Origin of the sequence: Acidovorax sp. A1169 (assembly GCF_030704685.1) — a bacterium.
GTDB lineage: Bacteria > Pseudomonadota > Gammaproteobacteria > Burkholderiales > Burkholderiaceae_C > Acidovorax.
In genome coordinates this window covers 623,819-679,014 of the sequence record NZ_JAUZDX010000001.1, presented here as the reverse complement: position 1 = coordinate 679,014, position 55,196 = coordinate 623,819, and the positions used below count along the sequence as shown (strand labels likewise).

General features: G+C 66.5%; 57 protein-coding genes (1 of these 57 cut by a window edge). 19 read left to right on the top strand and 38 right to left on the bottom strand.

Annotated features, from left to right (window positions below; genetic code table 11):
• The 3 genes in view from lysS to QYL93_RS03050 are tightly spaced (at most 46 nt apart) and all read left to right on the top strand, a layout consistent with a single transcriptional unit that may run on beyond the window.
• On the top strand, positions 1-569 hold the end of the coding sequence (lysS, locus tag QYL93_RS03060; RefSeq protein WP_305742260.1) for a lysine--tRNA ligase. It extends 976 nt beyond the left edge of the window; only the last 569 of its 1,545 coding nucleotides appear in the window; its start codon lies off the left edge, out of view; the stop codon is at positions 567-569.
• Between the two features lie 42 nt (positions 570-611).
• The gene (locus tag QYL93_RS03055; protein ID WP_305742259.1) at positions 612-1,649 is read left to right on the top strand and encodes a diguanylate cyclase domain-containing protein; all 1,038 of its coding nucleotides are present in this window, start codon (positions 612-614) and stop codon (positions 1,647-1,649) included.
• 46 nt (positions 1,650-1,695) lie between these two features.
• Positions 1,696-2,367, top strand: coding sequence for a mechanosensitive ion channel family protein (locus QYL93_RS03050; RefSeq protein ID WP_305742258.1), 672 nt, complete (start codon positions 1,696-1,698; stop codon positions 2,365-2,367).
• 15 nt (positions 2,368-2,382) lie between these two features.
• Here QYL93_RS03050 and nagZ read toward each other — a convergent pair whose 3' ends face one another.
• From nagZ to QYL93_RS02940, 22 genes are all read right to left on the bottom strand, one after another.
• Positions 2,383-3,492 (bottom strand): beta-N-acetylhexosaminidase, encoded by a 1,110-nt coding sequence (gene nagZ / locus QYL93_RS03045; protein WP_305742257.1) that lies wholly within the window; start codon positions 3,490-3,492, stop codon positions 2,383-2,385.
• 65 nt (positions 3,493-3,557) lie between these two features.
• Entirely contained in the window at positions 3,558-3,953 is a 396-nt protein-coding gene (acpS, locus tag QYL93_RS03040) for a holo-ACP synthase (protein WP_305742256.1), read from the bottom strand.
• A 10-nt stretch (positions 3,954-3,963) separates the two neighbouring features.
• Positions 3,964-4,722 carry a pyridoxine 5'-phosphate synthase gene (locus QYL93_RS03035; protein WP_305742255.1) on the bottom strand — a complete coding sequence of 253 codons (759 nt, stop codon included), beginning with the start codon at positions 4,720-4,722 and terminating at the stop codon, positions 3,964-3,966.
• A gap of 14 nt (positions 4,723-4,736) precedes the next feature.
• Positions 4,737-5,504: a DNA repair protein RecO gene (recO, locus tag QYL93_RS03030; RefSeq protein WP_305742254.1), complete on the bottom strand. Its 768-nt coding sequence runs from the start codon at positions 5,502-5,504 to the stop codon at positions 4,737-4,739.
• A 68-nt stretch (positions 5,505-5,572) separates the two neighbouring features.
• Positions 5,573-6,589, bottom strand: a complete 1,017-nt coding sequence (gene era / locus QYL93_RS03025) for a GTPase Era (RefSeq protein WP_179681594.1) — start codon at positions 6,587-6,589, stop codon at positions 5,573-5,575.
• Positions 6,586-7,269: a ribonuclease III gene (rnc, locus tag QYL93_RS03020; protein WP_305742253.1), complete on the bottom strand. Its 684-nt coding sequence runs from the start codon at positions 7,267-7,269 to the stop codon at positions 6,586-6,588. Before rnc ends, era begins: the two co-directional genes overlap by 4 nt.
• The gene (locus tag QYL93_RS03015) at positions 7,269-7,634 is read right to left on the bottom strand and encodes a DUF4845 domain-containing protein (protein ID WP_305742252.1); all 366 of its coding nucleotides are present in this window, start codon (positions 7,632-7,634) and stop codon (positions 7,269-7,271) included. Before QYL93_RS03015 ends, rnc begins: the two co-directional genes overlap by 1 nt.
• Positions 7,635-7,676: 42 nt before the next feature.
• A complete protein-coding gene (lepB, locus tag QYL93_RS03010; protein WP_305742251.1) occupies positions 7,677-8,645 on the bottom strand; it encodes a signal peptidase I in 969 nt (322 codons plus the stop codon).
• Positions 8,645-10,453: a translation elongation factor 4 gene (gene lepA / locus QYL93_RS03005; protein ID WP_057268442.1), complete on the bottom strand. Its 1,809-nt coding sequence runs from the start codon at positions 10,451-10,453 to the stop codon at positions 8,645-8,647. The genes lepB and lepA overlap by 1 nt, the downstream gene beginning before the upstream one ends.
• Before the next feature lie 521 nt (positions 10,454-10,974).
• On the bottom strand, positions 10,975-12,444 hold the full coding sequence (locus QYL93_RS03000) for a Do family serine endopeptidase (protein WP_305742250.1): 1,470 nt from the start codon (positions 12,442-12,444) through the stop codon (positions 10,975-10,977).
• Between the two features lie 115 nt (positions 12,445-12,559).
• Positions 12,560-13,645: a MucB/RseB C-terminal domain-containing protein gene (locus QYL93_RS02995; protein WP_370876932.1), complete on the bottom strand. Its 1,086-nt coding sequence runs from the start codon at positions 13,643-13,645 to the stop codon at positions 12,560-12,562.
• A 33-nt stretch (positions 13,646-13,678) separates the two neighbouring features.
• Positions 13,679-14,335 carry a sigma-E factor negative regulatory protein gene (locus QYL93_RS02990; protein ID WP_305742248.1) on the bottom strand — a complete coding sequence of 219 codons (657 nt, stop codon included), beginning with the start codon at positions 14,333-14,335 and terminating at the stop codon, positions 13,679-13,681.
• Between the two features lie 58 nt (positions 14,336-14,393).
• Positions 14,394-15,023, bottom strand: a complete 630-nt coding sequence (rpoE, locus tag QYL93_RS02985) for an RNA polymerase sigma factor RpoE (protein ID WP_305742247.1) — start codon at positions 15,021-15,023, stop codon at positions 14,394-14,396.
• Between the two features lie 13 nt (positions 15,024-15,036).
• Entirely contained in the window at positions 15,037-15,540 is a 504-nt protein-coding gene (locus QYL93_RS02980; protein ID WP_305742246.1) for a hypothetical protein, read from the bottom strand.
• 89 nt (positions 15,541-15,629) lie between these two features.
• The gene (gene fabF / locus QYL93_RS02975) at positions 15,630-16,874 is read right to left on the bottom strand and encodes a beta-ketoacyl-ACP synthase II (RefSeq protein WP_179681602.1); all 1,245 of its coding nucleotides are present in this window, start codon (positions 16,872-16,874) and stop codon (positions 15,630-15,632) included.
• A 48-nt stretch (positions 16,875-16,922) separates the two neighbouring features.
• A complete protein-coding gene (gene acpP / locus QYL93_RS02970; protein ID WP_003058049.1) occupies positions 16,923-17,162 on the bottom strand; it encodes an acyl carrier protein in 240 nt (79 codons plus the stop codon).
• Between the two features lie 103 nt (positions 17,163-17,265).
• A complete protein-coding gene (gene fabG, locus QYL93_RS02965) occupies positions 17,266-18,012 on the bottom strand; it encodes a 3-oxoacyl-ACP reductase FabG (protein ID WP_305742245.1) in 747 nt (248 codons plus the stop codon).
• On the bottom strand, positions 18,009-18,959 hold the full coding sequence (fabD, locus tag QYL93_RS02960; RefSeq protein ID WP_305742244.1) for an ACP S-malonyltransferase: 951 nt from the start codon (positions 18,957-18,959) through the stop codon (positions 18,009-18,011). Before fabD ends, fabG begins: the two co-directional genes overlap by 4 nt.
• A 56-nt stretch (positions 18,960-19,015) precedes the next feature.
• Positions 19,016-19,993 (bottom strand): beta-ketoacyl-ACP synthase III, encoded by a 978-nt coding sequence (locus tag QYL93_RS02955; RefSeq protein ID WP_057268439.1) that lies wholly within the window; start codon positions 19,991-19,993, stop codon positions 19,016-19,018.
• The gene (gene plsX / locus QYL93_RS02950; protein ID WP_057202096.1) at positions 19,993-21,048 is read right to left on the bottom strand and encodes a phosphate acyltransferase PlsX; all 1,056 of its coding nucleotides are present in this window, start codon (positions 21,046-21,048) and stop codon (positions 19,993-19,995) included. Before plsX ends, QYL93_RS02955 begins: the two co-directional genes overlap by 1 nt.
• A gap of 108 nt (positions 21,049-21,156) precedes the next feature.
• Positions 21,157-21,339 (bottom strand): 50S ribosomal protein L32, encoded by a 183-nt coding sequence (gene rpmF / locus QYL93_RS02945; protein ID WP_005794249.1) that lies wholly within the window; start codon positions 21,337-21,339, stop codon positions 21,157-21,159.
• 98 nt (positions 21,340-21,437) lie between these two features.
• On the bottom strand, positions 21,438-21,989 hold the full coding sequence (locus tag QYL93_RS02940) for a DUF177 domain-containing protein (protein ID WP_057268438.1): 552 nt from the start codon (positions 21,987-21,989) through the stop codon (positions 21,438-21,440).
• A gap of 25 nt (positions 21,990-22,014) precedes the next feature.
• Here QYL93_RS02940 and QYL93_RS02935 point away from each other — a divergent pair, with 25 nt between their 5' ends.
• The 3 genes from QYL93_RS02935 to QYL93_RS02925 are packed head-to-tail and all read left to right on the top strand — an operon-like array spanning position 22,015 to position 24,625.
• Positions 22,015-22,614 (top strand): Maf family nucleotide pyrophosphatase, encoded by a 600-nt coding sequence (locus tag QYL93_RS02935; RefSeq protein ID WP_305742243.1) that lies wholly within the window; start codon positions 22,015-22,017, stop codon positions 22,612-22,614.
• Positions 22,611-23,426: an SAM-dependent methyltransferase gene (locus QYL93_RS02930; RefSeq protein WP_305742242.1), complete on the top strand. Its 816-nt coding sequence runs from the start codon at positions 22,611-22,613 to the stop codon at positions 23,424-23,426. The genes QYL93_RS02935 and QYL93_RS02930 overlap by 4 nt, the downstream gene beginning before the upstream one ends.
• A gap of 14 nt (positions 23,427-23,440) precedes the next feature.
• Positions 23,441-24,625, top strand: a complete 1,185-nt coding sequence (locus QYL93_RS02925; protein ID WP_305742241.1) for a toxin-antitoxin system YwqK family antitoxin — start codon at positions 23,441-23,443, stop codon at positions 24,623-24,625.
• Here the strand turns inward: QYL93_RS02925 and QYL93_RS02920 are convergent, their stop codons facing one another.
• The 4 genes from QYL93_RS02920 to QYL93_RS02905 form a co-directional block, all read right to left on the bottom strand.
• Positions 24,626-25,666: a S49 family peptidase gene (locus QYL93_RS02920; protein ID WP_057268435.1), complete on the bottom strand. Its 1,041-nt coding sequence runs from the start codon at positions 25,664-25,666 to the stop codon at positions 24,626-24,628.
• A gap of 87 nt (positions 25,667-25,753) precedes the next feature.
• Positions 25,754-26,131 (bottom strand): Rieske 2Fe-2S domain-containing protein, encoded by a 378-nt coding sequence (locus tag QYL93_RS02915; protein WP_057268434.1) that lies wholly within the window; start codon positions 26,129-26,131, stop codon positions 25,754-25,756.
• A gap of 47 nt (positions 26,132-26,178) precedes the next feature.
• Positions 26,179-26,850: an HAD family hydrolase gene (locus tag QYL93_RS02910; protein ID WP_305742240.1), complete on the bottom strand. Its 672-nt coding sequence runs from the start codon at positions 26,848-26,850 to the stop codon at positions 26,179-26,181.
• 12 nt (positions 26,851-26,862) lie between these two features.
• Complete coding sequence (locus tag QYL93_RS02905; protein WP_305742239.1) at positions 26,863-27,873, bottom strand: RluA family pseudouridine synthase; 1,011 nt, start codon at positions 27,871-27,873, stop codon at positions 26,863-26,865.
• A 585-nt stretch (positions 27,874-28,458) separates the two neighbouring features.
• Between QYL93_RS02905 and QYL93_RS02900 the strand changes: the two genes are divergently transcribed.
• The 4 genes from QYL93_RS02900 to queF all read left to right on the top strand — a co-directional run bounded on the left by QYL93_RS02900 (position 28,459) and on the right by queF (position 34,427).
• Positions 28,459-31,674 carry an Rne/Rng family ribonuclease gene (locus QYL93_RS02900; RefSeq protein ID WP_305742238.1) on the top strand — a complete coding sequence of 1,072 codons (3,216 nt, stop codon included), beginning with the start codon at positions 28,459-28,461 and terminating at the stop codon, positions 31,672-31,674.
• Between the two features lie 153 nt (positions 31,675-31,827).
• Entirely contained in the window at positions 31,828-32,607 is a 780-nt protein-coding gene (yaaA, locus tag QYL93_RS02895) for a peroxide stress protein YaaA (RefSeq protein ID WP_305742237.1), read from the top strand.
• A gap of 8 nt (positions 32,608-32,615) precedes the next feature.
• Positions 32,616-33,515 (top strand): 2OG-Fe(II) oxygenase, encoded by a 900-nt coding sequence (locus tag QYL93_RS02890; RefSeq protein WP_305742236.1) that lies wholly within the window; start codon positions 32,616-32,618, stop codon positions 33,513-33,515.
• Positions 33,516-33,575: 60 nt separating this feature from the next.
• Positions 33,576-34,427: an NADPH-dependent 7-cyano-7-deazaguanine reductase QueF gene (queF, locus tag QYL93_RS02885; RefSeq protein WP_305742235.1), complete on the top strand. Its 852-nt coding sequence runs from the start codon at positions 33,576-33,578 to the stop codon at positions 34,425-34,427.
• Between the two features lie 55 nt (positions 34,428-34,482).
• Here the strand turns inward: queF and QYL93_RS02880 are convergent, their stop codons facing one another.
• The 7 genes from QYL93_RS02880 to QYL93_RS02850 all read right to left on the bottom strand — a co-directional run bounded on the left by QYL93_RS02880 (position 34,483) and on the right by QYL93_RS02850 (position 42,878).
• Positions 34,483-34,758, bottom strand: coding sequence for a hypothetical protein (locus QYL93_RS02880; protein ID WP_305742234.1), 276 nt, complete (start codon positions 34,756-34,758; stop codon positions 34,483-34,485).
• 89 nt (positions 34,759-34,847) lie between these two features.
• Positions 34,848-36,116 carry a DNA polymerase IV gene (locus tag QYL93_RS02875; protein WP_305742233.1) on the bottom strand — a complete coding sequence of 423 codons (1,269 nt, stop codon included), beginning with the start codon at positions 36,114-36,116 and terminating at the stop codon, positions 34,848-34,850.
• A 71-nt stretch (positions 36,117-36,187) separates the two neighbouring features.
• On the bottom strand, positions 36,188-37,885 hold the full coding sequence (locus QYL93_RS02870; RefSeq protein WP_305742232.1) for a thiamine pyrophosphate-binding protein: 1,698 nt from the start codon (positions 37,883-37,885) through the stop codon (positions 36,188-36,190).
• 50 nt (positions 37,886-37,935) lie between these two features.
• Positions 37,936-39,162: a pyridoxal phosphate-dependent aminotransferase gene (locus tag QYL93_RS02865; RefSeq protein WP_305742231.1), complete on the bottom strand. Its 1,227-nt coding sequence runs from the start codon at positions 39,160-39,162 to the stop codon at positions 37,936-37,938.
• Positions 39,159-40,058, bottom strand: coding sequence for an amino acid ABC transporter substrate-binding protein (locus QYL93_RS02860; protein WP_370876927.1), 900 nt, complete (start codon positions 40,056-40,058; stop codon positions 39,159-39,161). Before QYL93_RS02860 ends, QYL93_RS02865 begins: the two co-directional genes overlap by 4 nt.
• Before the next feature lie 79 nt (positions 40,059-40,137).
• Complete coding sequence (locus QYL93_RS02855; RefSeq protein ID WP_305742230.1) at positions 40,138-41,313, bottom strand: FAD-binding oxidoreductase; 1,176 nt, start codon at positions 41,311-41,313, stop codon at positions 40,138-40,140.
• A gap of 29 nt (positions 41,314-41,342) precedes the next feature.
• Entirely contained in the window at positions 41,343-42,878 is a 1,536-nt protein-coding gene (locus QYL93_RS02850; protein ID WP_305742229.1) for an aldehyde dehydrogenase family protein, read from the bottom strand.
• Between the two features lie 197 nt (positions 42,879-43,075).
• Here QYL93_RS02850 and QYL93_RS02845 point away from each other — a divergent pair, with 197 nt between their 5' ends.
• Positions 43,076-43,996 carry a LysR family transcriptional regulator gene (locus QYL93_RS02845; protein WP_305742228.1) on the top strand — a complete coding sequence of 307 codons (921 nt, stop codon included), beginning with the start codon at positions 43,076-43,078 and terminating at the stop codon, positions 43,994-43,996.
• Here the strand turns inward: QYL93_RS02845 and QYL93_RS02840 are convergent.
• The 3 genes from QYL93_RS02840 to QYL93_RS02830 form a co-directional block, all read right to left on the bottom strand.
• Positions 43,991-44,377, bottom strand: coding sequence for a TipAS antibiotic-recognition domain-containing protein (locus tag QYL93_RS02840; RefSeq protein WP_305742227.1), 387 nt, complete (start codon positions 44,375-44,377; stop codon positions 43,991-43,993). The two genes, QYL93_RS02845 and QYL93_RS02840, sit on opposite strands and share 6 nt — an antisense overlap.
• 135 nt (positions 44,378-44,512) lie before the next feature.
• Positions 44,513-44,908, bottom strand: a complete 396-nt coding sequence (locus tag QYL93_RS02835; RefSeq protein WP_305742226.1) for an MAPEG family protein — start codon at positions 44,906-44,908, stop codon at positions 44,513-44,515.
• Positions 44,909-44,992: 84 nt separating this feature from the next.
• Positions 44,993-45,853, bottom strand: coding sequence for an IclR family transcriptional regulator (locus QYL93_RS02830; RefSeq protein WP_305742225.1), 861 nt, complete (start codon positions 45,851-45,853; stop codon positions 44,993-44,995).
• Positions 45,854-46,103: 250 nt separating this feature from the next.
• Here QYL93_RS02830 and QYL93_RS02825 point away from each other — a divergent pair, with 250 nt between their 5' ends.
• The 8 genes from QYL93_RS02825 (at position 46,104) to QYL93_RS02790 (ending at position 53,988) form a co-directional block, all read left to right on the top strand.
• Positions 46,104-47,198, top strand: a complete 1,095-nt coding sequence (locus tag QYL93_RS02825) for an ABC transporter ATP-binding protein (protein ID WP_305742224.1) — start codon at positions 46,104-46,106, stop codon at positions 47,196-47,198.
• Positions 47,195-48,055, top strand: a complete 861-nt coding sequence (locus tag QYL93_RS02820) for an ABC transporter permease (protein ID WP_305742223.1) — start codon at positions 47,195-47,197, stop codon at positions 48,053-48,055. Before QYL93_RS02825 ends, QYL93_RS02820 begins: the two co-directional genes overlap by 4 nt.
• Positions 48,056-48,083: 28 nt before the next feature.
• Positions 48,084-48,878 (top strand): ABC transporter permease, encoded by a 795-nt coding sequence (locus tag QYL93_RS02815; RefSeq protein WP_305742222.1) that lies wholly within the window; start codon positions 48,084-48,086, stop codon positions 48,876-48,878.
• Positions 48,879-48,882: 4 nt separating this feature from the next.
• On the top strand, positions 48,883-49,194 hold the full coding sequence (locus tag QYL93_RS02810) for a (2Fe-2S)-binding protein (RefSeq protein WP_305742221.1): 312 nt from the start codon (positions 48,883-48,885) through the stop codon (positions 49,192-49,194).
• Positions 49,191-50,588 carry an NAD(P)/FAD-dependent oxidoreductase gene (locus tag QYL93_RS02805; protein ID WP_305742220.1) on the top strand — a complete coding sequence of 466 codons (1,398 nt, stop codon included), beginning with the start codon at positions 49,191-49,193 and terminating at the stop codon, positions 50,586-50,588. Before QYL93_RS02810 ends, QYL93_RS02805 begins: the two co-directional genes overlap by 4 nt.
• The gene (locus QYL93_RS02800; RefSeq protein ID WP_305742219.1) at positions 50,585-51,757 is read left to right on the top strand and encodes an FAD-binding oxidoreductase; all 1,173 of its coding nucleotides are present in this window, start codon (positions 50,585-50,587) and stop codon (positions 51,755-51,757) included. The genes QYL93_RS02805 and QYL93_RS02800 overlap by 4 nt, the downstream gene beginning before the upstream one ends.
• A gap of 51 nt (positions 51,758-51,808) precedes the next feature.
• Positions 51,809-52,876, top strand: coding sequence for an ABC transporter substrate-binding protein (locus QYL93_RS02795; RefSeq protein WP_305742218.1), 1,068 nt, complete (start codon positions 51,809-51,811; stop codon positions 52,874-52,876).
• A gap of 185 nt (positions 52,877-53,061) precedes the next feature.
• Positions 53,062-53,988 (top strand): c-type cytochrome, encoded by a 927-nt coding sequence (locus tag QYL93_RS02790; RefSeq protein ID WP_305742217.1) that lies wholly within the window; start codon positions 53,062-53,064, stop codon positions 53,986-53,988.
• A 10-nt stretch (positions 53,989-53,998) separates the two neighbouring features.
• Here the strand turns inward: QYL93_RS02790 and QYL93_RS02785 are convergent, their stop codons facing one another.
• On the bottom strand, positions 53,999-54,736 hold the full coding sequence (locus QYL93_RS02785) for a plastocyanin (RefSeq protein ID WP_305742216.1): 738 nt from the start codon (positions 54,734-54,736) through the stop codon (positions 53,999-54,001).
• Between the two features lie 22 nt (positions 54,737-54,758).
• The gene (locus QYL93_RS02780; protein WP_305742215.1) at positions 54,759-55,196 is read right to left on the bottom strand and encodes a group 1 truncated hemoglobin; all 438 of its coding nucleotides are present in this window, start codon (positions 55,194-55,196) and stop codon (positions 54,759-54,761) included.

The following is a 55,196-nucleotide window of genomic DNA, read 5'->3' as shown; positions in this document are numbered from 1 at the left end:
ACCTGTCGCAGCCGTTTGCGCGCCTGACGATCCGCGAAGCCATCTTCCAGTACACCGAGGCAGGCGCCCATGTGGACGACGCCGCGTGGCTGATCAGTGCACTCAAGAAGCTGGGCCTGAACGAAGAAAAGAACAAGCTGTCCACGCGTTCGCTGGCCAGCCTGCAGGTGCTCTACTTCGAAGAGACGGTAGAAGACAAGCTGTGGCTGCCCACGTTCATCATGGAGCATCCGACGGAAATCTCGCCACTGGCGCGCGCCAACGACACCCGCCCCGAGGTGACCGAGCGCTTCGAGCTGTACATCACAGGGCGCGAGTTCGGCAACGGCTTCAGCGAACTCAACGACGCCGAGGACCAGGCCGCGCGTTTCCACGCCCAGGTGGCCGCCAAGGACAGCGGTGACGACGAGGCCATGTTCTACGACCATGACTTCGTTCGCGCGCTGGAGTACGGCATGCCCCCCACGGGCGGCTGCGGCATCGGCATCGACCGCCTGATGATGCTGTTGACCGATAGCCCGAGCATCCGCGACGTGATACTGTTCCCCGCATTGCGGCGGGAGTCCTGAGCGGCTGCCGCGCAACGCCCTTCGCCTCAAGGAGCCGCTACCATGCCCTTCACCCCCAGCAGCGCGCCCTACCCTTCAGCGCCCGCATCAGCGTCCTCCCGCAACAGTTTTTCGGTACTGGTGGTGGAGGACCAGAATTCGGTGAGGGCTGCGCTCGTGGCCGAGCTGCGGCACGCAGGGGTTTCGGAGATCTTCGAGGCCCCCGAAGGTGCGGCGGCACTGCAGCTGTTCAAGACACATCGGCCGGACCTGGTGCTGCTGGACATCCGGCTACCCGGCAAGGACGGCTACTGGGTGGCCCAGCAGATGCGCGAGAGCGAGGCGGGCGACTGGACGCCGATCATCTTCCTCTCGGGCCTGGACAATGAACTCGACGTATGGCGCGGCATCGAGGTGGGGGGCGACGACTACCTGGTCAAGCCCGTCAAGCCCATCGTGCTGATGGCCAAGCTGCGCGCCATGCAGCGCCTCCTGGACATGCGCCGGCGGCTGGTGTCGCTATCGGCTGAGCTGCATCTGGCCAACCAGCGCCTCAACGAGATGGTGGAGGTGGACTCGCTGACCGGCCTGGTGAACCGCCGGGGCTTCGACCGGATGCTGCACAGCGAGATACTGTCGGCCCGGCGCGATGGCACGCCGCTCACGCTGATGCTCTGCGACCTGGACCATTTCAAACTGTTCAACGATGCCAGCGGCCACGTGCAGGGAGACGCCTGCCTGAAAGAGGTGGGTCGGCTGCTGCGCGAGGTGTGCGTGCGGCCGCGCGACGTGGCTTCGCGCTATGGCGGCGAAGAGTTCGCGCTGATCCTGCCCAACACCCCCCGTTCGGGCGCCATGACCTTTGCAAGGGCCCTGGGCCAGTTGCTCAAGGTGCGCGGCATTGCCCACCCCGACTCCCCCCTGGGCGATGCACTCACGCTGTCGGGCGGCATCACCACCTGCGTGCCCGACGACAGCACCAATGCCGAGAGCATGATCATGCGCGCCGACCAGGCCCTGTACGCGGCCAAGGCCCAGGGCCGCAACCGCTTCTTCAGTTTCGAGATGCAGATGGACACCGTGGAGCAGTTGCGCAGCTGATGGCGATCTTTTCCGTTTTCTGCGCGCCCGAGCGCGCCCTTTTCCCATGGCCACCAACGGTCTGCATGCTTTGAAGACGCGGCTCCCGGACTGGGTGCAGGACTGGCTCGATGTGATCGTGCCCGGCCTGCAGATCCTGCTGGTCGTTTTTGTGGCCTGGATGCTGCAGCGCCTTCTGCGGCGCCTGGTGGCGCGTGCCGCCGCCCACTACCAGTTGCCCGACGAGCTGCTGGTACCCATCAAGGGATTGATACGCTGGACTATCGTGGCCAGCGCCTTCCTGCTGGTGCTCGAACGCATGGGGGTTTCGGCCACGGTGCTGTGGACGGCCCTCACGGGCTTTGCCACCGTGGGCGCCGTGGCTTTTTTCGCGGCGTGGAGCGTGCTCTCCAACCTGTTCTGCGCGCTGCTGATCTTCACGGTGCGGCCATTCCGCGTGGGCGACTACATCGAGGTGCTGGACACAGCAGAGAAGCCCGGCGCCAAAGGCCGGGTGGTGGACATCAACCTGCTGTACACCACGCTCGAAGACCACCTCCACGCGGGCCCGGATGGCACCTGGCTGCAGATACCCAATGCCCTGATCTTCCAGCGCGTGATACGGCGCTGGAGAGGGCCACCACCTGCGGCGGTGGAGCCCGCCGCGCCGGCAGCGCCAACGCTGCCCGGAACATCCGCCCCGGCGCAGGAACCTCAGCCCGCTACGCCTGCGCCCTGAACCACCAGGGCGCGCTCAGGGCAGCAAGTCCAGCGCCTGCAGGTAGGCCGGCTGGTACATCAGGTCGTCCCAGGCCTGGGGAAGGGTCTCGGGCAGCAGGGCGATGCGGCGCGACTCGCTGTCCACACTGGGCTGCCAGCGGCCCCGGGCCTGCGCATCCGCCAGGCCGCCCAGCAGTTCGTCCACGGCCTTGCCATCGCCCACGCTCTGGTTGCACAGCAGCACCAGATCGCAGCCAGCCCCCAGCGCGGCCAGGGCACCATCGGTGTAGCTGACCAGTTGGCCATCGAGGCGGCGCGCCCCTTCCATGCTCAGGTCGTCACTGAAGATTGCGCCATCAAAGCGCATCTCGCGGCGCAGGATGTCCTGCAGCCAGCGTTGGGAGAACCCGGCGGGGCGGCTGTCCACCTTGGGGTAGATCACGTGGGCCGGCATCACGCTGGTGAGCGTGCTGCTGAGCCAGGGGTAGGGGGCCGCATCGTCGGCCAGGATGGCCTTGAGGCTGCGCGTGTCCACCGGCACCTCGGTGTGCGAGTCGGCCTTGACGAAACCATGGCCAGGGAAATGCTTGCCGCAATTGGCCATGCCGGCCTGCAGCAGTCCGTGCATGAGGCTCTTGGCGAGCAGGGCCACGACGCGCGGATCGCGGTGGAAGGAGCGGTCGCCAATCACGCCACTGCGCGAGCCGGCGCCTTCGTCCTGCCAGTCGAGGTCAAGGACTGGTGTGAACGAAAAATCCACGCCGCAGGCGCGCAGTTCAGTGCCCAGCACATAGCCTGCGGCGGTGGCGGCATTGGTGGCGCGCAGGGCGCCGCTGCCGGCAACCGCTTTGGCGCCCTTGCCATCGTCCATCCACATCTCGCCCAGGGCGCGCATGGGCGGCAGGTGGGTGAAGCCATCGGTGCGAAAGCGCTGCACGCGCCCGCCTTCATGGTCCACGCAGACCAGCAGATCATCGCGCACAGCCTTGATCGCACTGGTCAGGGCCAGCAACTGGGCCCGGTTTTCCCAGTTGCGGGCGAACAGGATCACGCCGCCGGTGAGCGGGTGGGCCAGGCGGCGGCGGTCGTCGGCGCTGAGCGCGGTGCCGGCCACATCGAGGATGACGGGTGCGTGTTCGGTCATGGGCTTGTGAAATCAGAAGGGATGGAAACTGGGCGGCCACGCTGAGAGCTGACTGCCGACGGAAATCAGGGGGCTTTTTCAACCACGCAGAAGCTGGCCGCGTAGTCCGTCTCGTCCGTGACGCTCAGGTGGGCCTGCAGGCCGCGCTCATCGAACCATTCCTTGAGCGCGCCATGCAGCACGATCACAGGCTGACCCGAGGGCAGCTTGGCCACCTCGCAGTGGCGCCAGGTCATGGGCATGCGCATTCCAAGGCCAATGGCCTTGCTGAAAGCCTCCTTGGCAGAAAAGCGGGTGGCCAGGTAGCGCAGGCCCCGGTCCGGCCAGCGGGCCGTGCGCGCACGCCAGGTGGCGAGTTCGCCCTGGGACAGTACCTTCTCGGCGAAGCGGTCGCCATGGCGTTCCAGGCTGGCCTGGATACGGCGCACGTCGCAGATATCGGTTCCGATGCCGTAGATCATGGCAAGGCGCTCAGCCTGCTGCGGCGATGCAGGCGTTGTAGGCCTGCACGGTGGCGGCATAGCCCAGCTCCAATGCATCGGCGATCAGCGCGTGGCCGATGGACACCTCCAGCACACCCGGCACCTCGCGCACAAAGGCGGTGAGGTTGTCGCGGTTCAGGTCGTGCCCGGCATTGACGCCCAGCCCGGCATCGAGCGCGGCCTGGGCGGCAGCGCGGTAGCGCTCCAACTGCAAGGCCTGCCCGGAGGTTCCCCAGGCGGCGGCATAAGGCTCGGTGTAAAGCTCGACGCGATCAGCCCCCACGGCCTTGGCGGCGGCCATGGCCTCGGGCGCCGGGTCCATGAACAGGCTCACGCGAACACCCAGGGCCTTGCACTCTGCAATCAGAGGCGCCAGGCGCTCGGCATCCTGCGGGAAGCCCCACCCATGGTCGCTGGTGAACTGGTCTTCGCTGTCGGGCACGAAGGTGGCCTGGTGCGGGCGCACTTGGCGGATAAAGTCCATGAGGTTCTGCGAGGGGTTGCCCTCGATGTTGTATTCCCGATCGGGCCAAGCCTTCATCAGCTCGGCCAGCTCGAACACGTCATGGCTGCGGATGTGGCGTTCGTCCGGACGGGGATGCACGGTGATGCCCCGCGCGCCGGCTTCAAGGCACAGCTGGGCCGCACGCGTGACGCTGGGAATGCCCAGGTGGCGCGTGTTGCGCACCAGGGCGACCTTGTTGACGTTGACCGACAGGGCGGTACGGTGCGGCGTGGGGTGTGGCATGCGGTATGTAGGGGTCAGAGAGACTGCAGATCCATCATGAGCTGGCGCGTGCGCAGCGTGGGACTGCCGCAATGGTATTGCAAGAGCGCCCGCAACTGGGGCTTGAGCTCGGCGGCCACCGGAGCGCAGGCGCGCAAGGTGGCGGTGTAGCTGGATGCATTGCTGTCCAGTGCCGCCTGCAGGGCCTGCCACTGGCTGCCGGGCAGCGCGACGCGATCGCCAGATGAGGCCGTACGCAACCCCCCTTCGGCCACCAGCGTGTAGCGCGTGCCGGGGTGCAAGGGCTCCAGGGTCATGGTCTGCGCATCCAGGCTGGGCAAAAGCCCGATCTCGCGCAGCAGCAGTAGCTCGAAGCTGCGCAGCACGGGTTCGAGCGCGTCGCCATGCTCGCTGGCCAGCACGCGCACCACGCCGGCATAGTCATCGAACAGCGCAGTGTGTGCATCGGCCCGCGCCAGCAGGCGCAGCAGCAATTCGTTGAGGTACATGCCCGACAACAAGGCGTCACCCGTCGGCATGACATGCCCGCCCACCCACTCTGCGCCCTTGAGCGTGTGGATGTCGGCTGAGCCATCGCCCGACAGGGTGTAAGTGAGCAGGAGCGGCTGCAGGGGCAGCAGCACAGGGCGAAAGTTGGAGGTGGGCTTCTTGGCACCCTTGGCGACCAGGGCCACACGACCCTGGCGGCGGCAGAATACCTCCAGGATCAGGCTCGACTCGCTCCAGTCGTAGCTGTGCAGCACGAAGGCCGGTTCATCGGAAATGCGCTTGGCAACGGCCATGGGCGGCTTTCAGCCACGCCACAGGCACCAAGGCGCCTCTGCACGGATGAGCACCGAAGCGGCCATCCTCACTCGTAGCCGAAGGAGCGCACGCGCGCCTCGTCATCGGCCCAGCCCGAGCGCACCTTGACCCACAGCTCCAGGAACACCTTGGCATCCATGAGCTTTTCGAGCTCCTGGCGGGCTTCGGTGCCGATGCGCTTCAGGCGTTCGCCCTTGTCCCCGATGACCATCATCTTGTGGTTGTCGCGCTCGACCACGATGGTGGCGGCGATCTTCACGAGGCGCTTGTGCTGCTTGCTCGCCTCTTCCTCGAACTTGTCGATGACCACAGTGGAGGTGTAAGGCAACTCGTCACCCGTGAAGCGGAACAGCTTTTCGCGCACGGTTTCGCCGGCCAGGAATTTCTCGCTGCGGTCGGTGAGTTCGTCCTCGCCGTACCACCAAGCCTGCTCGGGCAGGTACTTGGCGCAGATGCCGAAGAGGCGCTCGATGTCGCCCTTGTTCTTGGCCGACATGGGCACGAATTCAGCGAACGGGTGGCGCTCCTGCATGCTCTTGAGCCAGGGCGCCAGTTCGGCACGGCGGTTGACCATGTCGAGCTTGTTGGCGATCAGCAAGGTAGGAATGCCGGGCTTGAACAGCGACAGCACCTTGGCGTCGGCCAGCGTGAAATTGCCCGCCTCCACGACGAAGAGGATCAGGTCCACGTCGCCGATGGCACCCATCACCGTCTTGTTGAGCGACTTGTTCAGGGCCGTGGCATGCCGGGTCTGAAAACCCGGGGTGTCGACAAAGACGAACTGGGTCTGCTCGCGCGTGCGGATGCCCGTGATGCGGTGGCGCGTGGTCTGCGCCTTGCGCGAGGTGATGCTGATCTTTTGCCCCACCAGTGCATTGAGCAGGGTGGACTTGCCCACGTTGGGCTTGCCGACAATGGCGATCACGCCGCAGCGCTGGCCCGGCACGGCCGCAGGCGCACCTGCAGCCGCCAGCATGGCATCCAGATCCCCCGGGGTTTGGGGATGGTCTGCAGGGGTACCGGCATCGCCCGCCGTGTCGTTGGTGGCGTTGTCGTCGTTCATAGATTCTTTGCTTTCAGTGTGGCAAGCATGGCCGCTGCCGCAGCCTGCTCACCGGCACGGCGGGAGCCGCCAATGCCACGCTCTATCAGGCCCAGTTCGGGAATATCGCACTCGACATCGAAGGTCTGGCGGTGCGCCGCCCCCACGGTGGCCACGACGGCATACTGCGGAAGCTTCATTTTGCGGCCCTGGAGCCACTCCTGCAACGCGGTCTTCGGGTCCTTGGACGCGGCCTGCATCTGCGGGTTGATCTCCATGGCCTGGAACAGGCGGTGCACCAGGGCTTCGGCCTGGATGTAACCGGCGTCGAGGTAGACCGCGCCGATCAGCGCCTCCAGCGCATCGGCAAGGATCGAAGGGCGCTGGTGGCCACCGGATTTGGATTCACCCTCACCGAGTCTCAACACCTCGGACACACGCAGGCGCAGGGCCAACTGGTGCAGGGTGTCCTGCTTGACCAGGTTGGCCCGCACACGCGAGAGATCACCTTCAGGCAGGGACCCCAGGCGCTGGTACAGCAGGCTCGCAACCGCAAGGTTCAGGACGGAGTCCCCCAGGAACTCCAACCGCTCATTGTGGTCGGCCGAAAAGCTGCGGTGCGTGATGGCACGTTGCAGCAGCGAGGGATCGGAAAAGAGGTGCTGCAGGCGGTCCTGCAGCGCAAGAAGACTGGGGGACACTACTTGGTCTGTCCCTCGAAGCGGTAGACGAGATAAGCCGGACCAGCGAGGGGAATCTCGCGTGAATACTTGAAGCTCACCACATTTTTATCGCCGCGCTTCGTAATCTCCAGGTCCTTCCCCTTGACGGAACTGATGTCATCGATAGTACCCGCACGATCAAAGGCACCGCGTATTCCTCCAACTGTGGTCTCTTCCCTGGCGGCCTTGGTGGCCGCCTTGTTGATGGCCTGGTACTCCAAAAAGATAGGCACAGACTGCCCGCCGATGGCAAACGCCGCCACGCAGATCAGCCCGATGAAAATCACGCCAATGAAAGACAGACCACGCTGGCGCGAACGGCTGGCAAAACGGTTGGAATACATACTCTCCCCTCTCCGTACTTACTGATTAAAACAGGCCATGGATCATTGAAAAGACCCAATGCGCCTGGGATTGCTGAAGTTCATCCAGACGAAAAAGGCCTTGCCCACGATGTTGGCGTCGGGCACAAAGCCCCAATAGCGAGAATCCAGCGAATTGTCGCGGTTGTCTCCCATCATGAAATAGTGGCCTTCCGGCACTTTGCACACCACGCCTTCAACACTGTAGCGGCAGTTGTCACGATACGCAAAACTGGTCGCGCCCTGGATGAAGGCCGGAGCATCCGGATAGTTCAGCAACCGATGTGCCTTGCCATCGAATTGCTCTTCGAGTTGCGGGTAGTACTTCACTTCGTCCAGAAAATCCGGGACGGCCGTGGTGGGTACCACCTGCCCGTTGATGGTGAGGCGCTTGTTCAGGTACGCCACTTCGTCGCCCGGCACGCCGATCACGCGCTTGATGTAGTCCAGACTGGGCTGCGGCGGGTAGCGGAACACCATGACATCGCCGCGCGCGGGCTTGTTGCCCTCGATGATCTTGGTGTTGATCACCGGCAGGCGCACGCCATAGGTGAATTTGTTCACCAGGATCAGGTCGCCTACCAACAAGGTCGGGATCATCGAGCCGGAGGGAATCTTGAACGGCTCGAACAGAAAGGAGCGCAGCACGAACACCGCTGCGATCACCGGGAACAGCCCGGCCGTCCAGTCCAGCCACCAGGGCTGCATGAGCAGGCGCCCCTGGGCTTCCTGCACATCCAGATCCACCTTCTGGATGCCCATGCGGTCCAGTTCGGCCCGGCGCTGCACGGCAGCGTCTTCAATCGCCTGGGCTGCACGGCGGCGCTGGGGCAGGAAGTACAGCCGCTCGGCCAGCCAGAAAGCGCCCGTGACCACCGTGGCCAGGAACAGCAGCAGCGCAAAATTGCCCTCGATGAGGCCAAAGTACCAGGAACCCACGTAGCCAAGAAAGGCGGCCAGGATGGCGGCCGTCAGAATTTGCATGAACTGCATCAATCTTCCACCTGCAAAATGGCGAGGAAGGCCTCCTGGGGCACCTCGACCGAACCGATCTGCTTCATCCGCTTCTTGCCCGCCTTCTGCTTTTCCAGAAGCTTGCGCTTGCGGGAAATATCCCCGCCATAGCACTTGGCCAGCACGTTCTTGCGCAGGGCCTTGATGGTCTCGCGCGCGATGATGTTGGCGCCGATGGCGGCCTGGATGGCCACGTCATACATCTGGCGGCTGATGATCTCGCGCATCTTGCCCACCACGGCCCGGCCGCGGTACTGCGACTGCGAACGGTGCACGATGATGGACAGCGCATCGACCTTCTCGCCGTTGAGCAGGATGTCCACCTTGACCACATCGGATGCGCGGTACTCCTTGAACTCGTAGTCCATCGACGCATAGCCGCGCGAAACGGACTTGAGCTTGTCGAAGAAGTCCAGGACGATCTCGCCCAGTGGCATCTCATAGGTCAGCATGACCTGGCGGCCATGGTAGGCCATGTTGATCTGCACACCGCGCTTCTGGTTGGCCAGCGTCATCACCGGGCCCACGTAGTCCTGGGGCATGTACAGGTGCACGGTGACGATGGGCTCGCGCACCTCTTCCATACGGCCTTGGTCGGGCATCTTGGAGGGGTTCTCGACCATGACGGTCTCGCCATCGGCGCGGACCACCTGGTAGACCACGCTGGGCGCGGTGGTGATCAGGTCCTGGTCGAATTCTCGCTCCAGGCGCTCCTGCACGATCTCCATGTGCAACAGGCCCAGGAAGCCGCAGCGAAAACCGAAACCCAGCGCCTGGCTAACCTCTGGCTCGTAGTGCAGCGAAGCGTCGTTGAGCTTGAGCTTTTCCAGCGCATCGCGCAGCGAGTCGTACTCGCTGGCTTCCGTCGGGTACAGGCCCGCAAACACCTGGGGCTGGATTTCCTTGAAACCCGGCAGCGCTTCAGTGGCTGGGCCGGCATTGTTGGGCAGCTTCTTTTCGAGGGTGATGGTGTCACCCACCTTGGCGGCCTGCAACTCCTTGATGCCGGCGATGATGTAGCCCACCTGGCCCGCGTCGAGCGAGTTGCGCGGCTCGTTGGCGGGGGTGAACACACCCAGATTGTCCGCGTTGTACACCGCTTCGCTGGCCATCATCTTGATGCGCTCGCCCTTGAGCAGGCGGCCATCGACCACGCGCACAAGCATCACCACGCCTACATAGCTGTCGAACCAGCTGTCGACGATCATCGCGCGCAGCGGACCGTCTGCATTGCCGCGCGGCGCAGGCACCTTGGCCACGATGGCTTCGAGGATCTCGTCGATTCCCATGCCGGTCTTGGCCGAGCAAGGGATCGCATGCTCAGCATCGATGCCGATCACGTCCTCGATCTCGGCCTTCGCATTCTCCGGATCGGCATTGGGCAGATCCATCTTGTTGAGCACCGGCACCACTTCCACACCGAGGTCCAGCGCGGTATAGCAATTGGCCACGGTCTGTGCTTCGACACCCTGCGAGGCATCGACGACGAGCAGCGCGCCTTCGCATGCTGACAGCGAACGGCTCACCTCGTACGAGAAGTCAACGTGACCCGGAGTGTCGATCAGATTGAGGTTGTAGACCTGCCCATCCTGGGCCTTGTACTGCAGCGCAGCGGTCTGCGCCTTGATGGTTATCCCACGCTCTTTCTCGATGTCCATCGAGTCCAGAACCTGGGCCTCCATATCGCGGTCCGCAAGGCCGCCGCATCGCTGGATCAAGCGGTCGGCCAACGTCGACTTGCCATGGTCGATGTGCGCAATGATGGAAAAATTTCTGATGTGGTTCATCAACGGGAAGCGTCAAGTAATTGAATTAAAACGGCGCGCACAAGAAAAAAGGGCGCGTCGAGTGGCGACGCGCCCTGAACCAACAATCATTGGCAACTGCGATAGTTGGATCTTCATTGTAGGCAAAAAGCGGGTCGGGAGCAGCCCGGCACTGGCACGAAAAGGGTCGTTGCCTGACTGCAACAGGGATTTTATACACAGTTTATTCACAGATCCAGCCCGCACGATGATGAACAACTTGTGGGTGAGCTGTGGATCAGCTGTGCATGAACACGATGCATCCCGCATGGTGGGGCAGGAGTCGTTCAATATGCACATAACGGTTGAACAGACCCCTGCATTCTATCGAAACTGGTTGATGCCCCGCAGCAAAAGTTAGCGAAAGCTAACCTCTAAGTTTTTTTCAGGGCCCAAGAGACCGCCCGTTTCCGGGGAGTTTTTTGGGAAAACCCCATCAAATACAGAGGGAATAGCCCGCGGGAACCACCCCTTTGCCCCTCTGAATCCGGGCACCTCCTCCTTCAGCGCAGAGGGCGGATCACCGCATACTGGGCCCACTCGCCGCGGCGATAGAGCAGGCTCAAGGGCTTGCTCTTGTCCGCCTTGGACACGACCGCCTCGAAGTCCTTGAGGCCCGCGATCTCCGTGTTGGCGACGGACAGGATCACATCACCTTCACGCAGGCCCGCCCGCGCAGCGGCATCGGTGGCCGATGCCACGGCCACGCCGCCCTTGAGCTTGAGCTCCTTCTTCTGTGCATCGGTGAGTTCGAGCACGGACAGGCCGAGCTGCTGGGCTGCCGCCGACGCCTTGGGCTTTTCCTCGCGCTCCACCGCCTTGGCCACCGGCTTGTCGGGTTCGATTTCGGCGATGGTGATGGACAGGTCGCGCGCGCTGCCGCGGCGGAACACCGTGATGGCACTCTTGGTGCCGGGCTTGGTGTTGCCCACCAGGCGCGGCAGGTCGGCCACCTTCTCGATGGGCTTGCCGTCGAAGCGGGTGATGATGTCCCCTGCCTCGACCCCCGCCTTGTCGGCCGGCGAGCCCGACTCCACCCCTGTCACCATCGCGCCCTGCGACTTGCCCAGGCCGATCGATTCGGCCACGTCCTTGCTCACCGCGCCAATCTGCACGCCAATGCGGCCACGCGTCACGCGGCCCGACGAGCGCAACTGCTCGCTGACGCGGATCGCTTCGTCCATCGGAATCGCGAACGAGATACCCATGAAGCCGCCCGAGCGCGAGTAGATCTGGCTGTTGATCCCCACCACCTCGCCGCGCATGTTGATCAGCGGGCCACCGGAATTGCCGGGGTTGATGGCCACGTCGGTCTGGATGAAAGGCAGGTAGTCGCCCGTGTCGCGCTGCTTGGCGCTCACGATGCCGGCAGTCACGCTGTTCTCCAGGCCGAAAGGCGAGCCGATGGCCATAACCCACTCACCCACCTTGAGGCGGCTCACATCGCCCACCTTCACCGCTGGCAGCCCGGTGGCCTCGATCTTGACCACGGCCACGTCGGTGCGCTTGTCGGCACCCACGATGCGCGCCTTGTATTCGCGCTTGTCGGTGAGCGTGACGATGACTTCCTCGGCCCCCTCGACCACATGCGCATTCGTCATCACGAAGCCGTCGGCCGTGAGGATGAAGCCCGAGCCCACGCCGCGCGGCTGCGCCTCCTCATCCTGCTGGGGACGCTGGGGGCGCTGCTGGCGCGGCACGTTGGGAATCGGCACGCCGAAGCGGCGGAAGAACTCTGCCATCTCCTCGTCCATGCCGTTGGCGCCCGAACGCTCGGACGCCTTCTCGCGCGTTCGGATGTTCACCACTGACGGACCAACCTGGTCCACCAGGTCAGTGAAGTCCGGCAAGCCCCGGACCACGGCGGACTGCGCCATGGCCACGCCCTGGGGCAGCACCGCCACGCTGGCCACCGTCGCCACCACGCCCGAAACGGCGAGGGCGCGCAGCATACTCCAATCAAACTTGGGCATCATCGACCTTTCAAATTGTGGGGAACGCGAAAAAGAGTGTCACAGCCTGTGAAGAGGCGGGCCGGCATTTGGTTCCCGAAAACCACGCAGTACCAGGGCTGTTCGCCGCGCCAGGTCAGCGCGCGCGCTCCAGTGCACCGACGAAAAGGCGCAGCGTCTGCATCGGCACCTCACCGACGGCCGTCACCCAGGCATCGGAGGCCATGCGCTGGCCCAGCATCTGCGTGGCGCCCACACTGCCCAACTGGCCTTGCGCGCCATGGCGCCTGGCATCGAAAGGCTCAATGAACAGCGACACGGTCGCCAGGCCATCGGAGTACAGGCACTGCAGCACCGGTGGCGGAGCTTCTGCAGACCCCGCAGCCGCCGCCCTCTTGTGGCAGCTTTGCGGCACAAAGCCGGCCACCGGCTGGCGCATGCGCCAGCCCTCCTCCAGTGCCGTGGTCTTCACCGCCGCAGGGGCGATCACCTTGTAGCCCGAGACGTCATCCATCATGCGCGAAAGCTTGTCCAAGGGCACGGTGGCGTTGAGGTCGAGCTCAGAGAAGGCCGCCTGCTCCAGCACGCGGCCGTCGGTCGCCAGGGTCTGCAACTTGACCACCAGGCCCGACTCCTTTTCGCTCCAGATGCGGTAGCCGAAACGCAGGGGATCCAGCGGCTTGAACCAGACCACGTCCGCATCCAGGCCGGCCACGCGCTCCTGGCCCAGCACCTGCGCCTCGTAGTGCCTGGCCAGGGACGTGCCCTGCACCGACGGCAACTGCGGGAACAGCCCGCGCGCGTCCCCACGCTCGGTGCGCACCGTGCGCTCCTCTGGCAAGAAGGTGCGCACTTCGCCGTCACGCCGGAACACCTTGCGCGGCGTGCCGCTCAGGCCATCCACCCGCTCCAGTTGCTGCTTGCCGTCGCAGGCATTCCAGATGCGCGAGCTGAACATCGCGCCCGAGGAGGACAGCACCACGAAGGTACCGACGTAGGGGCGATTGCGGGGCGCCTGGTGCATGCGCTCTATCCACTGGCCAATGTCGCGCACCGGGATCACCGGAGACAGGGGCGGCAAAGCGGACACCGCAGGCCCCGGCACCGCCTGCGCATGCAATGCTGCAGGCCACAAACCAGCGCACAGCCACAAGGCCACGCCAGCGGTCACAGCGCGCCGCCACACCCGTGCGGCGGCATGCGCCATGGCAAAGTCAGAGATCCATCCCATTGTGGCGCGTCAGGTCAGGCAAATTCAGCGGCTGGGCGTGGCAAAGGTGGCGTTGCGCAGGAAGCCGGCCGGCATCTGCAGCGCAGAGGTGCTGCCAAACTGCTTGTGGGCCGCCAGGAGCTCGTCCAGGCGCGGATCCCGGATCATCACCTGCTGGCCCTCGTTCTCGGCCACGGCGATCATGGAGCCCGGCTGCATGACACCCTGCGGTGCCGGGGCAGCCTGGATCACAGGCGCTCCCACAGAAGCCATCTGCGCCCCCGAAACCCCGCGGCCACCCTGCAGCATGCCGACGGAAGACCACCCGATGGCCGCCACGGCCGCCAGCGAGGCCACCCCCGCCACCATCTTCCAGCGGAACACCGAGGCATTGGCAGCAGGCAACCGGGCCTGCGCCACCACGCCCAGGGCCGGTTCGGGTGCCAACGCGGCCGGGCTCCGCACCGGCGCCTCCTGGGCCATCTGTTCGCGCAGGCGCGAGAGCAGCACGTTGCCACTGTCGGCACGTGCCAGCTCGTTCGAGCGCAGCACATCACCCACCAGGTGGTAGATCTGCCATGTGGCCAGCCCTTCGTCATCGCCTGTACAGGCGATGGCATCCGCAAACGCATCGCCATGCAACTGGCCGTCGGCCAACGCCGAAATCTGTTCGCGCTTCGTCGTCATCACATCATTGTTCATGGTCTCACCTGCATATCCGTCACCAGACACTGCTTTACCCTTGCCGTACACCGCACCATCACCACCGTTTGCCCGTCTGGTTTTCCAGCATCGGGCGCACGCGGGCCGAAATCGCCTCCCGCGCGCGGAAAATACGCGACCGCACCGTGCCGATTGGGCAGCCCATGGCAGCAGCGATCTCTTCGTAACTGAGCCCCTCGATCTCGCGCAGCGTCACCGCCTGGCGCAAATCCTCGGGCAGCGCCTCCATGGCAGCATTCACCGCCTGGGCGATTTCCTGGGCAGCCAGCACCGTTTCAGGTGTTTCGTCGCTGGTTAGTTCATGCCCGACACGAGAAGTTTCATCTTCATCGTCGACACCCCTCAAGGCGTTTTCTGAAATCACCGGGTTGCGCTTCATGTCCATCAGCGCCTTCTTGGCGGTATTGACGGCAATCCGGTACAGCCAGGTATAGAACTGGGCGTCGCCCCGGAACTGGTGCAGGGCCCGGTAGGCGCGGATGAAGGTTTCCTGCGCGATGTCCGGGATGATGTCGGTGTCGCGCACCATGCGGCCGATCAGGCGCTCAATGCGGCGCTGGTACTTGATGACCAGCAGCTCGAACGCCCGCTGATCGCCCGCCACCGCGCGCTCCACCAGGAGAAGATCGCTGTTGTCGGGTGTGGGAGGCGGCGTTTGGACTGTCATCGAATCTCTGGGTTCACGCCTGTCGGCTGTGGATCGGCGCGAACTCTCCGGCACTCACAGTGCCCGTTCCGGCGCGCGAATATACCGCACGCCGCAGATCGGCCCACCGCTCGGGCTGCTGGCGGCTCTCCAGCCATAGCCAGAAGCGCTGGCGGCCTTGCGCCTCCTGGACGCATACCCACAAGTGGCCTTGCAGGTCCCACTGCACCTCCGGAGCGCCTTGCAGCATCACCGGCGAGCGGCCTGGAAGCAGCGCATCCAGCCACCACTGCTGGCCGTCCCAGTGCAACTCTCCGCAAAACTGGCCCAGCCACCAGTGCCAGGCACCTGCCACTGCGGCCAGCCAGGCGCTCGAGCCGGCCAGTGCAGGGATCACCCCCTGCCCAGCCCCCAGCAGCCACCAGGCATACAGCACCGCAGCACCCGCCAGCGCCACGGCGGCCAGCACAGCGCCCACGGCGCGGCTGCGCCGCACGGGCAAGTGCACGGCAGGGGCCTGGCGCGCCATGGAATTCATGGAAAGGAGGGGGAATGCAGGTGCATCATCGTCCTGCAGTTTGCCGCAAACAGCATGCCAGCGCCCGCAAGGGCACTGGCATCAAGCCGTCAGACCCGCTTGAACACCAGGGAACCGTTGGTCCCACCGAAGCCGAAGTTGTTCTTGAGCGCATAGTCCATCTTCACATCACGGGCCGTGTTGGCGCAGTAATCGAGATCGCACTCAGGGTCCTGGTTGAACAGGTTGATGGTCGGCGGCACCTTCTGGTGGTGCAACGCCAGTACGGTGAACACGCTTTCGATCCCGCCCGCCCCGCCGAGCAGGTGGCCCGTCATCGACTTGGTGGAACTGATCACCGTCTTGTAGGCGGCTTCGCCGAGGGCCGCCTTGATGGCATTGGTCTCGTTGAGGTCGCCCAGGGGCGTGGAGGTTCCGTGCGCGTTCAGGTAACCCACATCGCCGGGATTGATGCCGGCATTGCGCATGGCGCTGATCATGGCACGGCGCGGGCCGTCCATGTTCGGCGCGGTCATGTGCCCGGCATCGGCACTCATGCCAAAGCCGCTGAGCTCGGCATAGATCTTGGCGCCACGGGCCTTGGCGTGTTCGTACTCTTCGAGCACCAGCACGCCAGCACCCTCACCCAGCACGAAGCCATCACGGTCCTTGTCCCAGGGACGCGACGCCGTCTTGGGGTCATCGTTGCGGGTGGACAACGCACGCATCGCGGCAAAGCCACCAATGCCCAACGGCGACACCGTGGATTCCGTACCGCCGGCAATCACGACATCGGCATCGCCGTACTCGATCATGCGGCCGCCTTCGCCAATGCAGTGCAGGCCAGTCGTGCAGGCCGTCACCACCGCCAGGTTCGGGCCCTTGAAGCCAAAACGCATGGACACATGGCCCGCCACCATGTTGATGATGGATGCCGGCACGAAGAACGGCGTGATGCGCCGTGGTCCGCGGTTGGTCAGCTCGGCATGGGTGTCCTCGATCAGCGGCAGGCCGCCGATTCCGGATCCGATCACGCAGGCGATGCGCGTGGCGAACTCGTCGTCCAGCGCCTCTCCGGTGGGCAGCCCCGCATCCTGTATGGCCTGCGCTGCCGCGACAATGCCGAAATGGATGAAGGCGTCCATCGCGCGCGCATCCTTGGCGCTGATGTACGACTCCAGGTCAAGCCCCTTGACCTCCCCTGCGATCTTGCAGGAAAAGTTCGACGCATCGAACTTGGTGATGAGGTCAATGCCGGAATTTCCAGCGAGGACATTGGCCCAGGCATCGGCCACCGTGTTTCCCACGGGGCTGACGCAACCCAGGCCGGTCACGACAACGCGACGACGGCTCATGCGTAAAAACCTTCTGCTGATCGCTCAAGTCAGGCGCAGTGCGCCGGCTCAGGCCTTCTGATGGGTGTTGGCGTAATCGATGGCGTTTTGCACCGTCGTGATCTTCTCGGCGTCTTCGTCAGGGATCTCGATGCCGAACTCGTCTTCCAAGGCCATCACCAACTCCACCGTGTCGAGCGAGTCGGCACCGAGGTCTGCCACGAAGGCCTTTTCATTGGTGACTTGGGACTCTTCCACACCGAGTTGTTCGGCAATGATTTTTTTGACGCGTGCTTCGATATCGCTCATGGTTTCCCTCTGGGGGTTGTGAATGAATCCGCGATTCTAGCCGCTTAAGGAGAAGCCCCTCAGCAGCCCGCCGTCCGGATGAACCGGCGTTATCTTTCAACAATTACATGTACATGCCGCCATTGACATGCAACTCCTGCCCGGTCACATAGCCCGCTTCGCGAGATGCAAGGTAGGCGACCGCATGTGCGATGTCCTCGGGCTTGCCCAGATGGCCCAAAGCGATCTGCGTACGCAGCGCTTTTTGCTGCTCTTCGGGCAGGCCTGCGGTCATGTCGGTCTCGATGAATCCAGGGGCCACGCAGTTCACGGTGATGCTGCGGCTGCCCAACTCACGCGCCAGTGCGCGCGCCATGCCGGCCACACCGGCCTTGGCAGCAGCGTAGTTGGCCTGGCCTGGATTGCCCGATGCACCGACCACGCTGGTGATGCTGATGATGCGCCCGAAGCGCTGCTTCATCATGGGACGGATGGCGGCGCGGCTCACGCGAAAGACCGCCTTGAGGTTGGTGTCCAGCACCGCATCCCAGTCGTCATCCTTCATGCGCATGGCCAGGGTGTCGCGCGTGATGCCGGCGTTGTTCACCAGCACATGCAGGCCGCCCTGCTGTTTCACGATGGCGTCGATGGTGGCCTCGATGGCCGCACCGTCGTTCACGTTGAGATTGACCCCCTTGGAGCCCGGGTAGGCCGCCAGGGCCGCCGAGATGCGGGCAGCGCCGTCATCGGTAGTGGCCGTGCCGACCACCTGGTAGCCGCGCACGGCCAGTTCCAGTGCGATCGCCGCACCGATGCCGCGCGATGCGCCAGTGACCAGGGCCACCTGGGCGATTTGAACAGTTTCCGTCATGCCAGCAACTCCCGTGCTTCGGCCAGCGAGGCCGTGTCAAATACTGCGGCACCGACCAGTTCGGGGTCGATGCGCTTGGTCAGGCCCGCCAACACCTTGCCGGGGCCACACTCCACAATGTGCGTCACGCCGCGCGCCTTGAGCGCCTGCACGCACTCCACCCAGCGCACGGCACCAAAGGCCTGGCGCACCAGGGCATCACGGATCGCGTCGGCATCGCTATGCACCGCCACATCCACGTTGTTGACCACGGGAATGGCGGGCGCCGCCAGCACCACCGCAGCCAGAGCCTCTCGCAGCTTGTCGGCTGCGGGCTTCATCAGGCTCGAATGGAAAGGCGCCGACACCGGCAGCAGGAGCGCACGCTTGGCGCCGCCGGCCTTGAGCACCTCGCAGGCCTTGTCCACCGCCGCCTTGGTGCCCGCAATCACAGTCTGGATCGGGTCATTGAAGTTCACAGCCTCCACCACCTCGGCGCTGCCCGCACCGAACGTGGCCGCAGCCTCGGCGCACCCGGCGATGACCCTGGAAGCCTCCATGCCCAGGATGGCCGCCATGGCACCGGTCCCCACAGGCACCGCCTCCTGCATGGCGGCAGCACGCAGGCGCACCAGGGGCGCAGCCTGCGACAGCGTCAGCACGCCTGCAGCAACCAGCGCCGAATACTCGCCCAGCGAGTGCCCGGCAAGGGCCACTGGCAGAGCGCCACCTTCGGCACGCCACACGCGCCATGCCGCCACACCGGCGGCCAGCATCACGGGCTGGGTGTTGGTGGTCAGGGCCAGCGCCTCTTTGGGGCCTTCCTTGATCAGGAGGGCAATGTCCTCGCCCAGCGCATCCGAGGCTTCGCGCAGGGTCTCGGCAACCGCAGGGTGGTCACCCCAACCGTCGAGCATGCCGACCGACTGCGAGCCCTGCCCGGGAAAAACAAATGCAAATGACTTCATGCCAGCACAGGTAGATAAAAGGAATCGGGTTCTGCAGACCGCCCAAGGGCGGCAGGCTACAGCTTCAGGAGCACGGCACCCCAGGTGAACCCACCGCCCACGCCTTCGAGCAGCAGCGTTTCACCCTTCTTGACCTGCCCGCTGCGCACCGCATGGTCGAGCGCCAGGGGAATCGATGCAGCCGAGGTGTTGCCATGCTGGTCCACCGTGACCACCACCTTGTCCATCGACAGCTTGAGCTTGCGGGCCGTGCCCTGCATGATGCGGATGTTGGCCTGATGGGGGATCAGCCAGTCCACATCGGCTTCGGTCATGCCAGCCTTGGCCAGCGCGGCATGGGCGGCCTTTTCCAGCACGCCCACGGCCAGCTTGAACACGGCCTGGCCGTCCATCTTGAGCACCGGGTCGCCCAGCACCTGGCCACCCGAGACATTGCCCGGCACGCACAGGATGCCCACATGCTTGCCATCGGCATGCAGGTCACTCGACAGGATGCCGGGCGTCTCGGACGCCTCCAGCACCACGGCACCGGCACCATCACCGAACAGCACGCAGGTGGTCCGGTCCTTGAAATCCAGGATGCGGCTGAAGACTTCGGCGCCAATCACCAGGGCACGGTTCGCCGCGCCGGTCTGGATCATCGAATCGGCCACGGCCAATGCATAGACAAAACCGCTGCACACGGCCTGCACATCGAACGCCGGGCAACCATTGGCACCCAGCTTGTGCTGCAGGATGCAAGCGACCGAGGGAAACACCATGTCCGGCGTGGACGTGGCGACGATGATCAGGTCGATGTCCTGCGCTTGCAGGCCCGCAGCCTGCAAGGCGTTGCGAGCAGCTTCGAGACCCAGGTCGCTGGCCGTCACATCAGGGGCGGCGAAATGCCGCGCCCGGATCCCCGTGCGCTCAACGATCCACTCGTCCGAGGTTTCGATGCCATCGCGGGCCAGCTCGGCCACGAGGTCGGCATTCGTGAGCCGGCGCGGTGGCAGATAGCTGCCAGTGCCGGTGATGCGGGAATAGCGTCTCATTAATGTGTCGTCGTCGCCGCAGCAGGCCTGGGCTGGGCATCGGCAGGGGCCAGGAGCGGCGCCGCGTGCGCAATCCGGGTCCGGACACGGTCGAGCAGGTTGTTGCGGGCTGCATCATACGCCCGGTTCAAGGCCTGCTCGAAGGCCATGGCATCGGCCGAGCCATGGCTCTTGAACACCAGTCCACGCAGCCCCAAAAGCGCCGCGCCGTTGTAGCGTCGGTAATCCATGCGAATCATGAGCGCCTTTAGCACCGGATAAGCGACGATGGCAGCAGCTTTTGTGAAGATATTGCGGGAGAACTCATTTTTGAGCCCCCCTATCACCATTGCAGCCACCCCTTCGCTGGCCTTGAGCGCCACGTTGCCGACAAAGCCGTCACAGACCACGATGTCCACCGTGCCCTTGAAAATGTCATTGCCTTCAACATTGCCGTAGAAGTTGAGATCACCCGCTTCGGCAGCAGATCGCAGCAGTTCACCCGCTTTTTTGATGACTTCGCTGCCTTTGATGATCTCTTCACCAATATTGAGCAGCCCGACGGTGGGCTCGCCGCCATCATCGCGCAGGGCCGACACCAGGGCCGAACCCATCACCGCAAACTGCAGCAGATGCTCTGCCGAGCAGTCCACATTGGCACCCAGATCGAGCACCGTGGTGGCGCGCCCCTGGTTGTTGGGCAATTGGGTGGCGATGGCAGGCCGGTCGATGCCGTCCAGGGTCTTGAGCAGGTAGCGCGCAATGGCCATCAGGGCGCCGGTATTGCCGGCAGAAACCGCCGCCCCCGCAGTGCCATCCTTGACCTGCTGAATGGCCACGCGCATGGAAGAGTCTTTTTTGCGGCGCAGGGCCACCTCGACCGGATCGTCCATGGCCACCACCTCGGTGGCAGGGACGATGGTGGCGCGGTCGTGGGAGAAATCCTTCAGGCTGTCCGCCAGGCCGACCAGCAGCAAGCGGGCATCCGGGTGATTGCCAAGGAACTGACGGCACGCCGCGAGCGTGACGCGGGGGCCGTGATCGCCCCCCATGCAGTCAACAGCCAGTGTGATCATGGGCGACTTGTCCGGCCAACTGCGCTGGCCGGAAGATGGATACAACGGTCAAAACAAAGGCCCGCGCTACAGAATCCGTAGCTACGGGCCTTTGAAGGGTACTGAAGGTCAGGCTTCAGACTTGTTTTTGAGCACCTGGCGGCCGCGGTAGAAACCGTTGGGGCTGATGTGGTGGCGCAGATGGGTTTCGCCGGTGGTGGGTTCCACCGCAATGCCTGGCACATTCAGGGCATTGTGCGAGCGGTGCATACCGCGCTTGGAAGGGGACTTTTTGTTTTGCTGAACGGCCATGATGGCTCCTGGTCTTAAATAGGTTGGTAAATACGCGATGAGCCCATAGAAGACACGAGGGGATTCGCGCGAAGCCCTCGATTATATCCCAAATGGATTCAGTGTCCCTTGCGGTCTTTTTTGAGGCCTGCCAACGCTGCAAAAGGATTGGGCTTGTCGGCGCTTGCCGCCTCGAAATCATCGTCCGTCGATGCCAACGGCACAGCCGTCGGGCACTCGTCATGCTTGGGCACCACTGGCAGCGCCATGAGCAACTCGTCCTCGATCAACTCGTGCAGGTCGAACTCACGGGTCATTGCCAGCAAGTCCTCTTCGCTCTCGTCGTCCAGGGCTTCGGCGGTAGCCTCGTCGGCCACGAAGCGAAACGCGCGGTCCACCTCCAGCGGCACATCCACCGGCGTGAGGCAGCGCTGGCATTCCATGGGAAAGGACGCACGCACCTTGAGCACCAGCCACACCTGGCCCGCGCCACCGAGCGCCGTGCGCACTTCTCCCTGCGCCTGCCAGTCCACCAGCAGGTCGGGGTGCAGCCCCCGGGCCTCCTGGGCCAGGCGCTCATACTTCAAAAGGGAATCATGGCCGGCCAGGCGCGCGCCGGCCAAAGCAAACGCTTTGACGTCGAGCCGGTCCACTGAGAATTCCTTGGTCATGGCGGCAGTGTAAGAGAATCAGCGAATGCATCAATCCCCTGCCCTGCAACGCCCTGTGGTATTGGGCTCCACCTCCCGCTACCGCCGCGAACTGCTCTCGCGCCTGAACCTGCCTTTCGAGGTCGCCTCGCCGGAGGTGGACGAAACCCCCGGCCCGGGCGAGGCACCGCGCGATCTGGCTTTGCGCCTGGCTTTGGCCAAGGCCCGGGCCGTGGCACGCCTTTATCCCGAGGCCGTGGTCATCGGCTCCGACCAGGTCGCCGACCTGGCCGGCCAGCCGCTGGGCAAGCCAGGCACCCACGAGCGCGCCGTGCAGCAGCTGCGCCAGATGCGCGGGCAGACCGTCATCTTCCAGACCGCCGTGGCCACCGTGTGCCAGGCCAGCGGCTTCGAGCAGGTGGACATCGCCCCCGTGGAAGTGCGCTTTCGCGACCTGTCGGACGATGAAATCGAGCGCTACCTGCGCGCCGAGCAGCCCTACGACTGCGCCGGCAGCGCCAAAAGCGAAGGCCTGGGCATCGCCCTGCTGGAGGCCATCCACAGCGACGACCCCACGGCCCTCATCGGCCTGCCGCTGATCCGCACCTGCCGCATGCTGCGCGCTGCCGGGGTGGTTCTGCCATGAGCACCCGCCCCGCCACCCCCACGGATGCACCATCCGGCGCCGCCGCCAGCGGCACGCTGTACCTGGTGCCCGCCCCCCTCGACTTCGGCTGCGACGTGGAGGCGCCGCTGCAGGACGCCCTGCCCGCAGGCACCCTGCAGCAGGCCGCGCAACTCACCCATTGGATCTGCGAGAACGCCAAGAGCACCCGTGCCTACCTGAAGCGCATCGATGCCCTGCACCCACTGGCAACGCCTGTGCAGCAGCAACAGATCACCGAGCTGCCGCGCGAGGTGCACAAGAAGGGCGACCACGGAGACAAGGGCTCCGCCACGTTCGACGCCAAGCCCTTGCTGGCCCCGGCACTTGCCGGGCACGCCATGGGCCTGGTCAGCGAGGCCGGCATGCCTGCCGTCGCCGACCCAGGCTCGTCCGTGGTGCGCGCCGCGCATGACCTGGGCATTCCCGTGGTGCCACTGGTCGGCCCTGTCTCGCTGCTATTGGCCCTGGCCGCCAGCGGCCTGAATGGCCAGAGCTTTGCCTTTGCCGGCTACCTGCCACAGGATGGACAGGAACGCACGCAGCGCATCCGCGAGCTCGAATCCCTGGCCCTCAAGACCGGCCAGACCCAGCTGTTCATTGAGACGCCCTACCGCAACCCCGCGCTCTGGCAGGCCCTGGTGCAGACCCTTCAGCCCCACACCCGCCTGGCACTGGCCAGCGGCCTGACGCTGCCCAGCGCCCAGATCCGCAGCCAGCTCGTGCGCCAGTGGCGTGCCCAGCCCCTGGTACCCAGCAACCGCACCCCCATCGTGTTTGCCCTGGGCCGCTGAGCCCGCTCCATGCCATGCAACGCCTCTCCGCCCTTCTGCTCCTTGCCCTGGGCACCTGTGCCACGGGCGCACACGCCAACATCCGCTGCGAATTCAACGGCAAGAGCGTCAACCCGTCCAACGGCGCCGAAACCGCGGGGCTGACCGGCTTGCTGCGCTGCCGCGACGAAAACACCGGCCAGTTGCAGCGCGAGCAGGAGCTCAAGGACGGCAAGTACCTGGGCCGGGAGCGCTTTTTCGACCGCGAGGGCAAGCTCACGCGCGAGCGCAGCGTGAACGAGCGCGGCAACAGCCAGGGCCGCGTGGCCGAGTTCTGGCCCAATGGTCAACTTAAGCGCGAGGAATTCGCCGAAAACGGCGGCACGGTCGGGGCCGTGCGCCGCTTCGATGCCAATGGCCGACCCGAGCGCCTTTCCTTCCATGCCGCAGGGCAGGAGCAATTCGCCATCGAATACAACGCCGCTGGCCAGCCCACGCGGCTGCAATGCCCGCGCGCCAGCGTCCTGCCCGAAGACCGCAAGCCCTGCGGTTTGGAAGGCGCTGCGGACACCCTGCTGTATACGGGTGCTGGCACCAGGGCCGGCCAGGTGCGCTACGACCAGGGTCGACTGCTGCTGTCCACCGAGTGGACGAGCGACGGCGTGGTGGCGCAGCAGATGCTTTACGAGGAAGGCCGGCGCGTGCACCGCAGCTTTTTCACCGAGGGCGGCAAGAGCGTGCTGCGCGAGGAACGTATCTTTGCCCCCGATGAGCCCCAGCGCTTCCTGCGCGACACCCGTGGGCCACTGCACAGCCTGCGCCGATTTGGCAGCACGGGCCAATTGATCGAACAGCATGGCTATGCCAACGGCCGCGAAGTGTTGCTCGAGCGCTGGTACCTCAACGGGGCGGCACGTGAACGCTCAACGATGACGGGCAACGGAGAAGCCACGCGCATCCAGCGCGAACTGCGCGACGACGAAGGTCGGCTCAGGCGCCGGGAGCTGCTAACCGCCGAGCAGTTTCCCACCGGTGCGCAGCAGCAGTTCCATGCCAATGGTCGCATGGCCCAGGAAGACCGCTACACAGCGCCCTATGCCCGGGGCCGCACCCGGCTGGAGGCGCGCAGGCAGTGGGACGAGTCAGGCAAGCTGATGGCCGACGACACCATCCTCGAAGACGGATCGCGCCAGCGCAAGGCTGGCGGACTGGATTCCTGATCAGCGCAGCTGCGGCCCGGCAGACATCATCGCCTTGGCGGCGCCGATGCCCATGGCCGCGCCAAAGCGCTTGGCCAGGCGCTCGGCCACGTTGTCACGGCGCGTGTAGTCGATGATCTCCTCGGCCTTGACCACCTCGCGCGCAACGTAGTCGAGGTTGCCGAGCTTGTCGGCCAGGCCCATCTCCACAGCCTGCTGGCCGGTCCAGAACAGGCCGCTGAAAGTTTCGGGCGTGACCTTGAGCCGGTCGCCCCGACCCGCCTTCACCACGCCGATGAACTGCTGGTGGATCTGGTTGAGCATGGCCTGCGCGTATTCGCGCTGCTTTTCGGTCTGGGGACTGAAAGGATCGAGGAAACCCTTGTTCTCGCCCGCCGTGAGCAGGCGGCGCTCGACACCGAGCTTTTCCATGATGCCGGTGAAGCCAAAGCCATCCATCAGCACGCCGATGCTGCCCACGATGCTGGCCTTGTCCACGAAGATTTCATCCGCCGCCGCAGCGATGTAATAGGCAGCCGAGGCACAGGTCTCCTCGACCACGGCATACACCGGCTTGTTGTACTTGGCCTTCAGGCGCACGATCTCGTCGTTGATGATGCCGGCCTGCACCGGGCTGCCGCCCGGCGAGTTGATCAGCAGCACCACGGCCTGAGAGCCCTCGTCCTCGAAGGCGCTGCGCATGGCGGCCACCACAAACTCGGCACTGGCCTCGGCACCCGAAGCGATTTCACCCTTGATGTCCACCACCGCCGTGTGCGGCGTGCTCTTGCTTGCGCCGGTCGATGCCTGGCGCATGGCGCCCCAGGCCAGCGCGAGGATCAGGAACAACCAGGCAAAGCGGAAAAAGATCTTCCAGCGGCGGGCCGAGCGCTGCTCGCTGAGGGCCGCAAAGGCCAGCTTCTCCAGCGTGGCGCGCTCCCACCCAGGCTCCTGCACAGCCGCGCGGGCGCCGGACGGGGCGGCCGATTGCGACCACAGGTCCTGCGACGGGGGGAAATTCTTGTCGGAACCCGGGATTCCAGGCTGTTGGGGATCGGTCATTTCAGGCCTTTTGAGACACCATGCGGCCCTTGGCGGGCAGGCCGCCACAGGCAAATATGCAAAAACAGGACGAGTCAGGGAACACCCCTAAAACTCGACGGGCTGGAGGTTGTATGCAGTATGCCAGTGCACTGCACCATCGGACTCCGACAGGGCTATCTTCACCAGCCCGCCCCGGCACGGCCCGCCCGCGCACTGGCCCGTGTCGGGCAGGTAGGCCGCTCCATGCGTGGCGCACAGCAGCCAGTTGCCGGAGTCGTCGAAAAACCGGTCGGGCTGGTAGTCCATTTCCATGGCCACATGCGTGCAGCGGTTGAGGTAGGCATGCGGCGCCCCGCGGTAGCGGATGGCAAAGGCCCGACAGGTCTGGCCCGCGTATTTCACATCAAAGGGCACTGCCAGCCCGCCATCCACCAGATCGGCGCTGTTGCACAAGGGAATGGAGGCAGGCTCGGCAGTGCTCATGGGACGACAACGGCTGTGGCAAATGAAGAAAGTGACCGATGAAGAGGCTATCCGTTGGCCCGCAGCCAGTCGTGCAGCTCGCGCACCGAATGCGCCACGGCCAGCGGCTGCAGCACGTGGAAGGCGTCGGGCTCGTGCGCCCCATAGCTCACGCCCACGCTGGCACAGCCGGCGTTGAGCGCCATCTGCAGGTCGTGCGTGGTGTCGCCGATCATGAGCACGCGCTCGGGCAGCACGTCGAACTCGGCCATCAGCTCCTGCAGCATCAGCGGGTGGGGCTTGCCGGCCGTCTGGTCGGCGGTGCGCGAACCATCGAACACACCCTTGAGGTCCTTGGAATGCAGCACATCGTCCAGGCCGCGCCGGCTCTTGCCCGTGGCCACCGTGATCAGGTGCCCGGCATCGCGCAGGTCGGCCAGCATGGGCAGCACGCCTTCGAACAGGCTCAGATCGTCCTGGTGTTGCACATAGTGAAAACGGTAGCGGTTGGCCAGCTCAGGGTACTTTTCGGGCGGCACGTCGGGCGCGGCATGGGCCAGCGCCTGCATCAGGGCCATGCCGATCACGTACGAGGCCGCCTCGTCCGTGGGCACGGTGCCGCCCACGTCCTTCACGGCCGCCTGGATGCAGCGCACGATGATCTGCGTGGAGTCGAACAGGGTGCCATCCCAGTCAAAGGCAATCAGGTCGAAACGGCGGGGACGGGACGTGGGACGCATGGGACAAGGCACTCAGGCAGAGGGAACGAAATCGGCCAGCTCGTGCGGCAGTTGGGCGTTGAGCGCCACGCGCTCACCACTGGCCGGGTGGTTGAACTGTAACCTCCACGCGTGCAGGAACATGCGCCGCATGCCCAGCTTCTGCAAGCGTTTGTTCAACTCGAAATCGCCGTACTTGTCGTCCCCCACGATGGCATGGCCTTGGCTCGCCAGGTGCACCCGGATCTGGTGCGTGCGCCCGGTCTTGATGGTCACCTCCAGCAGCGTCATGGCCGGCAGGCCCTGCTGCTGGCGCGCCGCCACGGCCTGGCGCACCTTGACCAGGGTGATGGAGCGCATGCCGTCAGGGTCGTCGGCCGTGGTCACGCGCACGCGGCGCTCGCCATCGGCCTGCAAATACTTGTGCAGCGGCAGGTCGATGACCTTGTTGCTGGCAGTCCACACCCCGGTGACCAGCGCCAGGTAGGTCTTGCCGGTTTCGCGCTCGCGGAACTGGTCCTGCAGGTGGGTGAGCGCCGAGCGCTTCTTGGCCACCAGCAAAATGCCCGAGGTGTCCCGGTCCAGCCGGTGCACCAGCTCCAGGAACTTCGCGGCGGGTCGCGCCTGGCGCAACTGCTCGATCACGCCAAAGCTCACCCCGCTTCCGCCATGCACGGCCACACCTGCGGGCTTGTCGATTGCGATCACGTGCTCATCTTCGAGCAGGACGGGGAATTCGCGCGCGGGCGCAGGCCGCTCGGCCTTCTCGGCCACCTTCTCGGAGATGCGCACGGGCGGCAGGCGCACCAGATCGCCCGCCTCCACGCGGGTATCGGCGCTGGCGCGGCCCTTGTTGATGCGCACCTCGCCGCTGCGGATGATGCGGTAGACATGCGTCTTGGGTACGCCCTTGAGGTGGCGTATCAAAAAGTTATCGAGGCGCTGGCCTGCAGAGTCCTCATCGACCTCGACGAGCCGGGCGGCGGGCGGGTTGGAAGCCGGGGCGGGGCCGGACGGCGGTTTGCCCCCTATAATGTGTTTCACCTGCGCGTTGCTGTGTAAGTGGTTGATTTGTCTGGAGTTTAGTCCACGCGATCACAACACGGGCGCAGGCAGGTCGATGCCAGCGGGTGTCGCCCACGCAGATTGCAGGCCAGATGCCTGCAATGGCCTGGGCGCCAGCCGGCGGGCTGACAGATTGAAACACTGATACGGAATCCCCCAAGCTGGCAGATGCGCCCCACCAGGGCAGGGTCTGTCAGCGGATCGAAGCGAGCATGTGGTTGTTGATGGCTTGGATTGTGACCTTGTGGCGGTGGCGCATGCCCCTGGCCATGCGCGCGCAATTGCCTGCAACATCCGTCCGGCCAGCGCAACCAGCCACCTTGTTCGTGGCAAAACTGCGCCTCTCCCACTCGCCCCCTTCCATGCGCCCCTGCCTTTCGCTGCCGCGCTAACGCGCGGCAGGCTTTCGGCATCCCCGGCAATTCCCTTCGTTTCGATGCGTCAGTCCAGGCATTCACAGCTCCTGTAGAGCTTGTTCATTGTTTTGGAACTGCGGGTGGCAGCCCGCGAGAGCCCTGTTGGCTGCGCCGCTGCCCTCCGCGAAACACAAGAAGGAAACGCATCATGAAGCGGATGCTCATCAATGCCACACAGCCCGAAGAGCGGCGCCTGGCCATCGTCGACGGACAAAAGCTCCTCGACTACGAGATCGAGATCGAAGGGCGCGAACAGCGCAAGGGCAACATCTACAAAGCCGTCGTCACACGCGTCGAGCCCTCGCTGGAAGCCTGCTTCGTCGACTACGGCGAAGACCGCCACGGCTTCCTGCCGTTCAAGGAAATCTCGCGCAGCTACTTCGCCCCGGGCGTCTCGCCCAGCCAGGCGCGCATCAATGAAGTGATCCGCGAAGGCCAGGAACTGCTGGTCCAGGTCGAGAAGGAAGAGCGCGGCAACAAGGGCGCGGCCCTGACCACCTTCGTCTCGCTGGCCGGCCGCTACGTGGTGCTGATGCCCAACAACCCCCGCGGCGGTGGCGTATCGCGCCGCATCGAGGGCGAGGACCGCGCCGAGCTCAAGGAGGCGATGGACCAGCTGGAGTACCCCAATGGCATGTCCATCATCGCGCGCACCGCCGGCATCGGCCGCACCGCGCCCGAGCTGCAGTGGGATCTGAACTACCTGCTCAAGCTGTGGAACGCCATCGACGGCGCTGCCAAGGGTGGCAAGGGCGCCTTCCTGATCTACCAGGAATCGAGCCTCGTCATCCGCGCGATCCGCGACTATTTCAACAACGATATCGGTGACATCCTCATCGATACCGACGACATCTACGAACAGGCGCAGCAGTTCATGGCACACGTCATGCCCGAGCATGCCGCCCGCGTAAAGCGCTACCGCGACGACGCCGCCCTGTTCAGCCGCTTCCAGATCGAGCACCAGATCGAATCGGCCTACGCCCGCACCGTGCAACTGCCCTCGGGCGGCGCCATCGTGATCGACCACACCGAAGCGCTGGTCAGCGTGGACGTGAACTCGGCCCGCGCCATCAAGGGCGGCGACATCGAGGAAACCGCCACCCGCACCAACCTGGAAGCCGCCGACGAAGTGGCCCGCCAGATGCGCCTGCGCGACCTGGGCGGCCTGATCGTGATCGACTTCATCGACATGGAGGAGAGCAAGAACCGCCGCGAAGTGGAAAACCGCCTGCGCGACGCGCTGCGCCAGGACCGCGCCCGCGTGCAGTTCGGCACCATCAGCAAGTTCGGCCTCATGGAAATGAGCCGCCAGCGCTTGAAACCCGCGCTGTCCGAAGGCTCGTCCATCCCCTGCCCACGCTGCGGCGGCTCGGGCCATATCCGCGACACCGAGTCCTCGGCGCTGCAGATCCTGCGCATCATCCAGGAAGAGTCGATGAAGGACAACACGGCCGCCGTGCACTGCCAGGTGCCGGTGGAAGTGGCCTCGTTCCTGCTGAACGAAAAGCGCACCGAAATCGCCAAGATCGAGCTCAAGCAGCGCGTGGCTGTGCTGATGGTTCCCAACAAGACGCTGGAAACCCCCAACTACCGCCTGGAACGCCTGAAGCACGACGACCCGCGCCTGGACCACATCGAAGCCAGCTACAAGCTCGCCGAAGAAGTGGAAGACCCCACGGCCGTGACGCGCCGCTCGCAAGAGCCCACCAACAAGCAGACCCCGGTGATCAAGGGCGTGCTGCCCGACGCACCGGCACCGCAGGTCGAGCCCCGCCCCGAAGGCGCGGCCCGCCCACCGCGCGCCGGCCAGGGCCAGCGCCCTGCGGCCACGCCAGCTGCGGCGCCCACGCCCGCACCGGCACCCGCTGCGGCAGCGCCTGCCGCCCCCCAGGAGCAAGGGATTCTTGCCTTCATCAAGGGCTTGTTCGGCTTCGGTGGCGCACCGGCGGCAGCACCTGCACCGGTAGCGGCCCCTGCACCAGCAGCCGCACCCGCAGCGGAAACCACCGCCCGCGAACCCCGCCGTGATGGCCGCGGCGAAGGCCGTGGCGGACGCCGCAGCAACCGCGACGCGCCCGGCCGCAGCGACGGCCAGCGCGAAGGTGGCGGCCGTGAAGGCGGCAACCGCGATGGCGCCGCAGAAGGACGTGGCCGCCGTGGCGAACGCCCGGCCGAAGGCCGTGCACCCCGCGATGCCGAAGTCCAGGGAAGCCGCCCACCGCGCGAAGGCGGCGAGCGCCGCCCCGAGGGTGAAGGCCGCGAGGGACGTGAAGGACGCGGCGGCCGCAACGGTCGTGGTGGCCGCAACGACGGCGAAGGCCGCAACCAGGCCAACGGCGCCGCCCTGAATGGGGAGCAGGCAGCGGCAGTCGCCGGTGCCCAGGTGGAAGACCCGATCGGCAGTGGCGCCGACGCCACCGCCGGCCAGGCACCACGCAATGACCGTGGCGAGCGCGGCCCCCGCCGCGAGCGCGGCGACGGCTCCGGCCGCCGCGAACGTGGCGAGCGTGCGCCCCGCAACGCCGAGGGCACGGAAGCCGCTGCACCGGCAGGCGACTTTGCCGACACCTCGCCGCTGGCGCTGCTGCCCGATCTGGACCTGACGGGCAACGAGTCCGCAGCCGCAGGCACTGAAGAGCAGCGCCGTGAGCGCCGCTCGCGCGACCGCTATGGCCGTGACCGCCGTGAACGCGGTGAGCGCGGTCCACGCGATGGCGCCGAAGCTGCCGCAGCACCGGCAGCCCCCCTGCTGGACTTCGATACCTCGAATGTCCCGGCCGCAGCAACGGCCGAGCCCCAGGACGAGCCACCACGCCGCAGCTACTTCAGCGCAGCAGCCCCTGCTGCAGCCACCGAAGCCGCAGCGCCCGTGGCGGCACCTGTCGCGGCTCCAGTGCAAGAGAGCGCCCCGGCCCCTGTGGCCGTCGCTCCCGTCGCACCGGCCCCGGCTCCTGCTGCTGCACCGGTCGTGGCAGCCCCTGCTCCGGTGGTACAGGCCCCCGTCCCTGTAGCAGCACCTGTGGCAGCACCTGTGGCAGCACCTGTAGCGACCCCTGCGCCTGCAGCCGCCGCCCCCGCGGCAGCGCCGGCCCCCGCAGCGGGTCTACCCCGTGTGCAGGCGTTCACGCTGCCGCTGGATGCGCTGCAGCAGGTCGCCGAATCGTCGGGCCTGCAGTGGGTGAACTCCGATGCCGCAAAGATCGCTGCCGTGCAGGCCGCAATCGCGGCGGAACCCAAGCCCATCCATGTGCCGCGCGAGCGTCCGCAGGTGGTGGTGGCCGATGAGGGCCCGCTGGTGCTGGTGGAAACCCGCCGCGACCTCTCGGCAATGAAACTCCCGTTCGAGCAGCCTCCAGCGGCTTGATGCGGTGAGCAAGCAAGAAGGCGGCCTCGGCCGCCTTCTTGCTTTTTGGGCCCCGCCTTTGCACTGGCGCACGGCCGATGCCGGTATCCTTGCGGCCACGACCTCGGTGTCTCACTTTTCTTCTGTTCGACCTCGACGAACCACCACGCCTCCATGTTGTTCCTGCTGTCTCCCGCCAAATCGCTGGACTATGAAACCCCGCTGCCGCCGGACCTGCCGCACACGCTGCCGCAGTTCGTGCCCCAATCCACGGCCCTGATCAAGGTGCTGCGCGAGAAGTCGCACCAGGACATCGCCTCCCTGATGTCGCTGAGCGACCCGCTCGCGGCCCTGAATGTGGCGCGCTACCAGACCTTCAGGCCGCGCTTCACCGCCGCCAACTCGCGCCAGGCCCTGCTGGCCTTCAACGGCGATGTCTACGAAGGCCTGGCCGCCCGCACGCTGGAACCCGAAGACCTGCAATGGGCGCAGGACCATGTGTGCATCCTGAGCGGCCTGTACGGCATGCTGCGCCCGCTGGACCGGATGCAGCCCTACCGCCTGGAAATGGGTACGCGCCTGGCCACCGATGCCGGCAGCAACCTCTACCAGTTCTGGGGCAGCCGCATCGCGGAGCACCTGAACAAGCGCTTGCGGGCCGACACCACGCCGGTGGTGGTGAACCTCGCCTCGCAGGAGTATTTCAAGGTGGTGGACACCAAGGCCCTCAAGGCGCGCGTGGTCGAATGCGTGTTCGAGGACTGGAAGGGTGGCACCTACAAGATCATCAGCTTCCACGCCAAGCGGGCACGCGGGCTGATGGCGCGCTACGCGGTCACCCACCGGCTGGCGACCCCGCACGCCCTCCAGGGCTTTGACCTGGAGGGCTACACTTTTGCTCCCGCCGCCTCAGAATCCGAGCGCCTGGTGTTCCGGCGCAAGACCAACGAGTGAGATCTGCCATGGCATCGTCTTCCGAACAGTCGCCATCCACCGCAACCACCGCCTCAGCGGCACGCCAGGCCATCACGCCCGAGCTGCGCCGCTGGATCATCGAGCAGGCCGAGGCCGGCTTTGCCGCCCCCGTGGTGCTGCAGTCCATGCGCGATGCCGGCTGGAACGAGGACACAGCCGCCGAAGCGCTGGAAATCACGCTGCAGGACCACCTCAACGCGCTGGCCGAGCAGCAAGGCCAGCCGTCCGCCGTGAAGGTGCCCGAGCCCCTGATGGGTGAATCGCCCGCCCAGATCGATGCCGGCGGCCGCATGGTGAGCATTCTGCTGGCCATGGCCAAGCCGCGCATCGTGGTCTTCGGCAACCTGCTCTCCCCCGAGGAATGCGATGCCCTGATCGCCGCTGCCGAGCCGCGCATGGCGCGCTCGCTCACGGTGGCCACCAAGACCGGCGGCGAGGAAGTCAACGACGACCGCACCAGCGACGGCATGTTCTTCCAGCGCGGCGAAAATCCCGTGGTGCAGCGCATCGAGGAGCGCATCGCCCGCCTGCTGGACTGGCCGATCGAGAATGGCGAGGGCCTGCAGGTGCTGCACTACCGCCCCGGCGCCGAGTACAAGCCGCACTACGACTACTTCGACCCGGGCGAGCCCGGTACGGCAACCATCCTCAAGCGCGGCGGCCAGCGCGTGGGCACCCTGGTGATGTACCTCAACACGCCCGAAAAAGGCGGCGGCACCACCTTCCCCGACGTGCATGTCGAAGTCGGTCCGCAGCGCGGCAATGCCGTGTTCTTCAGCTACGAGCGCGCAGCGCCCTCCACCCGCACCCTGCACGGCGGCGCGCCCGTGATCGCCGGCGAGAAGTGGATTGCCACCAAGTGGCTGCGCGAACGCGAATTCAAGTAACCAAAGGCCTGCCGCCAGTCCTGCGGGCCCGCCGCAGGCTCGCAACCAAGGGATCCCTCCATGAACGACAACACCCCCGAACAATCCCAGTTGGGCAAGGCCTCGGCCTATGTGGACCAGTACGATGCCTCGCTGCTGTTTCCGATTGCGCGCGCGGGCAAGCGCGCCGAGATCGGCATCACCGCCGCCCCGCCTTTTTTCGGTGCCGACCTGTGGACGGCGTTCGAGCTGTCCTGGCTCAACCAGCGCGGCAAGCCGCAGGTGGCGCTGGCGCACATCACCATTCCGTGCGAGACGCCGAACATCGTCGAGAGCAAGTCGTTCAAGCTCTACCTGAACAGCTTCAACAACACGCGCTTTGCCGATGTCTCCGAGGTGCAGGCGCGCATCCGTGCCGACGTGAGCGAAGCCGTGTGGCGCGGTGCCGAACACCCGGCCACCGTGGGCGTGCGGCTGCTGCTGCCAGAACTGTTTGACCAGGAACCCGTGCACGAGCTCGACGGCCTGAGCCTGGATCGCCTGGACGTGGAGTGCACGCAGTACCAGCCCGCACCCGAGCTGCTACATGCCGCGCACGACGAACCCGCCGTCACCGAAGTGCTCACCAGCAACCTGCTCAAGAGCAACTGCCTGGTGACCGGCCAGCCCGACTGGGGCAGCGTGCAGATCCGCTACACCGGCGCACCCATCGACCAGGAAGGCCTGCTGCAGTACCTGGTGAGCTTTCGCAACCACAACGAGTTCCACGAGCAGTGCGTGGAGCGCATCTTCATGGACCTGTGGACGCGCTGCAAGCCGCTCAAGCTCACGGTCTACGCACGCTATACGCGCCGCGGCGGTCTGGACATCAACCCGCTGCGCACCAGCCACCCGCAGGCCCTGCCGGGCAACGTGCGCACGGCACGGCAGTGAGAATCAGCCCACGATCTCGCAGGGGATCGTGAACAGGTTCCAAGGCCTGGGGGATTCAGGAGGGACCGATTTGCTTGCCCAACCAGTCGCATCGCAATTGGTGCAGGCGGTGCGCACGGGTGCGCCAGGCCACATACAGGCTGGGCAACAGGGTTCCGGCAAAACACAGGGGCGCAGCCCAGGCTTCCCCAAACGCACAAGCGGGCAGCCAGCCCACCCAGCCCATGACCCAGAGCGTGAGCACCAGATCCCACAGGTGGTATTCCAGCGGATGCTCCACCCTGTGGTCCACATGCCACTGCTTGATGCGCTGGAGCTCGTTGAGCGTCATGACCATCTCCCGCCAGAGGAATAATCAATGTAAGTTTTACGTAAGATTTCGTCAAGCCCCCTGCACGACAGCAGGCCAGCCGGCGGCCCTCAAAAAAGAGGGCGGGTATGTGGGTCGGCTTCGCGCGCCCTGGGCGCACGCAGCTCTGGCGGGCCGTCAGGCACATCGCCTACCCGCTCCAGCGTACCCACGCGCACGCCCAGCAAGCGCAGCTTCTGGTCCAGCGGCACCCGCTTGAGGCACAGGCCGGCCGTGCGGCGGATGGTGGCCGCATCCTGGATGTAGCGGTCCAGCGTCTGATCGCGCGTGGCGATCCGGAAATCGTCGTAGCGCAGCTTGATGCCGATGGTCTTGCCCACATAGCCCTTGCGCTGTAGGTCTCCGGCCACGCGCTCGCACAGGTCGGTGAAGATGCGGCCGAGCTCGGCCTTGTCGCGCACGGCGTGCAGGTCGCGGTCGAAGGTGGTCTCGCGGCTCATGCTCACGGGCTCGCTCTCGGTCACCACGGGGCTGTCGTCGCGGCCCCAGGCCACGCGGTGCATCCAGGCGCCGCTCGATTTGCCGAAACGCTCGATGAGCCATTGCAGATCCTGCGCCGCCAGCTCGCCGATGGTCTGTATGCCCAGGGTAGCGAGCTTCTCCCCCGCCTTGGGGCCGATGCCGTTGATCTTGCGCACGTTGAGCGGCCAGATCTTCGTTTCAAGCTCGTCCTCGTAGACGATGGAGATGCCGTTGGGCTTGTTGAACTCGCTGGCCATCTTGGCCAGCAGCCGGTTGGGCGCCACGCCGATGGAGCAGGTCAGGCCCGTGACATCGAAGATGCTCTTCTGGATCAGCCGCGCCAGCACCCGTCCGCCCTCACGCTGGCCGCCGGGCACATCGGTGAAGTCGATGTAGACCTCGTCCACGCCCCGGTCCTGCATCACGGGCGCGATGTCGGTGATGGTGCTCTTGAACAGGCGCGAGAAGCGGCGCACCTCGTCGAAATCCACGGGCAGTACGATGGCCTGGGGGCAGAGCCTGGCGGCCTTCATCATGCCCATGGCCGAGCCCACGCCGAACTGCCGCGCCGCGTAGGTGGCGGTGGTGATGACGCCGCGACCCACATAGTCCTTGAGCAGGGGAAAGTCGGCCACCGGGATGAAATGCGGCTCGCGCAGGCCCGTGCCGTCGGGGGTCTGGTGCAGCAGTTCGTCCACCTTGCGCCGCCCGCCGCCGATCACCACCGCCAGGCCCTTGAGCTGCGGGTAGCGCAGCAGCTCCACGGAGGCGAAGAAGGCATCCATGTCCAGGTGCGCGATGCGGCGCAGGCGCAGCGCGGAAGGCTCGTCGGGCGGTACGGAGGTCACGGCCTCCATTGTGCGCAAAAGCGCAGACACCCTGCTGTCAGCCATCCGGCTGATCACAGGGTTTGGGCAGGGCCGCCAGGTTACTTCTTGGCGAGTGCGGCGGTGCGCAGGCCTTGGAGTGTGCCCGTGGGCGTGATCGCCTCGGGATCGATAAGGCAGTGCAGCACGCTGGGCAGGCCACTGGCGCGCGCACGGGCCAGGGCCGGGGCGAATTCCTCGGTGGTGGTGACACGCTCGCCATGGCCACCAAAGGCCGCAGCGTAGGCCTTGAAGTCAGGGTTCTTGAGCGCGGTGGCGCTCACGCGGCCCGGGTACTCGCGCTCCTGGTGCATGCGGATGGTGCCGTACATGGCATTGTCCAGCAGCACCACGATGATGGGCAGGCCGTACTGCACGGCGGTGGCGAACTCCTGGCCGTGCATCAGGAAGTCGCCGTCGCCGGCGAAGACCACCACCTCGCGCTGCGGCCACAGGCGCTTGCCGCCCACGCCGGCCGGCAGGCCATAGCCCATGGAGCCGCTGGTGGGTGCCAGCTGGCTGGCAAAGGTGGTGAAGGGCCAGAAGCGGTGGATCCAGGTAGCGAAGTTGCCTGCGCCATTGCAGAAGATGGTGTCTGCCGGCAGCACGTCCTTGAGGTGCTGCATCACCTGGCCCATCTGCAGGTCGCCGGGGATGCGGATGGGTGCCGTGTCGCTCCAGGCCAGGTACTCGGCATGGGCTGCCTCTGCGTGGGCCTTCCAGGGCACGATAGCCGCAGGGCGCACCGCCGCCAATGCAGCCGCGAAGGCCTGGGGCGTGGCATGGATCGGTTGTGCGGGCCGGTAGAGCTTGCCCAGTTCGTCGGCATCGGCGAGCACGTGCACGATGGGCTGCACGGGGTTGGGAATGGCGAACAGTTCATAGCCCTGCGACGGCACCTCGGACAGGCGCCCACCGACCACCAGCACCAGGTCCGACGCGCGGATGCGCGCCAGCAGCTTGGGGTTCACCCCCAGGCCCAGGTCGCCGCCGTAGCAGGCGTGGTTGGCCGGGAACAGCATCTGCCGGCGGAACGAGCAGTACACGGGCAGCGACCAGGCCTCGGCAAAGGCCGTGAACTCGCGCACGGCCTGCTCGGACCAGCGGCTACCGCCCAGAATGGCCACGGGCTGCTTGGCCTTGCCCAGGCGCTCGGCCAGCTCAGCCATCTGCGCGGCGCCGGGGTGGGTCTCGGCCACCTGGTAGGGCAGCGCATCGGCCACGGTGGCGGCCTCGGTCAGCATGTCTTCGGGCAGGGCCACCACCACGGGGCCGGGCCGGCCCGAGGTGGCAACGTGGAAGGCGCGCGAAATCAGCTCGGGCACGCGCGCCGGGTCGTCGATCTGCACCACCCACTTGGCCATGGTGCCGAAGACGGCGCCGTAGTCGAGCTCCTGGAAGGCCTCGCGCCCCAGCGCACCGCGCGCCACCTGACCCACGAACAGGATCATCGGAGTCGAGTCCTGGTGCGCGATGTGCACGCCCGCCGAGGCATTGGTGGCGCCCGGCCCGCGCGTGACGAAGCAGATGCCGGGCTGGCCCGTGAGCTTGCCCTGGGCCTCGGCCATCATGGCCGCGCCGCCTTCCTGGCGGCAGACAGTGACGGCGATGTCGGCGTCGTGCAGCGCATCCAGCACAGCCAGGTAGCTTTCACCGGGCACGCAGAACAGCTGCTTCACACCATGGGTGATGAGCTGCTGGACCAGGATCTGGCCGCCCGTGCGGCTGGCGGCGTTGCTGGGGGTGGAAGGCGTGGTCATGTCAGGGTTCCGGAACGAGAGAAACAAACAAAAAAGGAATCAGCAAACCGTCAGTGCAGCGCCTCGCACGCACGGCGGATGCGCGCGCAGGCTTCCTGCAGGTCGGCCATGGACGCAGCGTACGAGATCCGGAAGTACGGCGCCAGCCCCAGCACGCTGCCGGGGACCACAGCCACATGGAACTCGCGCAGCAGGTAGTCGCAAAAATCCGCATCGGTGCGCAGCATGGCACCGCCCGGCGTGGTGCGGCCCAGCACGCCTTCGCAGCTGGCGAAGGTGTAGAACGCGCCTTCGGGCACGCGGCAGCGCAGCCCGGGCGACGCGTTGAGCGAGGCCACCACCAGGTCGCGCCGTGCCTGGAACTCGCGGCAGCGCTCGGCCACGATGTCCTGTGGTCCGGTCAGCGCCGCCACGGCCGCAGCCTGGCTGATGGACGACGCGCACGAGGTGGCCTGGCTCTGCACCACCGCCATGGCCGCGATCAGTGCACGCGGGCCCGCGCCGTAGCCGATGCGCCAACCCGTCATGGCGTACGACTTGGAGACGCCGTTCACCGTGAGCGTGCGCTCGCGCAGCGCGGGCATCACCACGGCCGGCGTGGCGAACGCATGGCCGTCGTACAGGATGTGCTCGTAGATGTCGTCCGCCAGCACCCAGACCTGCGGGTGGCGCAGCACCACCTCCAGGATGGGCCGCAGTTGCTCGGTGCTGTAGGCCGTGCCACTGGGGTTGGAAGGGGAGTTGATGAACACCCAGCGGGTGCGCTGCGTGATGGCAGCGTCGAGCTGCCCGGCCGTGAGGCGAAAGCCATTGGCCTCGCTGCACGGCACCACCACGGGCACGCCACCCGCGATCAGCACCATGTCGGCGTACGAGGTCCAGTACGGCGCGGCCAGGATCACCTCGTCGCCAGGGTTCAGACTGGCCATCAGCGCGTTGTAGATGACCTGCTTGGCACCCGCGCCCACCGTGATCTCGTTGGCTGCGAACTCCAGGCCGTTGTCGCGGCGGAACTTGAGCGCGATGGCTGCCTTGAGTGCGGGTGTGCCGTCCAGCACCGTGTAGTGCGTTTCGCCCCGCGCCATGGCCTGCTGCGCGGCTTCCTGGATGTGGAGGGGCGTCTCGAAGTCCGGCTCGCCCAGTCCCAGCACGATCACGGGCTGGCCCTGGCGCTTGAGCTCGTTGGCGGCCTGGGTGATGCGCACGATGTCCGACACGCCGATGGCGCTGATGCGGTCGGCCGCGCGAAAAGCCGTGGCGGGGATGGCGGCGTTCATTGCTGGTAGGACTCCAGGGGCTTGTCGTTGGGGGCGGCGAACAGCTGGCGCAGTGTGGTGCCCAGCGGCAGGTTCAGGGCCACGTTCTTGGGCGGGATGGGGTTCATGAACCACTTGGTGTAGATCTTTTCCATCTCACCGCTCCGCATGAGCCTGGTGAGCACACCGTCCACGGCGGCCTTGAAGCTGGGGTCGTCCTTGCGGAACAGCAGCGCAATCGGCTCGGCGCCCAGCGGCTCGCCCACGATGCGGTAGGCCGACGGGTCCTTGGCGTTGGCAATCATCCCGGCCAGCAGGTTGTCGTCGAGCACGAAGGCATCGGCGCGGCCGGATTCGAGCAACAGGAAACTTTCGTGGTGGTCCTTGCCCAGCACGGTCTTGACGGACGCACCGCCCAAGGCGCGTTCCTGCTTGCGCAGCAACTGCACGGCCGTGGTGCCGGTGGACGCCGCAATGGTGCGGCCCGCGAGCTGGCTGACCGACTTGAGGTCCGAATCCTTGCGCACCGCCATGCGCACTTCGCTCACATAGGTGGTCACCGCGAAGGCCACCTGCTGCTGGCGCGCGGTGTTGTTGGTGGTCGGGCCGCAGCCGATGTCGAGCGTGCCGTTCTGCACCAGCGGCAGCGTGTTCTGCGCCGTCACGGCCATGTACTCGAGCTTGGCATCGGGCACGATCTCCTTGAGCACGCGCTCGCACAGCTCGACGTGGTAGCCCACGTATTTTTCGTTGGCGCCCAGCGCATAGGCCATAGGGGGCGAGGTCTCGCGCACCCCGAGCACGACCTTGCCGCTGGCCTTGATCTTCTCGAGCGTGGTCTGGGCGCTGGCGCCTGCTGCGCACAGCAGTGCGGCCAGGGCCACAGTCATCATCTTGCGGTTGGGGGAAAAAGCCATGTCGTTGTCTCCGATGGTTGTTGTGGATGGCGTTGGGAAAGCGGTGGGGCGCGCCACACGAATGCGGCGTTGCTGCGATTCAGATGACGTTCTTCTCCAGCAGCGGCCGGTTCTCGGCGATGCGCGTGATGGACAGGGGCGACAGGTCCAGGCTCTGGTAGCCGCCTGTGAGCAACAGCTCGGCCACGCCCCGCCCCACGGCAGGGCACTGCTGCAGGCCGTGGCCCGAGAAGCCATTGGCGAACACCAGGTTGTCGCTGGCAGGAGAGAGGCCCACGATGGCGTTGTGGTCGAAGGTGTTCATCTCGTAGTAGCCGGCCCAGGCGCCCTGCATGCGCAGTGCTTCGAAGCCCGGGATGCGCTCGGCAAGCAGGGGCCAGACATGCTCTTCGAAGGCGTGGTATTCGGGCTCCAGCGGGGCGAAGTCTTCATCCTGGTCGGCGGGCGGTGCAAACCCGGCAATGAAGCCCTGGCCCTCGGGCCGCAGCCAGATGCCGCTGGTGTCGATGAGCAGCGGGCAGCGTGGCAACTGGGCCGGGCTGGAGAGATGGAACACGGTGCGGCGCTTGCCCACCACGGGCAAGGCAATGCCCGCCCAGCCTGCGATGGCGGCAGCCCAGGGACCGCCTGCATTGACGGCATGGCTGCAGGGTAGTGAGGCACCGCTTTTCAGCTGGACGGCGGTCACGTGCTGCACGCCGTCGCTGGCGGCCATGGCAAAGCCCACGGCCTCGTCGGCGATGTAGCGCACGCCCTGGCTCTGGGCCTTCTTGCGCAGCGCGGTCAGCAGCAGGTAGCCGTCGAACCAGCCTTCGCCCGACAGGCCGAGCGAGCCCAGCACCACGTCCTGCAGCGCCAGCCAGGGGAAGCGCTCGGCCAGTTCATCCGGGCCGAGCAGCGCCACGTCGGCGCCATGGCGCTTTTGCAGCACATGGTTGTCGCGCAGCGTGGCTTCGCCAGCCGCAGTGGCCAGGTACAGGTAGCCGCCCTCGTGCAGGCCGACGTCGGGCACGTCGCCATTGCAAGCCAGCAGCGTGCCCACATTGCGCAGAAAGCCGATGCCATAGGCCGAGATCTGCACGTTGATGTCGGTGGAGAACTGCTGGCGGATGGAGCTGGCCGACAACGCCGACGAGGCGCGTGCGTACGTCGGATCCCGCTCCACCACCACGACCTCGCAGCCCGGCTGCTGCTGCGTGAGGAAGTACGCGATGGCACTGCCGATCACGCCGCCGCCGATGATCACGATGGGCATGCTGGTACTCCCGGAATTTGGCGCAGTGCTCAGACGTCGAACTTCACACCTTGCGCCAGCGGCAGCGCGGTGGAGTAGTTGACGGTGTTGGTGGCGCGGCGCATATAGGCCTTCCAGCTGTCGGAGCCGGCTTCGCGGCCACCACCGGTTTCCTTCTCGCCGCCGAAGGCGCCACCGATCTCGGCACCGCTCGGGCCGATGTTGACGTTGGCGATGCCGCAGTCCGACCCGGCCGCCGACATGAACTGCTCGGCCTCGCGCACGTTGAGCGTGAAGATCGAGGACGACAGCCCGGCGCCCACGGCGTTGTTCCAGGCGATGGCCTCGTCGAACGTGCCGTAACGCACCACGTAGAGGATGGGCGCGAAGGTTTCGTGCAGGGCCGGGCCCTCGTGCTTTGAGAGCTCGACCAGCGCGGGGCGCACATGGTACGCGTCGCTGCCAGCCACGCCCTGCACACGGTCGCCGCCATGCACCGTGGCGCCCAGGGTACGGGCTTCGTCCAGGGCCTTCTGCATGCCGTCGAACGCGGCGCGGTCGATCAACGGGCCGACCAGGGTGCCGGCGGCGCGCGGGTCGCCCACCTGCACGTTGCCGTACACCTTGGTGAGCTGCGGCACCAGCGTGTCGTAGATGCTGTCGTGCACGAACAGGCGGCGCAGCGTGGTGCAGCGCTGGCCGGCCGTGCCCATGGCGGCGAAGGCGATGCCGCGCAGCGCCAGGTCCAGGTCGGCCGAGGGCGCGACGATGGCGGCGTTGTTGCCACCGAGCTCCAGGATGGCGCGGGCAAAGCGCGCTGCCAGGCGCGGGCCGACGGCACGGCCCATGGCCGTGGAGCCGGTGGCCGAGAGCACGGCCACGCGGGCATCGTCCACCAGCACCTCACCGATGGCGCGCTGGCCGATCAGCAGCTCCAGCAGGCCCTCGGGCGCATCGCCAAAGCGGGCCAGCGCGCGCTGGGCGATGGCGTGCGTGGCCAGGGCGGTGAGGGGCGTCTTCTCGGACGGCTTCCAGACCACCGAGTCGCCGCAGACCAGTGCCAGGGCGGCATTCCACGACCACACGGCCACGGGGAAGTTGAAGGCTGAGATCACGCCGCACACGCCCAGCGGGTGCCAGGTTTCCATCATGCGGTGTCCCGGGCGCTCGGTGGCGATGGTCAGGCCGTAGAGCTGGCGCGACAGGCCGACCGCGAAGTCGCAGATGTCGATCATTTCCTGCACCTCGCCCAGGCCTTCGGACGGGATCTTGCCGGCCTCCAGGGTCACCAACAGGCCCAGGTCGTCCTTGGCGGCGCGCAGTTCCTCGCCCAGCAGGCGCACGAGCTCGCCGCGGCGCGGGGCCGGTACGTTGCGCCAGGCCTGGAAGGCCGTCTGAGCGCGGGCGATGGCGGCAGTGGCGGCGGTCGCCGAGACCTCGTGCACGGCACCGATGGCCTCGCCGGTGATGGGCGAACGCACCGGCAGGTCGCCGCCGGTGTAGGCGGCGCGCGGCACGCCCAGGCGCTGCAGCAGCGCATCGACATCGGTCACGAGGGAGTGGGAGACAGCAGAGGGTGCGGACATGGCGGCATTCCAAAAATCAATGCACCCAATATCGCCCAATCGCCGGGTGGCGGATAGCAAAAAATTGGAACAACTTGATTCGCAAATAGAATCAAGTCACGTCAACACCTGTGCCCATTTCGGGGATGAGGCAGGCACCACAGCGGTGCGCCAGCGGTGTAAACCCTGAGAGTCATTCCTGACGGGCATGAATAGCCATGTTTCGCAAGACCTTCCTGCCGCCCGTGGGCGACCTGCTCGCCTTCGAGGCGGCGGCACGCCACACCAGCGTCTCGCGCGCAGCGGAGGAACTGCACCTCACGCAAAGCGCCGTGTCGCGCCAGATACGCCAGCTGGAAGAACAGCTGGGCATGGCCCTGTTCCACCGCGTGCGCCAGCGCGTGGTGCTGACCGATGCCGGGCGGGTGTATGCCGCCGACGTGCGCGCCCTCCTGCAGCAGCTGTCGGCCGCCACCCAGAAGGCCATGGCGTTTTCGAGCGCGGGCGGCCTGCTCAACCTGGCGGTGCTGCCCACCCTGGGCACACGCTGGCTGATTCCGCGGCTGCCGGGCTTCATGGCGCTGTACCCCGATGCCACGGTGAACTTCTCGGCCCGCTCCGAGCCCTTCGACTTTGCGCAGGAGCCGATGGACGCGGCCATCCACTTCGGCGCACCGCACTGGGCCGGCGCCGTGTGCGAGTACCTGATGCACGAAGAGGTGCTGCCGGTGTGCAGTCCCCACTACCGCGCCCAGCAGGGCCTGCGCACGCCGGCCGACCTGGCAGGCGCCGTGCTGCTTCAGCAGAACACCCGGCCCACGCAATGGACGGAATGGTTCGAGCGCCTGGGCGCCCCCACCCCGCAGGCGCTGCGCGGCCCGCGCTATGAGCAGTTCTCGATGATCGCTCAGGCGGCGGTGTCGGGTCTGGGCGCGGCGCTGCTGCCGCGCTTTCTCATCGAAGGCGAACTCGCCTCGGGGGCACTGGTGGCCCTGTCCACCGACGTGCTCACCAGCAGCGAGGCCTACTACCTCGTCTACCCTGAGGCGCGCGCGCAGACGCCGCTGGTCAAGGCCTTCAGGGACTGGCTGCTGGCGCAGTGTGCAGGCATCGCCACTGCCGCCCACTCCACCCTATAGATGACTGTGTGCGTAGGCGTGGATGGCTTCGCCCAAAAACTCCACCATGCGCGGGTGGTAGGCATTGTGAAAGGCCTTCATGTCGGGGTTGTCGGCATAGAACAGTGCCGTGCCGATATAGGCCTCGCGTGACGGCGCATAAAAGCGCGACGCAATGGCATGGTGCTGCGCCATGAGGGCCTGAATGGCCGGCGAGGAAGGCTCGGTGCTGTCGATCAGCGGCGCCAGCTCCTCGTAGAAGCGCTGGAAGTCCTGGTGCGCCCGGGCCTTGTGGACATGGGCCCACTGGTTGGTTGCTGCCAGCGAGGCGGCTTGTTCGGCAGCCTGCGCGTTGCGGCATTGTTGGAGGTATTCGGGGCTGGCGTCGTGCAGTGTGGTCATGGGTGCGGCACTTGGCCGTAGAGGAATGAGCACCGACTGTAGGTCGTGCCCCGTGCCGCAGTGGCAGGCCCATACCACCCGCTGTGCCCGGCATCACCACCGCCCACCATTCGCACCGCGCACGTTGCGGGCGAACTACAGCAAGGCCGCCGCCATCATCGCCAGCCCGGCAATGCTCACGGCCCAGCTCGCCGTGCGGACATACGGAATGCCGATGTAGTACACCGGGATGTACACCATGCGCGCCCAGAAGAAAACCTGGGCACCTAGCACCACCTGGCTGCCGGTGCGGTTGCTGGCAGTGGCCGCCAGGCCCAGGATGGCAAAGAACACGAGGTTGTCGAAGCTGTTGCGCGCAGTGCGCTCGGCGCGGCCGGCAAAGGCCCCCGGATCGGCCAGATGGTCGCGGTTGCCGAAGGCCAGCAGCAGGCCCGAGGGCGTCCAGGCGCGGGCTCGGATCAGGCTGGCCACGACCACCAGCAGCCAGGTGATGATGGCAAAGTACACGACGAGGGTGAGGATGGGGTTCATGGCAGCTGGCAAGGGGGTGGAAAGCGCCGCATCCCTGGAACCCGGTGCGGCAGGAACCCGCAGCATACGCCGCTGGCAGCAAGCTCAGTGGGGTGTGACCGGCGTGCCGCCAGGCACCAGGCGCTGCTCCGGCTGCTGGCCCGCCAGACTTTGCGTGGGGCGGCGCAAGGTGGCATCGAAGGGGTGGATGCGCGGGCCGATGGCCGCTGCCTCACGCTTGAGCAACTCCACCACGGTGGGCAGGCGGTCCTCGTTGAGGCGCGCAGCGATGGTGCCCACGCTCAAGGCAGCCACCGCCCGGCCTTCGCGGTCGAGCACGGGCACGCCCACGCCGGCCATGCCTTCGAGCAGGCCCGTGTTGCGGGCAGCATAGCCCGTCTGGCGCACGCGCTCGATCTCGGTGCGCAGGTAGACCTCGTCGTACACGCCGTACTCGCGCACCCGCGAGAGATTGAAGCGGATCACCTCCTCGCGCTCGGCCTCGGGCAGAAAGGCCAGGATCGACAAGGCGCCCTGCCCCACCCCCAGCGCCACACGCCCGCCGATGTCGCCGGTGAAGGAGCGGATGGGGAACGGCCCCTCGCTGCGGTCCAGGCAGATCGCGTCGAAGCCGCTGCGCACCAGGAGAAAGATGCTGTCGCCCAGGCTGGCGCTCAGGCGCAGCAGCGCGGGCCGGCACAGGCTGCGCAGGTCCCCGGGGTTGCCGGCCTTGGCCGCCAGTGCAAAGAAATCGATGGACAGCCGGTAGAGCTTGCTGCGCTCGTCCTGCTCGGCCATGCCCTCGGCCACCAGCGATTGCAGCAAACGGTGCGTCGTGCCCTGGGTCAGGCCCACGGCACGCGCCAATTGGGTGACTCGCCCACCTTCGGCCTGCACCTCGGCCAGGGCCCGGATGACGGCAAACATGCGGGGCACTCCGCCCGTGGAGGGGGACGCTGGTTCCATGCACTGCTCCTGTGGAATAGATGGCATTTTCGGTCATGATCATATTCCATTAAATGGAATAAATTCAATAAATATTCTGATTAATGGAATACCCGATGCGATCTGGCCCGATTACTGCAATACATTGAATCGAAAGCGCAAGACAGTCCACGGAATGCCGAAACCCGCACCGCACCGGTGCAGACAGGGAGCAAGCACCCCAGAGGCCGCCATGGCGCGGCGATGAAACAGCGACCAGAAAGGCCCGTGCATGTCCTTCCTTCAACTCACTGACGTGACCAAGTTCTATGGCGGCACCTGCGCGGTGCAGGCCATGAACCTCTCGGTGGAAAAAGGCGAGTTCGTCTCGCTGCTGGGCCCCTCTGGCTGCGGCAAGACCACCACCTTGCAGATGGTGGCGGGCTTCGAGGCGGTGACCAATGGCCGCATCGAACTCGATGGCCGCGACATCACGCACGCCAAGGCCAATACACGCGGCCTGGGGATCGTGTTCCAGAGCTATGCGCTGTTTCCGCACATGACGGTGGCCGACAACGTGAGCTTCGGTCTGGAGATGCGCAAGATGCCCAAGGCCGAGCGCAAGGAGCGCGTGGCCCAGGCGCTGGGGCTGGTGCACCTGGAAGCCCACGCCACACGCTACCCGCGCGAACTCTCGGGCGGCCAGCGCCAGCGCGTGGCACTGGCACGCGCGCTGGTGATCGAGCCACCCGTGCTGCTGCTCGACGAACCCCTGTCCAACCTCGATGCCAAGCTGCGCGAGGAAATGCAGTTCGAGCTGCGCCAGATCCAGCGCAAGGTGGGCACCACCACGGTGATGGTCACGCACGACCAGAGCGAGGCCATGTCCATCAGCGACCGCGTGGTGGTGATGGAGGCCGGCCGCGCCACGCAGATAGACCACCCGCACCGCGTATACGAGCACCCGCGCACGCGCTTCATTTCCACCTTCGTGGGCAAGGCCAACCTGCTGCCCGGCAAGGTCACGGCCAGCGGTGCGGCACGCACCCATGTGGCCGTGGGTTCGCTGGCCGTGCAGGTCGAGGGCCCGGAATTTCGGCCCGGCGCCGCCGTGCTGCTCAGCGTGCGGCCCGAGAAGCTGCAGCTGGTACCCGCCGTGCAGGGCCGGCTCGACGGCGAGGTGGGCGAACGCTTCTTCCTGGGCAGCCAGTGGCTGTACCGTGTGGCCACCCCCGTGGGCGAACTGATGGTGCTGGTGCCCAATGACGGCCGCAACGCGCTCGACGAGGGTGACCGCACCGGTGTGGACTGGCCTGACCACTGCATGCGCCTGCTGCCCGCCGACGAAACCGCCGTGGCCGAACCCGAGGCCGAGGTGGCCCCATGAGCAGCGCCACCCGAAAGGCCGTGCCCTGGTGGCTGTCGGCCCCGGCGCTGGTGCTGTTCACCTGCCTGCTGCTGGTGCCGCTGGCGCTCACGGCCGTGCTGTCGTTCAATGCCTTCGACCCGATGACGGGCGTGAAGGCCGACGAGTTCACGCTGGAGCACTACGCCCACGTGTTCACCGACTCGTACTACCACGCCATCTTCTGGCGCACCTTCTGGATCTCGGCGCTGGTCACCGTGATCTGCGTCGCCATCGGCGCGCCCGAGGCCTACATCCTGAGCCGCATGGGCAACCCCTGGCGATCGGTGCTGCTCCTGGTGGTGCTGGCGCCGCTGCTGGTCTCGGTGGTGGTGCGGGCCTTCGGCTGGAGCATGCTGCTCGGGCCCGAGGGCCTGGTCAACGGCACGCTCAAGCTCATCGGCATCGGCCCGGTGAAGATGCTCTACACAGAGATCGCCGTCATCGTGGCGCTGGTGCACGTGATGCTGCCCTTCATGGTGATCCCCGTGTGGACCTCGCTGCAGAAGCTCGACCCCGGGGTGCAGAACGCGGCCCTCTCGCTCAAGGCATCGCCCTTCACCACGCTGCGCCGCATCGTGCTGCCGCAGGTGCTGCCGGGCATCCTCTCGGGCAGCCTGATCGTGTTCGGCCTGGCGGCCAGCTCCTTCGCCATCCCCGGCCTGCTGGGTGGGCGGCGCCTGAAGATGGTGGCCACCGTGGTCTACGACGAGTACCTGCACGAACTGAACTGGCCGCTGGGCGCGGCCGTGGCCCTGACCCTGCTGGTGGCCAACCTGGTGGTGATGCTGAGCTACAACCGGCTGGTCGAAGGCCGCTACAAAAAGGCGCTGGGATGACCATGACGATCCCGCAGGAAATCTGACCATGCACAAGAACGGCCCCCTCGCCCTGGCGTTCAACGCCCTCGTCATTGCCTTCATGCTCGCGCCCCTGGTGGTCGTGTGCGTGGTGGCCTTCACGCCCGAGAACACGCTGACCCTGCCGACCACCGAGTTCTCGCTGCGCTGGTTCAGGGCGGTGTTCGAACACCCCGACTTCGCGCAGTCGTTCTGGAACAGCCTGTGGCTGGCGCTGGCGTCGGCCACGCTGGCCACGGTGCTGGCCGTGCCCGCAGGCATTGCCATCACGCGCTACGACTTTCCCGGGCGCGGCTTTCTCAACGGCCTGTTCCTCTCGCCGCTGATCATTCCGCACCTGGTGCTGGGCGTGGCCCTGCTGCGCCTGTTCGCGCTGGTGGGCGGTACGGGCAGCTTCGGCTGGCTGGTGCTGGCACATGCGCTCATCGTCACGCCCTACACGCTGCGCCTGGTGGTGGCAGCGCTGGTCGGGTTCGACCGCAGTGCAGAGCATGCGGCGCTCTCGCTCGGTGCCAGCCAGGCCACGGTGTTCACGCGCATCACGCTGCCCATGATCCTGCCGGGCGTCACCGGCGGGTGGCTGCTGGCCTTCATCAACAGCTTCGACGAGGTGACCATGTCGATCTTCGTCACCTCGCCGAGCACGGTGACGCTGCCGGTGCGCATGTACATGTACGCCACCGAGTCCATCGACCCGTTGATGGCTGCCGTGTCGGCCCTGATGGTGGCCGTGACGGCCTTCGCCATGGTGCTGCTGGACCGCGTGTACGGCCTGGACCGGGTGCTGGTGGGGCGCAAGTAAGCCCATGGCCACGACGACCTCCCCTGCATTGCCGCTGCTGCGCCGCGTGGCCGAGACCACGCGCAAGGCCGTGCCCTTTGTGCTGGATGGCCAGCCGGCCAGCGCGCTCGAAGGCGACACCGTGCTCACCGCCATCCTCACCCTGCAGGCGCGGCTGCGCCACAACGAGTTCAGCCAGGAGCCGCGCGCCGGCTTTTGCATGATGGGCGCCTGCCAGGACTGCTGGGTGCAGACCGACAGCGGCGAGCGCCTGCGCGCCTGCGCCACCTTCATCGCGCCGGGCATGGCCCTGCGCACCGGCGAGGGCGCCGCATGAGCGACAAGACCCTGCAAGCCGTGATCGTGGGCGCGGGCCCCGCCGGCATACGCGCCGCGCAGACCCTGGCCGCGCATGGCGTGCGCCCCGTGCTGCTCGACGAATCGGCGCGCGGCGGCGGCCAGATCTACCGGCGCCCGCCTGCGCATTTTCAGCGACCGGCATCGGCGCTGTACGGCACCGAGGCCGCGCGCGCCACGGCCGTGCATGCGGCCCTCGATGGCATCGCCGAGCGCATCGACTACCGGCCCGACAGCCTGGTCTGGAACGCCCAGGGCGACCTGCTCGACGTGCTGCATGGCCCCACGCAGACCACGCGCACCGTGCCCTACGGCCAGCTCATCGTGGCCAGCGGCGCGGCCGACCGGGTGCTGCCCGTGCCGGGCTGGACCCTGCCCGGCGTGTACAGCCTGGGCGGCGCGCAGGTGGCGCTCAAGTTCCAGGGCTGCACCATCGGCAGCCGGGTGGTGCTGATGGGCAACGGGCCCTTGCTCTACCTGGTGGCCTACCAGTACGCACGTGCCGGCACCACCGTGGCGGCCGTGCTCGACACTGCGCGCCTGGCCGACCAGGTGGCCGCCGTGCCGGCCATGCTGACCCAGCCCGCCGTGTTCGCCAAGGGCGTGTACTACGTGGGCTGGCTGCGCGCGCATGGCGTGCCCATCCATACCGGCGTGCGCCCCGTGCGCGTGCTGGGTGACGAACGCGTGGATGGCGTGGTGTGGAGCGACGGCACGCGCGAACACACCCTGGCCTGCGACGCCGTGGGCCTGGGCTACGCACTGCGCTCCGAAACCCAGCTGGCCGACCTGCTGGGCTGCCGCTTTGCCTGGGCGCCCCTGCAGCGAGCCCATTTGCCCGAGCGCGATGCCGCCGGACGCACCAGCGTGGCGGGGGTCTACCTGGCGGGCGACGGCGCGGGCATCATGGGTGCCGATGCGGCCGAGTGGGCCGGCGAGCGTGCCGCCCTGGCCTTGCTGGCCGACCAGGGGGTGTCCGTGGATGCAGCCCGTGCCCAGGAACTCGAAGGCAAACTCACGCACCTGGAGCGCTTTCGCGAAGGGCTGGAGCGGGCCTTTCCCTTCCCCACCGATTGGGCCGCGCAGGCGCCCGACGAGCTGGTGGTATGCCGCTGCGAGAATGTCACAGCCGGCCAGTTGCGCGACACCGTGAGTGAAACTGGCGCCGACGAGATGAACCGCCTGAAGGCGTTGACCCGCGTGGGCATGGGGCGCTGCCAGGGCCGCAGCTGCGGCGTGGCGGCGGCGGAGATCCTGGCCCACGCCACCGGCAAGCCGGTGGAACTGGTGGGCCGGCTGCGTGGCCAGGCGCCGATCAAACCCATTCCCATCCATCTGCAGGCCGCCAGCCAGCACACCGGATCCGCTGCATGAGCGCCGCCGCACCCCACCTGACCAGCAACCCGCGCCTGATGGACACCGACGTGGCCATCGTCGGCGGCGGCATCGTGGGCGCCTCGGCGGCGCTCGCGCTGCGCCGCCGGGGTGTGAACGTGGTGCTGCTCGAACGCGACCTGTGCGGCTCGCGCTCCAGCGGCGTGAACTACGGCGGCGTGCGCCGCCAGGGCCGCCCCCTGAGCCAGCTGCCGCTGGCGCAGCGTGCCCACGAGATCTGGGGCCGGCTGCCCGAACTGCTGGGCACCGATGGCGAGTACCAGCGCACCGGCCATTTCAAGATCGCGCGCAGCGAGGACGACCTGGCTGCGCTGGAGCGCTACGAGGCCATGAGCCGCGACTACGGCCTCGGTATCGAGCTGCTCTCGGGCCAGCGGCTGCGCGAGCGCTGCCCCTGGCTGGGTGGCAAGGCCGTGGGTGGATCGCTCTGCCGTGAGGACGGGCAGGCCAACCCACGCCTGGTGTCCCCCGCGTTCGCCCTGGCCGCCCGGCGCGCGGGCGCCCACATCTTCGAGCGCACGCCCTTGACCGAGGTGGAGCACGACGGCCGGCAGTTCGTGCTGCGCTCGGGCACGGCGCTCACGGTGCGTGCGCCCGTGCTCATCAACTGTGCAGGCGCATGGTCGGGGCCGCTGGCCACCCAGTTCGGCGAGGCCGTGCCGCTGCAGTCGGGCCACCCGGCCATGGCCGTGACCGAGCCCCTGCCCTTCTTCATGCACTGGAGCTTGGGTGTGGAGGGCGGCAGCATCTACTGCCGCCAGGTGGCACGCGGCAACCTGGTGCTGGGCGGCGGTTCGGGCATTGGCCTGGATGCGGACCGTGCACGCTCGGAACGAAGTGCCATCGCGGCGCTGGCGGTGCAGGCCATCGAGCTGCTGCCGGTGCTCAAGCACGCGCATTTCATCCGCACCTGGAGCGGCACCGAGGGCTACCTGCCCGACCGCCAGCCCGTGCTCGGCAAGAGCCGCACCACGCCCGGCCTGCTGCACGGCTTCGGCTTTGCGGGGGCGGGCTTTCAGATCGGCCCAGCTGCCGGTGAAGTGCTGGCAGACCTGGCCCGCGACGGCCGCAGCAGCACACCCACCGACGCCTTTTCCATCGGGCGTTTTTTCCCTGCCAGCGCCCCGGCGGCGGCCGCTGCCCATTGAGTTTCGATCCCCTGACCGCTACCCTTCCAACACCCTGAAAGGAAAGACCCCATGACCTCTTCTCGCCAGACCTCTTTTGTGCGCCGTGCGCTGCTGACCACAGCCGCGGCGGCGGCGCTGGCCGCCAGCGGCATGGCCGGTGCCCAGACGAAAACGATCTACATCGGCATGAACGGCGGCACGATGGAGAAGGCGTACACGCAGTACGTCTTCCCAGCGTTCGAGAAGCTGCATGGCGCCAAGGTGGTGGTGGTTCCGGGCACCTCTTCGGACATCCTGGCCAAGGCGCAGGCCAACAAGGACAGGCCGCAGATGCACGTGATGTTCCTTGACGACGGCATCATGGTGCGCGCCATGGGCATGGGCCTGTGCCAGAAGCAGCGACCCAACCCGCACCTCAATGAAATCTACCCCGCCGCCCGCTTCAAGGACGACCTGGCCAGCGGTGTGAGCCTGGGCATGACGGGCATCGCCTACAACACCAAGATGTTCACCGAGAAGGGCTGGGCGCCACCGACCTCGTGGATGGACTTCGCCGATCCCAAGTACAAGGGCAAGGTGGTGTTCCAGTCCATGCCCTCCTCGTCCTTCGGACTGCATGGCTTTTTGATGTTCAACCGCATCCAGGGCGGCAACGACAAGAACGTGGAGCCGGGCTTCAACAACTGGGCCAAGACCATCGGCCCGAACGTGCTGGAGTACATCCCGAGCTCGGCCAAGATCTCCGAGATGGTGCAGACCGGCGAGGCCGCGATGTTCCCGCTGACCCCCACGGCCGTGGCCGCGCTCAAGTCCAAGGGCATCCCGGTGGAGTACGCGCAGCCCAAGGAAGGCTCGGTGGTGCTGATGGTGGGCCAGTGCGTGATCGCCAACAACAGCGAACCCGAGCTGGCGCAAAAGCTCGCCGAGTTCCTGCTGAGCCCGCTGGCCCAGGCCAACGTGCTGCAGTTCGGCGCGCAGATCCCCACCAACCCCAAGGCCCCGGCCGTGGGCGAGGGCGCTGCCCAGGTGGCGCAGATCAGCCAGTGGATGAAGAACGCCGTGACGCTGGACTGGGACTCCGTGAACGCCAACCGCCCCGCCTGGAACGCGCGCTGGAACAAGACCGTCGAGCGCTGATCGGCCTGCGCGGCAGGGGATGGACTGCCCCGCAGCGACCTGGTGGGCCGCGCGGGCAGGCTATCCGTGACATATGTCACCGGGGCCGCCCGTGCCTTGCGCGCGCCCTGCGCCAAAAGCGCCTGCGGCACTTCAGAATCCGCTCCATCGAGTTTCTGACTTCATTCCCACAAGGCTTCCCCACCATGAAACGCTGGATGAAATGGACGGCTGGCAGCGCCCTGGCACTGGGCGTGCTGGTTGCCGCCACGGCCGCCACCGGCCTGTACCTGGCCGAGCAAAAGCGCAACCGCTACATCGACATCAAGCCGCGCCCCGTGGCCTACACCACCGAGGCGCAGGCCATCGAGCGCGGGCGCTACCTGTTCACCTCGCGCGGCTGCACCGACTGCCACGGCGCGCAGGGCACCGGCCGCGAGTTCGTCAACGATGGCAAGGGCACCCGGCTGGCCGGCCCCAACATCACGCCGGCCGGTGTGGTGGCGCGCTACCAGCCCGAGGACTGGAACAGCGCCATCCGCCATGGTGTCAAGCCCAATGGCCGCCCGCTGCTGGTGATGCCCAGCGAAGACTACAACCGACTGACCAACGACGACCTGAACGCACTGGTCTCCTATATCCGCCAGTTGCCAGCCAGGGAAGGCACTCCTGCCGCCATTGAGCTGCCACGCCCGGCCTGGGTGCTGTACGGCCTGGGCATGATTCCCGACGCGGCCTCGCGCATCGACCACAACCAGGCTCCCTCGCGCCCCGTGCCCGCAGGCGTGACGGTGGCCAACGGCCAGTACGTGGCGAACATGTGCATCGGCTGCCATGGCGCCAGCCTGGCAGGCGGCAAGATCCCCGGCGGCCCGCCGGACTGGCCGGCCGCCGCCGACATCCGCCCCGGCAAGGACAGCGCGATGGCGCGCTACCCGACGGCAGAGAGCTTCGTGGCCATGCTGCGCAACGGCAAGCGGCCCGATGGCACGCCGATCCAGGTCATGCCCTTCGAGTCGTTGGGCCAGCTCAGCGATGTGGATGCGCGCGCCCTGTATGCCTACCTGCAGGCCCTGCCCGCCGATGGCAGCATGCCCCCACCGCCCGCAGCCGAGGTGGCCTTGAACCGATGAATGGATCCAGTCAGTGCGTGTGCTGACCCGGCGGCTGCGCCTGGCTGTACGAACCCATCGGGCCACCCGGTGCGGTGGATGGGGGAGCGCGGCGCACGCGCGGCACCACGCTCAGTTGCACCGTGTCGAGCACCGGCGTAGCCAGCACCTGCACGGCCTTGCGCGGCAGGTCCACCAGTTGCTCGGCATGCCAGACGCGCACCTGGGCCGCGCCCTCGGGCACGCTGGCAAAGCGGGCGATGCCATTGTCGTCGGTCTTGAGGGTCCAGGCCGAATCGGTCACGAACACATGGCCGCGCATGGAGCCGTGCAGGTGACAGCCGAGCAGCACCACGCCGGCGGTGTCGAGCTTCACGTCGGCGAAATTCGAGGGCTTGCCATCGGCCTTGCCGGCCAGCCGCAATTCGAAGCCGCCGGCGCCGGGCGCCGCGCTGGCGGCAGGTGTGGCGGCATTGCCGCGCACATGGTGGTCCCAGCGGTCCTGGTTGGTGAAGCGCACCGTGGTGCCCGGCACCACCACCGTCACGGCGGGCACGAAACGCATCTTTTCCTGCTCGATCACAGGGCTGGGCGCCACCAGGGTGGGTGCCGTAGCGCCGCCTGCGGGCGGGTAGACCACCACCACGGCATCTGGAACGGGCTTGCCGTCCTTGTCGAGCACCTGGATCTGTACGTTGCCAGCATGGGCCCCCAGGGCAAGGAGGCTGGCAGCAATACCGGCGGCGATGGCGATGAGCGTGTGTTGCATGGGCAAGGTTCCCTCTCTGAAGTCAGTGAACGGTGATCACGTCGCGGTGCATGGGGGCCAGCAGGGCCAGCAGGCGGTTCTGCTGGGCAAAGGGGATGCCCTGCGCGTCCATGGCGCTTTGAAGCACCTCGACGAGTGCATGGAAGTGGCCCTTGTTGATCTGCATGTCGGCATGGGCCGATTTCATATCGGCACCTTCGTATTTGCAAGGCCCGCCGCTGAGCTGGCAGAACTGGTCGGCCAGGCTCTCCTTGAGCGCAGCGGGCTTGACGTCCTTGAAGTGGGCACCGATGCGCGGGTCCTTCACGGCACGGTTCACGAAGTCATCCACCAGCCGGGTGATGCCGGGCTTTTCGCCCAGCGCCTGGTACAGGCCAGCGGGGGCTGCGGACTGGGCCAGGGCGGGGGCTGCCATCAGGCTGGCAAAGGCAAGGCCAAAGGCCATCAGGGTCTTTTTCAT

What these genes read in the sequence shown, in the direction of transcription:
- QYL93_RS03055 (WP_305742259.1), top strand. Translation starts at nt 612, where the DNA reads ATGCCCTTCACCCCCAGCAGCGCGCCCTACCCTTCAGCGCCCGCATCA.
- QYL93_RS03050 (WP_305742258.1), top strand. Translation starts at nt 1,696, where the DNA reads ATGGCCACCAACGGTCTGCATGCTTTGAAGACGCGGCTCCCGGACTGG.
- nagZ (WP_305742257.1), bottom strand. Translation starts at nt 3,492, where the DNA reads ATGACCGAACACGCACCCGTCATCCTCGATGTGGCCGGCACCGCGCTC.
- acpS (WP_305742256.1), bottom strand. Translation starts at nt 3,953, where the DNA reads ATGATCTACGGCATCGGAACCGATATCTGCGACGTGCGCCGTATCCAG.
- QYL93_RS03035 (WP_305742255.1), bottom strand. Translation starts at nt 4,722, where the DNA reads ATGCCACACCCCACGCCGCACCGTACCGCCCTGTCGGTCAACGTCAAC.
- recO (WP_305742254.1), bottom strand. Translation starts at nt 5,504, where the DNA reads ATGGCCGTTGCCAAGCGCATTTCCGATGAACCGGCCTTCGTGCTGCAC.
- era (WP_179681594.1), bottom strand. Translation starts at nt 6,589, where the DNA reads ATGAACGACGACAACGCCACCAACGACACGGCGGGCGATGCCGGTACC.
- QYL93_RS03015 (WP_305742252.1), bottom strand. Translation starts at nt 7,634, where the DNA reads ATGTATTCCAACCGTTTTGCCAGCCGTTCGCGCCAGCGTGGTCTGTCT.
- lepB (WP_305742251.1), bottom strand. Translation starts at nt 8,645, where the DNA reads ATGCAGTTCATGCAAATTCTGACGGCCGCCATCCTGGCCGCCTTTCTT.
- lepA (WP_057268442.1), bottom strand. Translation starts at nt 10,453, where the DNA reads ATGAACCACATCAGAAATTTTTCCATCATTGCGCACATCGACCATGGC.
- QYL93_RS03000 (WP_305742250.1), bottom strand. Translation starts at nt 12,444, where the DNA reads ATGCCCAAGTTTGATTGGAGTATGCTGCGCGCCCTCGCCGTTTCGGGC.
- QYL93_RS02990 (WP_305742248.1), bottom strand. Translation starts at nt 14,335, where the DNA reads ATGAACAATGATGTGATGACGACGAAGCGCGAACAGATTTCGGCGTTG.
- rpoE (WP_305742247.1), bottom strand. Translation starts at nt 15,023, where the DNA reads ATGACAGTCCAAACGCCGCCTCCCACACCCGACAACAGCGATCTTCTC.
- QYL93_RS02980 (WP_305742246.1), bottom strand. Translation starts at nt 15,540, where the DNA reads ATGAATTCCATGGCGCGCCAGGCCCCTGCCGTGCACTTGCCCGTGCGG.
- fabF (WP_179681602.1), bottom strand. Translation starts at nt 16,874, where the DNA reads ATGAGCCGTCGTCGCGTTGTCGTGACCGGCCTGGGTTGCGTCAGCCCC.
- acpP (WP_003058049.1), bottom strand. Translation starts at nt 17,162, where the DNA reads ATGAGCGATATCGAAGCACGCGTCAAAAAAATCATTGCCGAACAACTC.
- fabG (WP_305742245.1), bottom strand. Translation starts at nt 18,012, where the DNA reads ATGACGGAAACTGTTCAAATCGCCCAGGTGGCCCTGGTCACTGGCGCA.
- fabD (WP_305742244.1), bottom strand. Translation starts at nt 18,959, where the DNA reads ATGAAGTCATTTGCATTTGTTTTTCCCGGGCAGGGCTCGCAGTCGGTC.
- QYL93_RS02955 (WP_057268439.1), bottom strand. Translation starts at nt 19,993, where the DNA reads ATGAGACGCTATTCCCGCATCACCGGCACTGGCAGCTATCTGCCACCG.
- plsX (WP_057202096.1), bottom strand. Translation starts at nt 21,048, where the DNA reads ATGATCACACTGGCTGTTGACTGCATGGGGGGCGATCACGGCCCCCGC.
- rpmF (WP_005794249.1), bottom strand. Translation starts at nt 21,339, where the DNA reads ATGGCCGTTCAGCAAAACAAAAAGTCCCCTTCCAAGCGCGGTATGCAC.
- QYL93_RS02940 (WP_057268438.1), bottom strand. Translation starts at nt 21,989, where the DNA reads ATGACCAAGGAATTCTCAGTGGACCGGCTCGACGTCAAAGCGTTTGCT.
- QYL93_RS02935 (WP_305742243.1), top strand. Translation starts at nt 22,015, where the DNA reads ATGCATCAATCCCCTGCCCTGCAACGCCCTGTGGTATTGGGCTCCACC.
- QYL93_RS02930 (WP_305742242.1), top strand. Translation starts at nt 22,611, where the DNA reads ATGAGCACCCGCCCCGCCACCCCCACGGATGCACCATCCGGCGCCGCC.
- QYL93_RS02925 (WP_305742241.1), top strand. Translation starts at nt 23,441, where the DNA reads ATGCAACGCCTCTCCGCCCTTCTGCTCCTTGCCCTGGGCACCTGTGCC.
- QYL93_RS02920 (WP_057268435.1), bottom strand. Translation starts at nt 25,666, where the DNA reads ATGACCGATCCCCAACAGCCTGGAATCCCGGGTTCCGACAAGAATTTC.
- QYL93_RS02915 (WP_057268434.1), bottom strand. Translation starts at nt 26,131, where the DNA reads ATGAGCACTGCCGAGCCTGCCTCCATTCCCTTGTGCAACAGCGCCGAT.
- QYL93_RS02910 (WP_305742240.1), bottom strand. Translation starts at nt 26,850, where the DNA reads ATGCGTCCCACGTCCCGTCCCCGCCGTTTCGACCTGATTGCCTTTGAC.
- QYL93_RS02900 (WP_305742238.1), top strand. Translation starts at nt 28,459, where the DNA reads ATGAAGCGGATGCTCATCAATGCCACACAGCCCGAAGAGCGGCGCCTG.
- yaaA (WP_305742237.1), top strand. Translation starts at nt 31,828, where the DNA reads ATGTTGTTCCTGCTGTCTCCCGCCAAATCGCTGGACTATGAAACCCCG.
- QYL93_RS02890 (WP_305742236.1), top strand. Translation starts at nt 32,616, where the DNA reads ATGGCATCGTCTTCCGAACAGTCGCCATCCACCGCAACCACCGCCTCA.
- queF (WP_305742235.1), top strand. Translation starts at nt 33,576, where the DNA reads ATGAACGACAACACCCCCGAACAATCCCAGTTGGGCAAGGCCTCGGCC.
- QYL93_RS02880 (WP_305742234.1), bottom strand. Translation starts at nt 34,758, where the DNA reads ATGACGCTCAACGAGCTCCAGCGCATCAAGCAGTGGCATGTGGACCAC.
- QYL93_RS02875 (WP_305742233.1), bottom strand. Translation starts at nt 36,116, where the DNA reads ATGGAGGCCGTGACCTCCGTACCGCCCGACGAGCCTTCCGCGCTGCGC.
- QYL93_RS02870 (WP_305742232.1), bottom strand. Translation starts at nt 37,885, where the DNA reads ATGACCACGCCTTCCACCCCCAGCAACGCCGCCAGCCGCACGGGCGGC.
- QYL93_RS02865 (WP_305742231.1), bottom strand. Translation starts at nt 39,162, where the DNA reads ATGAACGCCGCCATCCCCGCCACGGCTTTTCGCGCGGCCGACCGCATC.
- QYL93_RS02860 (WP_370876927.1), bottom strand. Translation starts at nt 40,058, where the DNA reads ATGGCTTTTTCCCCCAACCGCAAGATGATGACTGTGGCCCTGGCCGCA.
- QYL93_RS02855 (WP_305742230.1), bottom strand. Translation starts at nt 41,313, where the DNA reads ATGCCCATCGTGATCATCGGCGGCGGCGTGATCGGCAGTGCCATCGCG.
- QYL93_RS02850 (WP_305742229.1), bottom strand. Translation starts at nt 42,878, where the DNA reads ATGTCCGCACCCTCTGCTGTCTCCCACTCCCTCGTGACCGATGTCGAT.
- QYL93_RS02845 (WP_305742228.1), top strand. Translation starts at nt 43,076, where the DNA reads ATGTTTCGCAAGACCTTCCTGCCGCCCGTGGGCGACCTGCTCGCCTTC.
- QYL93_RS02840 (WP_305742227.1), bottom strand. Translation starts at nt 44,377, where the DNA reads ATGACCACACTGCACGACGCCAGCCCCGAATACCTCCAACAATGCCGC.
- QYL93_RS02835 (WP_305742226.1), bottom strand. Translation starts at nt 44,908, where the DNA reads ATGAACCCCATCCTCACCCTCGTCGTGTACTTTGCCATCATCACCTGG.
- QYL93_RS02830 (WP_305742225.1), bottom strand. Translation starts at nt 45,853, where the DNA reads ATGGAACCAGCGTCCCCCTCCACGGGCGGAGTGCCCCGCATGTTTGCC.
- QYL93_RS02825 (WP_305742224.1), top strand. Translation starts at nt 46,104, where the DNA reads ATGTCCTTCCTTCAACTCACTGACGTGACCAAGTTCTATGGCGGCACC.
- QYL93_RS02820 (WP_305742223.1), top strand. Translation starts at nt 47,195, where the DNA reads ATGAGCAGCGCCACCCGAAAGGCCGTGCCCTGGTGGCTGTCGGCCCCG.
- QYL93_RS02815 (WP_305742222.1), top strand. Translation starts at nt 48,084, where the DNA reads ATGCACAAGAACGGCCCCCTCGCCCTGGCGTTCAACGCCCTCGTCATT.
- QYL93_RS02810 (WP_305742221.1), top strand. Translation starts at nt 48,883, where the DNA reads ATGGCCACGACGACCTCCCCTGCATTGCCGCTGCTGCGCCGCGTGGCC.
- QYL93_RS02805 (WP_305742220.1), top strand. Translation starts at nt 49,191, where the DNA reads ATGAGCGACAAGACCCTGCAAGCCGTGATCGTGGGCGCGGGCCCCGCC.
- QYL93_RS02800 (WP_305742219.1), top strand. Translation starts at nt 50,585, where the DNA reads ATGAGCGCCGCCGCACCCCACCTGACCAGCAACCCGCGCCTGATGGAC.
- QYL93_RS02795 (WP_305742218.1), top strand. Translation starts at nt 51,809, where the DNA reads ATGACCTCTTCTCGCCAGACCTCTTTTGTGCGCCGTGCGCTGCTGACC.
- QYL93_RS02790 (WP_305742217.1), top strand. Translation starts at nt 53,062, where the DNA reads ATGAAACGCTGGATGAAATGGACGGCTGGCAGCGCCCTGGCACTGGGC.
- QYL93_RS02785 (WP_305742216.1), bottom strand. Translation starts at nt 54,736, where the DNA reads ATGCAACACACGCTCATCGCCATCGCCGCCGGTATTGCTGCCAGCCTC.
- QYL93_RS02780 (WP_305742215.1), bottom strand. Translation starts at nt 55,196, where the DNA reads ATGAAAAAGACCCTGATGGCCTTTGGCCTTGCCTTTGCCAGCCTGATG.